The organism is Albidovulum salinarum (assembly GCF_025673475.1).
GTDB classification, from domain to species: Bacteria; Pseudomonadota; Alphaproteobacteria; order Rhodobacterales; family Rhodobacteraceae; genus Albidovulum; species Albidovulum salinarum.
Window position 1 is genome coordinate 54,511 of the sequence record NZ_JAOVQO010000011.1, and the last position, 55,073, is coordinate 109,583.

Below are 55,073 nucleotides of genomic sequence, written 5' to 3' on the forward strand. Positions count from 1 at the left end.
TCGATTTCCTGATCCCACTCCATGACGTCGGAGATATGCAAAACGCCGCATCCTGTCCATCACCCTCGCTTGGATCATGAGAAGTATATTCACTGGAATCTGAGCGTTTTGATAGAAGATGCCTATCGGTTGACGGGATCGCGGAATTGATCCGGTCGCGTCGATCTGAGAAAACCGGCGCTCAAGACAGTGGACTGGCCAATCTGGCGGGCAAAGGACGGAAGACGGCTATGGCTTTGGACGACAAGGGCGGTGTCTGGAAATCGGGACGCGGCAAGGGGCGCAAGACGCCGAAGGGGCGGCAGCTCGAGGATCAGGCCTGGGCCGAGGTCCGCGCGCTTCTGGGCGAGGGCCCGCGCCGGCGCGATCTCCTGATCGAGTATCTGCATCTCATCCAGGACAAGTACGGCTGCCTCTCGGCGCCGCATATCCGGGCGCTGGCCGAGGAGCTTGGCACCGGCATGGCCGAGATCTGGGAGGTCGCGACCTTCTACGCCCATTTCGACCCCGTGAAGGAGGGCGAGACGCCGCCGCCCGACCTGACGATCCGGGTCTGTGAATCGCTTTCCTGCGAGCTGGCGGGCTCCGAGCAGCTCATCGCTGCCTTGGAAAAGGGCATGGACCCGAAGAAGATCCGCGTGCTGCGCGCGCCCTGCATGGGCCGCTGCGACACCGCGCCGGTTCTCGAGATCGGCCACAAGCATATCGACAACGCCACGCCCGAAAAGGTCGAGGCGGCGCTGAAGGACGGCCATTTCCACGCCGAGATCCCCGCCTACGAGGACTTCGCCGCCTACCGCGCGGCGGGCGGCTACGAAAAACTCGCCGAGCTTCGCAAGTCCGGCAACTGGGAGAAGGTGCAGGAGACCGTGCTCGCCTCGGGGCTGCGCGGGCTTGGCGGCGCGGGCTTCCCCTCGGGTCGCAAATGGGGCTTCGTGCGCGCCAATCCCGGCATCCGCTACCTCGCCGTGAACGGCGATGAGGGCGAGCCGGGCACGTTCAAGGACCGTTACTACCTCGAGCGCACGCCGCACCTGATGCTGGAAGGCATGCTGATCGCCGCCTGGGCGGTCGAGGCGGAACGCTCGTTCATCTACATGCGCGACGAATATCCGGCGGTGCTGGAAATCCTCCGCCGCGAGATCGCGGCGCTGGAGGACGCGGGCATCATCCTCAAGGGCGAGGTCGAGCTGCGCCGCGGTGCGGGCGCCTATATCTGCGGCGAAGAATCCGCGATGATCGAATCGATCGAGGGCAAGCGCGGCATCCCGCGCCAGCGCCCGCCCTACGTCGCCGCGGTCGGCGTCTTCGACCGGCCGACGCTCGTCCACAACGTCGAGACGCTGCACTGGGTCACCCGGATCGTCCGCGAGGGGCCGGAAGTTCTGAACTCGACCGAGAAGAACGGTCGCAAGGGCCTGCGGTCGTACTCGGTCTCGGGTCGCGTCGCGAAGCCGGGCGTCTACCTCCTGCCGGCGGGCTCCACGATCACCGACATCATCGAAGCCTGCGGCGGCATGGCTGAGGGGCACGCCTTCAAGGCCTACCAGCCGGGCGGTCCGTCCTCGGGCCTCCTTCCCGCCTCGATGGCCGATATCCCCTTGGACTTCGACACGCTCCAGCCGCACGGGACCTTCATCGGCTCCGCCGCCGTCGTGGTGCTGTCGGACAAGGACTCGGCCAAGGCGGCCGCCCTCAACATGCTGCGCTTCTTCGAGAGCGAGAGCTGCGGCCAGTGCACCCCCTGCCGGGTCGGCTGCGAGAAGGCCGTGAAGCTGATGCAGGCCGACAAGTGGGACGCTGACCTCTTGGAAGACCTCTGCCAGGTCATGGGCGACGCCTCGATCTGCGGGCTCGGGCAGGCTGCCCCGAACCCGATCCGCCTGACGATGAAACATTTCCCGGATGAGGTCTGACATGACCGACGCAATCAAGTTCACCCTCGACGGCAAGGACGTCACGGCCCAGCCGGGCGAGACGATCTGGGAAGTCGCCAAGCGCGAAGGCACGGTGATCCCGCATCTTTGCCACAAGGACCAGACCGGCTACCGCCCGGATGGCAACTGCCGCGCCTGCGTGGTCGAGGTGGAGGGCGAGCGCGTGCTCGCTGCCTCCTGCTGCCGCAATCCGGCGAACGGCATGGTCGTCAAGACCGACACCGAGCGCGCAAAGAAGTCGCGCGAGATGGTCATGGAGCTCCTGCTCGCCGACCAGCCGGAACAGGCGAAGGCGCACGACAAGTCGGCGCATCTTTGGGACATGGCCGAGGCCAACGGCGTCTCCACCAGCCGCTTCCCGAAGGTGGAAAAGGAACGGATCCCGCTTCTCGACGACAGCCATGTGGCGATGCGCGTCAACCTCGACGCCTGTATCTCCTGCGGGCTCTGCGTCCGCGCCTGCCGCGAAGTGCAGGTCAATGACGTGATCGGCATGGCCGGTCGCGGCCACGATGCCTACCCGGTCTTCGACATGGCCGACCCGATGGGGCAGTCCACCTGCGTCGCCTGTGGCGAATGCGTGCAGGCCTGCCCGACCGGCGCCCTGATGCCGGCGACCGTCGTCGATGCGGCACAGGTCGGCGACCGCGCCGATTTCGATAGCGAGACCACCTCGATCTGCCCGTTCTGCGGCGTCGGCTGCCAGGTTTCGCTGAAGGTGAAGGACGGCAAGGTCAAGTATGTCGAGGGCATCAACGGCCCCGCGAACGAGGGCCGGCTCTGCGTCAAGGGCCGCTTCGGCTTCGACTACATCCACCACCCGCACCGGCTGACAAAGCCCTTGATCCGCCGCGAGGACGCGCCGGCCAAGGGGCTGAACGTCGATCCGGGCAATTGGCAGAAGCACTTCCGCGAAGCCTCGTGGGAAGAGGCGCTCGACGCCGCCGCGAACGGGCTGAAATCGCTCGCCGACAAGAACGGCGGCCGCGCCATCGCTGGCTTCGGCTCGGCCAAGTGCTCGAACGAGGAAGCCTATCTCTTCCAGAAGTTCATTCGCCAGGGCTTCGGCCATAACAACGTCGACCACTGCACCCGGCTCTGCCATGCCTCCTCGGTGGCGGCACTCTTGGAAAACGTCGGCTCCGGCGCGGTGACGGCGACCTTCAACGAGATCGAGAATGCCGACGTCGCGATCGTCATCGGCTGCAACCCGATCGAGAACCACCCGGTCGCGGCGACCTACTTCAAGCAGTTCACCAAACGCGGCGGCAAGCTGATCGTCATGGATCCGCGGGGCGTTGGCCTGCGCCGCTTCGCCACCCACATGCTGAAGTTCCGCCCCGGCGCCGATGTCTCGATGCTCAACGCGATCATGCATGTCATCGTCGAGGAGGAACTTTACGACCGCCAGTACATCGAGGCCTATACCGAGAACTGGGAAGCCGAGAAGGCGCATCTGGCGAACTTCAGCCCTGAGAAGATGGAGCCGATCTGCGGCATCCCGGCGGACACTTTGCGCCAGGTCGCGCGCGAGTTCGCGGGCGGCAAGGCGGGGATGATCTTCTGGGGCATGGGCGTTTCCCAGCACATCCACGGCACCGACAACTCGCGCTGCCTGATCTCGCTCGCGCTGATGTGCGGTCATGTCGGGCGGCCCGGCGCGGGGCTTCACCCGCTCCGCGGCCAGAACAACGTGCAGGGCGCGTCCGACGCGGGCCTCATCCCGATGTTCCTGCCGGACTACCAGACCGTCACCGACGACTCGATCCGGGGCAAGTTCACCGGCGTCTGGGACTCGGGCGACTTCTCGAACGAGAAGGGGCTGACGGTCACGGAAATCCTCGATGCCGTCCATCACGGCGACATCAAGGGCATGTACATCCTCGGCGAGAACCCGGCGATGTCGGATCCCGACCTGAACCACGCCCGCGAGGCGCTGGGGATGCTCGAGCATCTTGTCGTGCAGGACATCTTCCTGACCGAGACCGCGAACTTCGCCGACGTGATCCTGCCCGCTGCCGCCTTCTACGAGAAGAACGGCACGGTCACCAACACCAACCGGCAGGTGCAGATCGGCCGAGCCGCCGTGACGCCTCCGGGCGAGGCGCGCGAGGATTGGGCCATCACCACCGCGCTCGCCAACCGGATCGGGCTCGGCTGGACCTATGAGCACCCGTCCGAGGTCTTCGCCGAGATGAAGCAGACGATGAAGTCGCTCGACAACATCACCTGGGAGCGGCTGGAGCGCGAAGGCGCGGTGACCTACCCGTCGCTCTCGCCCGAGGATCCCGGCCAGCCGATCGTCTTCGGCTCGGGCTTCCCGCGCGCCGGCGGCCGGGCGAAGTTCACCCCCGCCTCGGTCATCTCGCCGGCCGAACTGCCGGATACCGAGTACCCGATGATCATGACCACCGGCCGCCAGCTCGAACACTGGCACACCGGCTCGATGACCCGCCGCTCGACGGTCCTGGACGCGGTGGAGCCCGAGGCCAATTGCTCGCTCCATCCCGACACGCTGAAGCGTCTCGGCGTGGCGCCGGGCGAGCGGGTGCGGCTCTCGACCCGCCGCGGCTCGATCGAGATCATGGCGCGGGCCGACCGGGCGATCGCCGAGGACATGGTCTTCGTGCCCTTCGCCTATGTCGAGGCGGCGGCGAACGTACTGACGAACCCGGCACTCGACCCCTACGGCAAGATCCCGGAGTTCAAGTTCGCCGCGGTGAAGATCGAGAAGGCGGATCAGGGCATCGCGGCCGAGTGAGGCCCGCGGGGCGGTGATCGGACCAAGGTCCGGTCGCCCCGTCCGACCATCGCCGCAAGGCTGTGGCGAAGAAGTCCGAAGGCTGCCGGCACCAGTCCCGGCGGCCTTTCCCTATCCGGGCCGCTCATGCGACCAAATCCCTGACGCCGGCACCACGGCGCGCGTTTCAGGGAGACCAGCCATGCAACACGACACCTTCAAACCGGCCCGGTTCGCGGTCCTCTTCGGCGCGGCGGCGATGCTCGTCGCGCTGCCCTTCCAGTTCGGCGTCGCGCCAGAGGGTGGCCTCGTCGCCCTGAAGCCGTCGATGGCGCTCGCCAAGAGCGGCAGCGGCAAGGACGGCGATGGTCGCGATGACGACAACGGCGGCTCCGGCCGCGACGACGACGACGACCGGAGCGGATCGAGCGGCAGCGACGACGACCGTAGCGGATCAAGTGGCAGCAGCGATGACAGCGACGACGATCGCGGCCGCCGCCACGGCGGTCACGACATCGACGACACCGCGGCCGGCGCCGGCACGGGCGGCGTTACGGGCGGCGTTACGGGCGGCGGCGGCGTGACGAAGTTCGAGGTGTCGGCCACCGGCGTCGAGGTCACCTTCTCCGACGGCACCAAGCAGGAGATCGAGAACGGCCGCTTCCAGCGCAAGAACTCGGCCGGACGGACGGTGGAGGAACGTCCCGCGACGCAAGCCGATCTCGACCGGCTTCTCGGGCTGAACTGACGGCACGAAATCGCGTATGATTGCCCCGGGCTCCGGCCCGGGGTTTCGCAGGTCCGGCAACGCCGCGGCCCGGGGCCGACAGGAGACAGAAGTGCGCCAAGTCGCGATCCTCATTCTCACCGCCGCGCTCCTCTGGGGCGGGGCGGCCCTTGTCGGCGACCTGACCGGGGCGGCGGTGGGCAGCGCGATGGCCAAGAGCGGTTCGAGCGGCGGCAACAGCGGGCCGGGAGGCGGCGACTCGGATGATGACGGTTCAGACGACAACTCCGGCAGCGGCAGTTCCGGATCCGGCGACAATTCGGGCCCCGGCGGCGGTTCCAGCTCGGGTTCTGGCTCCAGCGGCAGTTCCGGTTCCGGCGGCAACTCCGGTCCGGGTTCCGGCTCCAGCGGCAGTTCCGGCTCCGGAGGCAATTCCGGCCCGGGTGGCGGCGGATCGGCGAGCGGCCGTTCTGGCGGTGGCAGCGCCTCGGTCTTCGGCGGCGACGGCATCCATATCCAGTTCGACGACGGCCGCATCGAGCGCATCCGCAACGGCCGCTTCGAGCGGCTCGATGCGCGCGGCCGGCTCCTTGACAGCCACGCCGCGCGGCGCAGCGAGTTGCGGCGGCTCAAGGCGCTCGGCGCCGAGGTCAAGTCTCGCGGCCGTAAGGGCCGGGTTCAGAACGTGGTCGAGGTGAACGAGACCCGCGGCGCGATCGAGATCACCGATTTCCGCGGCTGGCGCGAGAGCCTGTCGAAAGGCTCCTACGTGCTCAAGGACCCGAACGGCCGCACCGTGGCGCGGCGGCCGGTCACCGCCAAGGATGTCGCCCGCATCCGCGCCATGCTGGCGCTCGACTAGGGCGCCTCACTTCTTCCAGCGGTCGCGCGCCATCACCGCCGCCTCGACCCGATTGCGCACATGCAGCTTCTGCAGGATCGAGGTCATGTAGTGCTTCACGGTCTTTTCCTGCAGGTCGAGCTCGCGCCCGACTTCCTTGTTCGACTTGCCGGCGGCGACGAGGCGCAGGATCTCCTCCTCCCGCTTCGACAGATCGTCGAGCGGATCGGCGGTGGCGGTCGCCCCACCCGCCTGCATCGCGCCGAGGATGCGCGCGGCGAGCGAGGGCGAGACATAGGACTGCCCGCGCGCCACGTCCTTGACGATCGCCACCAGCTCCCGCGCGCCCACCCCCTTCAGCACATAGCCGACCGCGCCGGCCTTCAGCGCCTGCATCACGTCGTCGTCCTCCTCCGACACGGTCAGCATCGCGACCTTCGGCGGCGCGTCCTGCGCCATGATCCGGCGCAGGGCCGCGATGCCGCCGCCGCCCGGCATCGAGAGGTCGAGAAGCACGACATCGGGCCGGGTCCGCGCGACGAGTTCGACCGCGCTCTCGGCGTCCTGGCCCTGACCGACGACGGCGATCGCCGCATCGTCCGCAAGGCTGCGCGCCACCCCCTCGCGGTAGAGCGGGTGGTCGTCGGCGATCACCACGCGAATTTCCTGCATCATGCCCCCCTCAGGTCCAGTTCCATCCCGATCTCGGCCCCCGCACCGTCCGCCCGGTTCCCGGCCGTGAGGCTGCCGCCGAGGCTTTCCACCCGGTCGCGCAGCCCGGCAAGACCGATGCCGCTGTAATCTTCCGCCTCATGCCGCTCCGCGTCCTCGGGCGGGAACCCCGGCCCGGCATCGCGCACCCAAAGGCCAAGACGCCCGTCGCGGCAGTCGAGCCGGATTTCCTGCCCCCTGCCGCCGCCATAGCGCCAGGCGTTGTTCAGCCCCTCTTGCGCGAAGCGGTAGAGACAGAGCTTCTCCGCCTGCGACAGCGCGAGCCCCTCGGGCAGGTCGCAAATGACCGCGACCTTGGTGCCGGTCCGTGCCTCATGCGTCTCGGCGACGCCCGTCACGATCTCGCAGGGCCCGCGGTCCTCGATGTCGGGATGGCCGAGGCCCTTGGAAATGCCGCGCACCTCGCGGATCGCATCCTTCACCGCGCGCTCGACCGCGTCGATCTCCCCGGTCTCGGCAAGCTGGCCGCGCAGCGCGTCGAGCCGGAGTGCGGCGAAGCTCAGAAGCTGGGCCGGGCCGTCGTGGAGGTCCGCGCCGATCCGCCGCAGCGCCCGGTCATTGGCCGCCGAGGCGCGCGCGGCGGCCTGCTGCACCCGCTCGCGGAGTGCGGTGTTGCGGGTCGAGAGCGCTTCAAGCTCGCCAAGCTGGCGGGTCAGCGCGGCGCGCTGGCGGTCGATGGTGCGGCTGCCGCGCAATACGATGAGGAAGAGCACCCCGCCGATCGCCACGAAGACCAGCGCGACCGAGATCCAGCTGTTGCGGGTGGCTTCGGCGAGGTCGCGTTCGAGCCCGGTCGCGACCTCGTAGAACTCCGCGACGCCGATCACCTCGCCCGACCAGACCTCGCGCACCGGGCTGTAGATCTCGAGTAGCGGCAGGCCGAGCGCGTGTTCGCCCCGGTCCTCCTCGTCGCTGAGGTTCTGGAATTCGGCCCGGACCTCGCCGGCAAAGGCACGGGCGAGGCTGTCGGTGACCTCGAACCGGCGGCCGACGATGGTCTTGTCCGTGGCCTCGACCACGAGCCCGCCGGGCTTCCAGAGCTTGAACGAAGCGACCCGCTCGCCAAGGGGCGTGTTGGTGAATATCTCGTCGAGTGCGCGTCTTGCGCCGGGCGGCAGCGTGTCCGCCTCGGCGATGTCCTGGCTCAGCGGCGAGATGATGCTGTCCATGTATTGCGAGGTCGCGAGCGCGCTGTTGCGCACCACGCTCTCCTCGATCCGCGCGGCGACGACGCGGCCGATGAGGAGCATCGACAGGACCATCACCACGCCGCCCGCCAGCGCGAATTGCGCGGCGAGGGAGCGGTCGCTCCAGGACAGGATGGATCGCGGCATGGCTCGTCCGGGTCCCTGGTTTCGCTTCCTTTCTAGGCATTTGCGCCGGGTTGCGAAACGGTCTTTGGTCGGGCGACTTGGGTCCGACGCTCAGCCGCCGGCGCGGATCCGGGCGGCGACCTCCAGGACCTTCGCGATCGCATCCCCGATCGGCGCGGTCAGCCGGTGGTTGGAGACGACCCGGCGGCCCCGGGCGAGAACATGGGCCACGTCCTCGCGCCCCGCCGCATAGACCAGCGCCGAATAGGGATCGTGGAGCGGCACGAGATGCGGCCGGGACGTGTCGATCACCATCAGGTCGGCATCCATGCCGGGGGCCAGCACGCCCTTCCGCCCGGCCAGCCCCGCCGCCGCCGCACCGCCGCGCGTCGCCATGGCGACGATCTCGCGCGCGGGCAGCACCTCGGGCTCGCCGGTGGCGAGGATCTGCAGGAAGGCCGCCTGCCGCATCGCCTTCCACATGTCGAGATCGTTGCCGCTCGACGCGCCGTCGGTGCCGAGCGACAGCGTCACCCCCGCCGCCTTGAGCGCCTTGATCCGCGCGGTTCCCGAGGCGAGCTTGGCGTTCGAGAGCGGGCAGTGCGAGACCGCCGCGCCACGCTCCGCAAGCAGCGCGATCTCGTCGTCGTCGAGATGGACGGCATGGGCGATGAGAAGGCCGGGCGCGATCAGCCCGGCCGCATCGAGCGCCCGGACCGGCGTCGTGCCGTGTTGATCGGCGACGAGCCGCATCTCCGAGGGCGCCTCGGCCGCGTGGATGTGGACCGGCACGCCGAGCCGGTCCGACATCGCCCTGACCTCGCGGAGTTTGCCCGCATCGAGCGTATAGGCCGAATGCGGCATCAGCATGAGGTCCACGCCCTCGGCGCCGCGATACTCGGCGACCAGATCCTCGGCGAAGCGGAGCCGGTCCGGCCAGGGCAGCCGATCGATGCCGTCGAAGCCGATGAAGACCGGGCCGGTGGTGAGCCCGACGCCGACCGCCGCCGCCGCGCGCACCGTCGCGGCGGGGTGGAAATACATGTCGACGACATGGGTGACTCCGCCCAAGGCCATCTCGGCGAAGCCGAGCGTAGCGCCGGCCTCGACCGTCTCGGGCGTGACATGCGCGGCCTCCGCCGCCCAGACCGTCTTGAGGAACCCGTCGAGCGGCCGGTCGTCGGCAATGCCGCGAAAGAGCGTCATCGCGGCGTGGCAATGGCTGTTGACGAAGCCCGGCAGGAGCAGCCCGTCCTTCGCGTCGATCACCTCGGCCGCCCGCATTCCGGCGGCGTCCGCCATCGGACCGAGTGCCGCGATCCTGCCATCCGTGACGGCAAGCGCGCCCGAGGCGATCTCGGTGAAGCCCTCGTCCATCGTCAGGATATGGGCGTTCGTGATCAACGTATCGGCAACAGGCGGGAAAGCGGTCATGGCGTTCCTTTCGGCAGGGCGGGGATCAGCCGCTCCAAGAGCGCGACGAGGCGCGGACGGATGGATTTCGCCGCCTCCCAGACCTCGGCCTCGTTGGTCACATGGTCGTCCGCGACGCTCGCCACCGCGATGTTCGTCACCGCCGAGATCGCGAGCACCCGCATCCCCAGATGCCGCGCCGCGATGACCTCGGGGACGGTCGACATGCCGACGAGATCGCAGCCCGCGAGCCGCAATAGCCGGATCAGCGCCGGCGGTTCGAAGGAGGGGCCGACGACGTGGGCATAGGTGCCGCGCCGCAAGCCTCCGAGTGTCGCCGCGAGTGCCGCAAGCTCGGGATCGTAGGCGCGGTTCATCGACACGAAACGCTCGCCCATCGCGGGGTCATTCAGCCCGCGCAGGGGATCGAGGCCGGAGGCGACGGCGAGCGACAGGTGATCCTCGATCACCACCAGATCGGCGGTGCGGTACTCCGGGTTCATGCCGCCCGCCGCATTTGTGAATATGACGGTGCCCGCGCCCAGCGCGGCCAGCACGCGGGTCGGAAAGACCACCTCCTCGGGCGTATAGCCCTCGTAGAGGTGGACGCGGCCCTGCATCACCGCGACCTCGCGGCCGACGAGCCGGCCCAGGATCAGCCGCCCCTCGTGGCCCGGCGCGGTCGAGAGCGGGAAATGCGGGATCTCCGCGAAGGGGATCGTCACGCCCTCGACCGCCTCGGCCAAGGGCCCGAGGCCCGATCCGAGCACCAGCGCGATTTCCGGCCTGAGCGGGGTCCGGGTCCGGATGAACTCCGCCGCCGCCTCGATCCTGTCCTTCAGCATCCACGCCTCCCCCTTCCTGCGCCCGTCATCGCATCCGGGCTGCACGCCGGCAAGGCTCACAGCACCCGGCGCAGGAATTCACGGGTCCGCGCCTCGCGCGGGGCGGTGAAGATCGCCGAGGGCGGGCCCTCCTCGACGATCCGGCCCTGGTCGAGGAAGCAGACCTTGTCGGCCGCCTCGCGGGCGAAGCCCATCTCGTGGGTCGCGAGCACCATCGTCATGCCCTCGGCCCGGAGCCGCCGCAGCGCGTCGAGCACCTCGCCCACCAGCTCGGGATCGAGAGCCGAGGTCACCTCGTCGAAAAGCATCACCTCGGGCTTCATCGCGAGCGCCCGGATGATCGCCACCCGCTGCTGCTGCCCGCCGGAAAGTTGGTCGGGGTAGTGCCCCATCCGGTCGGCAAGGCCGAACCGCTCGAACAGGGCTTCGACCTCGGGGCGAAGCGCGGCGCGGCTGAGGCGGTGGATGCGGCGGGGGGCGAGCATCACGTTCTCGGCCGCGGTCATGTGGGGGAAGAGGTTGAAGCTCTGGAACACCATCCCGATCCGCTGGCGGATCGGCTGCGGGTCCTGTTCGGGATCGCTGATCTCGACGCCGTCGAGAAGGATCCGCCCCTCGTCGACGGGTTCGAGGAGGTTCATGCAGCGCAGGAGCGTCGACTTGCCCGAGCCCGAGGCGCCGATCAGGCAGACCAGCTCGCCCTCGTTCACGGCAAGGTCGATGCCCCTGAGCACCGGGTTGGAACCGAAGCTCTTCCAGACTTGGGTGAGTTCCAGCTTCGCCGTCACGCCGTCAGCTCCGCGCCCTGTTGGCCTTGGCGATCAGGTGATCGACATAGCGCGTGGCCGGGACCGTCACGCAAAGGAAGATCACGGCTGCGCCGAGATAGGGGGTGAAGTTCGCCAGAAGCGACTTGTAGACGCCGGCCTGGCGCAGGATCTCCACGGGGCCGATGAACGACAGGAGCGCCACGTCCTTCTGGAGCGCGATCAGGAGGTTCATGTTGGCCGGGATCACCCGGCGGATTGCCTGCGGCAGGATCACGTCTCGCATCACATGCCAGTGCGACAGCCCGAGCGACTGCGCCGCCGCGCGCTGGCTCTCGTGGATCGACTCGATCCCGGTGCGGTAGACCTCGGCGACATAGGCCGAATAGGTCAGGACGACCGCGACCGTTCCCCAGATATAAGGACTGTTCCACGGCCGCGGCAGGCCGAGGCCGGGAACGCCGAAGCCGATCAGGTAGATCACAAGGATCACCGGCACGCCGCGGAAGATGTCGTTGTAGAGCATCCCGAAAAGCCTAAGCGGATAGAGCGCGGGCGACCGCGCGTCGCGCGCCAGCGCGATGACGAGGCCGAGGACGGCGATCATCGGCGCGCACCAGGCGAAGATCGCGACATCGAGGAGGAACGCCTTCAGGAGGCCCGGAAAGGTCTCAGCGAAGATCTCGGCGTTGAAAAAGGATTTCTTCACCCGCTCCCAGCCCGGCGCGAGCGGCACCAGCGTCACGACCGCCGCCAACGCGACGGCGGTGCTCGACGCGGCGATCAGGTTCGAACGCCGCCGCAGCCGCCGCTCGCGGATCTGCCGGCGGCTCATCCCCGGCGCGGCCGGCATCGCGCCGGCCGCCTCTCCGTCGGTTCCGGGCATCGGCCGGCTTACTCGACCAGCGGGACGCCGGTCGCCTCCTGCAGCCATTCCGCCTCGATCTTCGCGAGCGCCCCGTCCGCCGCCATCGCCGCGATCGCCTCGTTGGCGCAGTCGCGAAGCGCATTGCCCTCCTCGAAGACCAGCCCGAACGCGTCCGGCGCCTCGCCGCCCTTCGGGAACTGGCCGAGCACCACGCCGTCATCGAGCACCACCGCCGCGGTGTAGAGCGCGGTCGGCAGGTCCATCAGCGTCGCGTCGATCTGGCCCGCCTTCAGCGCCTCGGCGGCGTCGGCGGTGTCGTCGTAGAGGAGCGGGTCCTTCTCGGGGCCGATCAGGCTGCCGATCAGGGCCGGCGCGGTCGTGCCCGCAGCGAGCCCCCATTGCAACGTCTTGAGCGAGGAGGCGGTCGGCGCTGCGCCGGCATCGACCGTGGGCTGGCGCACCAGCACCGCCTGCGCGGCCTCGTAATAGGGGGCCGAGAAGTCGATGGTCTGGTCCCGCTCGGGCGTGATCGAATATTGCTGGAGGTTGAAGTCAAACTCCTTCGGGCCCGGCTGAATTGCCTGGTCGAAGGAAGTCGTGGTCCACTCAACCTCGTCGGCCGCGAAGCCCATGCGCGCGGCGATCTCGTAGGCGACGGCCGCCTCGAAGCCCTTGCCCGAGGCCGGGTCGTTGTCGATCACCCAAGGAAAATAGGCCGGGTTGCCGGTCGCGACCGTCAGGACGCCGTCCTTGAGCGTCTTGCCGGCGGCGCAGTCGCCCTGCGCCAGCGCGGGTCCGGCCGCGAGCGCCATCCCGGACAGGGTGGCGAGGCAGATCATGTTGATTTTCATTTCATTTCCTCCCGTTGTTCCGGTTCCTCCGAGGCCGCGCCGCGCCCGAATCCCGGACGGCGGCCCGCGCGGCGGGGCCGGTTACCGTTGCCACCAGACTTGGCAGGGGCCGGGTCTGTCAATATCCGATCGGCGGCCGTCCCCGCGGTCCGGCCGGACTTCCGTGGCGTCGCCACCGGCAATTCGGCACGCAGATGCCTCGACGTCGGGTGAGGATTTGTTAGGCTCGGCGTTTCGGCGGAGTGCCGAGCACGCCCGGAGGTGAAGCGATGTCCCTGTCCCGCACGGCCGCCCTGATCTGGCTCTGCGCCGCCCCGGCCGTGGCCGAACCGCTCACGGTCGAGATCGTCACGGCGCGGGCAGAGACCGATGTCCGGGTCTACTCCCTGACCGGCGAGGTGCGCGCCCGAGACCGGCTGTCGGCAGCCTTCCCGCTAAGCGGCCGGATCGTCGAGGTGATGGTAGATGCCGGAGCGCGCGTGGCGAAGGGCGCGGTTCTGGCGCGGATGGATTCGGTGCAGCAGGAACAGGCGCTGCGCGCCGCCGAGGCCGGGCTCTCGACCGCGGCCGCCGACCACCGCCAAGCGATCGAGGATCTCGAGCGTCAGGAGGCGCTGCTCACGCGCGGCGCGACGACGCGGGCCAGTCGCGACAGCACCGAGGACGCGCTGAGCGTCGCCGAGGGCGCGCTTGCCCAAGCCAGGGCCGAGCTTGACCGGGCGCGGACCGCGCTCGACGACACCCTGCTCCTGGCCCCCGAGGAGGCGACGGTAACGCGGCGCATGGTCGAGGTGGGCCAGGTCGTCGGCGCAGCGCAGCCGGTCATGGAACTGGCACTCGGAACCAGGTTCGACGCGGTCTTCGACGTGCCGGAGGTGCTGATGACCGTCGGCGCGACGCCCGCGTTGATCGGGCTGAACCGGATCGACCGGCCGGGCGAGCGGTTCGAGGGCCATATCTACGAGATCTCGCCGGTGGTCGATCCGCAGACCGGGACGGTCGCGGTGACGGTGGCGGTCGACGACCCGCCCGCGGGGCTCGACTACGGCGAGGCGGTGCGCGGAACCGCCGAGGTGGTGGGAAAAGCGCGCGTCGTGCTGCCCCATAACGCCATGAGCGCGACCGCCGAGGGGCCGGCGATCTGGACGGTCGACCCCGCGACGATGGCGGTCGCCCTGCGGCAGGTCCGGATCGAACGGTTCGAGACCGGCCGGATCATCCTGGCCGAGGGCATCGAGGAAGGCACGCTCGTGGTTGCGCGGGGCGCGCAGCTTCTCTATCCGGGCCGGATCGTGCAGGCGGCGGAGGTGGTGCAATGAGGTGGATCGCCCTGACCCTCGCGCTGGCGCTGGCGCTTCCCGCGGCAGCCGAGGACGCGCCGGCGCCGGACACCGCCGCGCCGCGGCCGGTGGTCTCGGTCATCGTCAATCCCGAGACCGGCCTGCCGATCAGCTATGTCGGCACCATCGTCGCCCGGATCCGGGCCGATCTCGGCTTCCCGCTGATCGGCACGGTGGCGGAACGACCGGTCTCGGCCGGCGATACCGTCGCAGGGGGCGAGGTGCTGGCCCGGCTCGACCCCGAGGAGCTTGACGCCGACCTGCGCGCCGCCGAAGCCGGCGTGACCGTGGCCGAGGCGCAGCTCAACTCCGCCACCGATGCCCGCGACCGTGCCCGCGAACTGGCCGCCCGCGGTGTCGGCAGCGAGACCCGGCGCGAGGATGCCGAACGCGCCTACGTCGCCGCCGAGGCGCGGCTCGAGCAGGCGCGCGCGGCACTGGCCCGCGCCGAGGACATGCGCGGCCTCGCCACCCTCACCGCACCGCAGGACGGCGTGGTGACCGAGGTCTTCGCCGAGCCAGGCACCCCGCTTGACGCCGGGCAGCCGGTCCTCCGCCTCGCCGCGACCGGCGAGCGCGAGATCGTCATCGACATCAGCGATTCCGACGCCGCCGCCATGAGGACCGGCATGGCGTTCGACGTGACGCTCGCCGCCAATCCCGCGATCACCGCCGCCGCGACTCTGACCCGGATCGATCCGGTGGCCGAGCGCAGCACCCGCACGCGGCGCGCGCATTTGACGCTGACCGAGCCGCCCGATGCCTACCGCCTGGGCGCGCTCGCCCGCGTCACCCCCAGCATCGGCGTCGAGGCAGGCGTCGTCCTGCCGCTCAGCGCGGTGCTTGATCCCGAGGGCGCGGCCGCGGTCTGGACCGTCGACCGCGACGACCACAGCGTGCGCCGCGTGCCGGTGACGCTCGGCCCCGGAACGGGCGACTACGTGCTGATCGCGGACGGCCTGTCGCCGGGCGACGAGGTCGTCGTGAAGGGCATCCATTCTCTTGAGGACGGGCAGATCGTCGGCCCGCGTGTGGCCGAATGAAACGCTTCAACCTGTCCGACTGGGCGCTCAACCACCGCTCCTTCGTCTGGTTCCTGATGATCGTCTCGCTCGCCGCGGGGGTGCTCGCCTATGTAAGCATCGGCCGCGAGGAGGATCCCGACTTCTCGATCAAGACGATGATCATCTCCGCCGCCCTGCCCGGCGCCGACACCGCCGAGACGCTGCGCCAGGTCACCGACAGGATCGAGAAGAAGCTCGAGGATATCGACGAGCTCGACTACACCCGCTCCGTCACCGCGCCGGGCCGGTCCATCGTCTATGTCGAGCTCCTGCCGACCACGCGCCCGGACGAGATCCCGCGGATCTGGCAGCAGGTGCGCAACATGATGGCCGACATCCGGCCCGAATTCCCGGCCGAGTTCGCGGGCTTCCAGTTCAACGACTCGTTCGGCGACGTCTTCGGCAATCTCTACGCCTTCACCTCCGACGGCTTCAGCCCGCGCGAGGTGCGCGATTATGTCGAGCGCATCCGCCGCGCGGTGCAGGCGCTGCCGGATTCCGGCAAGGTGGAGATCTACGGCACCCGCGACGAGGTGATCTATCTCGAGTTCTCGACCGAACGGCTCGCGGCACTCGGGCTGAACCAGCAGGCGGTGCAGGCGACGCTCGCCGCGCAGAACGCGATCCTGCCCTCGGGCGTGATCGACGCCGGCCCGGAGCAGGTGCTGGTGCGGATCGGCGGCCAGTTCTCCGGCACGGAAAGCCTCGAGGACATCAACCTGCGCGTCGGTGACCGCTTCTTCCGGCTCACCGACGTCGCCAATATCCGCCGCACCTACGAGGACCCGCCCGCCGAGATCTTCCGCTACGAGGGGCAGGAGGCGGTGGGCCTCGCCGTCGGCATGAAGACCGGCGCCAACATCCTCGAATTCGGCGCCGAGCTCGACCAGGTGATGGCCATCGCGGCGGCCGAGTTGCCGATCGGGATCGAGATCCACCAGGTCGCCGACCAGCCGCATGTGGTGGACGAGGCGGTGGGGCATTTCCTCCAGGCGCTTCTCGAGGCGGTGCTGATCGTGCTGGCGGTCAGCTTCATCAGCCTCGGTATGCGGGCGGGCTTCGTCGTCACGCTGACGATCCCGCTCGTGCTCGCGATCACCTTCGTGATCATGCATTATTCGGGCTTCACGCTGCAAAGGATCTCGCTCGGCGCGCTGATCATCGCGCTCGGGCTTCTGGTCGACGACGCGATGATCGCGATCGAGACGATGATCGCGCGACTGGAGAAGGGCGACAGCCTGACCTCGGCGGCCTCCTATGCCTGGACCTCGATCGCCTTCCCGATGCTCACCGGCACGCTCGTTACGGTGGCGGGCTTCATCCCCGTGGGCCTCAACGACTCGGCGGCGGGCGAGTTCACCTTCTCGCTCTTCGTCGTCATCGCGGTATCGCTCCTCGTCTCGTGGATCGTCGCGGTCCTGTTCGCGCCGCTTCTCGGCGTGACCTTCCTGCCTGCGAAGATGGCGCATCACACGGGCGAGCCGGGCCGGGCGCGGCGTGTGTTCCACCGGGTCCTGCGCCAGGCCATGGCGCATCGCTGGATCACCATCGGACTGACGGTCGCGGTATTCGGCCTGTCGATCTGGGGCATGCGCTACGTCGAGCAGCAGTTCTTCCCGAATTCCGACCGGCCCGAGCTGATCATCGACGTGGCCCTGCCGCAGAACGCCGCGATCTCGGCGACCGCGGCCGAGATGGACCGGATCGAGGCGCATCTTGAGGGCAACGAGAACGTGCTCTTCTGGTCCTCCTATGTCGGCCGCGGGGCGCCGCGCTTTCTTCTCGCCTACGACGTGCCGACGCCGGGGCCGAACACCGGACAGATCGTGATCCAGACCCCCTCGGTCGAGGCGCGTGACGCGCTTCGGGCCGAGCTGAACGCGATCGCCGCACGCGACTTCCCCGGCATCGATACCTTCGTCAAGCTTCTGGAAATCGGCCCACCGGTCGGCCGCCCGGTACAGTACCGCATCTCGGGCCCCGACATCGCGGTGCTGCGCGACCAGGCGCGCGACCTCGCCGCGCTGGTCGCGACCGACGACCGGCTTGCCAATCTCGTGATGGACTGGAACGAGCCCGCCCGCGTGGTCCGGGTCGAGATCCTGCAGGACAAGGCGCGCCAGCTCGGCATCACGCCGGTAGACATCGCTGCGGCGCTGAACGCGATCTACGACGGCGCCGGCGTCACCGAGTTGCGCGACGCGGAGTATCTCGTCGACATCCTCGCCCGCGGCGATGAACGCTCGCGCGAGTCGGTCGAGGCGCTCGCGGGCCTGCAGCTCTCGGCGGCAAACGGGCTCACGATCCCGCTCCGCGCCGTCGCCACCTTCCGCTACGAGACCGAGCAGCCGGTGATCCACCAGCGCAACCGGATGCCGACGATCACGGTGAAGGCGGCGATCGCCACCAAGGACCAGCCCGCGACCATCGTCGCGGCGCTCGCGGAGAAGATCACCGCCTTCGACGCCGCACTGCCCTTCGGCTATCACGTCGAACTCGGCGGCGCGGTGGCCGAAAGCGCCGAAAGCCAGGCGCCGATCGCCGCCGTCGTACCCCTGATGGCGCTGATCATGCTGACGCTGATCATGGTCCAGATGCAGGGCTTCCGCCTCAGCTTCGTGGTGCTCTGCGTGGCGCCGCTCGGCCTCATCGGGGTGGTCGCGGCGCTGGTGCCCTCGGGCGCGCCCCTCGGCTTCGTCGCGATCCTCGGGGTGCTGGCGCTCGTCGGCATCCTCATCCGCAACTCGATCATCCTCGTCGACGAGATCGAGGTGCTGCGCGGAAAGGGCCGCCCGGTCTGGGACGCGGTCTTCGAGGCCTCCGACGCGCGCGCCCGGCCGATCCTCCTGACCGCGGCGGCGGCGAGCCTCGCGCTCATTCCGATCTCGCGGCAGATCTTCTGGGGGCCGATGGCCTATGCGATGATGGGCGGCATCATCGCCGGCACGGTGATCACGCTGGTCTTCGTTCCGGCACTCTATCTCGCGGTGTTCCGGGTCCGCCGCCCGGACGGAACCCGATGACCTCCGGGGCCGGGGCGGTGACGCCCCCGCCCCGGCGACTTCGTTCAGCCGAGCACCGTCCTGACCGCCCGGGCGGTTGCCGCGACCACGGTGTCGGCCTCGGCCTTCGTCAGGCAGAACGGCGGCGCGAAGCCGAGGATGTCGCCCTGCGGCATCGCCCGCGCGATGACCTTGTCCTGGGCGAGAAGCGTGGCCGAGACCTGCGGCCCGATCTTCTTGGCCGGGTCGAAGAAGCGGCGCTCGGCCCTGTCCTCGACGAACTCGACCGCGCAGAGCATGCCCTCGCCGCGAATGTCGCCGACATTGGCGTGGTCGCCCAGCGCCTCGGTCATCGTCTTCTTAAGATAAGCCCCGACCTCGCCCGCGTTCTGGACGAGCTTCAAATCGTCGATGAGCTTGAGGTTCGCCACCCCCGCCGCCGCGCCGATCGGATGGGCGGAGTAGGTCCAGCCGTGGCCGATGGCGCCGTTCTCGTCGGTGCCCTTCTCCAGCACCTTCCAGACCTTGTCGGAGACGATCGAGCCCGACAGCGGCGCATAGGCCGAGGTCATGCCCTTGGCGATGGTGATGATGTCGGGCTCCATCCCGTAATGATCCGAGCCGAACATCGTGCCAAGCCGCCCGAAGCCGGTCACCACCTCGTCGGCGATGAGGAGGATGTCATGCTTCCTCAAGACCTTCTGGATCGCATCCCAGTAGCCGGCCGGAGGCGGCACGATGCCGCCGGTGCCGAGTACCGGCTCGCCGATGAAGGCGGCGATCGTGTCGGCGCCCTCGCGTTCGATCAGAGCCTCGAGCTCGGCCACGCAATGGGCGACGAACTCGGCCTCGGACTGGTTCAGATCCTTGCGGCGGTAGTAATAGGGCGCCTCGGTATGGATCACCTGGGCGAGCGGCAGGTCGAACTTCTTGTGGAAGAGCTCGAGCCCGGTCAGCGAACCCGTCACCAGCCCCGAGCCGTGATAGCCGCGCCAGCGAGAGATGATCTTCTTCTTCTCGGGCCGGCCGAGAATGTTGTTGACGTACCAGACGAGCTTGACGTTGGTCTCGTTCGCATCCGAGCCGCCGAGGCCGAAATAGACCTTCGACATGTTCTTCGGCGCCCGGTCGAGGATCATCTTGGCGAGCGTGATCGAGGCTTCGGTGCCGTGGCCGACATAGGCGTGGTAATAAGCGAGTTCCTTCGCCTGCGCCGCGATGGCCTCGGCGACTTCCTGCCGGCCATAGCCCACGTTCACGCAGTAGAGCCCGGCGAAGGCGTCCAGGAGCCGGTTGCCGTCGCGGTCCTCGATGAAGACGCCGGAGGCGGTCTTGATCACCCGGTTGGGGCTTTCGCCCCGCGCGTGCTGGGCGAGATGGGTCGAGGGATGGAAGAAGTTCTCGCGGTCCCACTGGTCCAGTTGGTCGTTTTTCAGCATCTCAGTTCCCCTTCTCCGTCTCGGCCGTAGCGGCCGAGAATTTTCCGAAAAATTCTCGCAAAATCCTTCAAAGGATTTTGCCCGTCAGGCCCAGTCGCGGCAGACGTACTTGATCTCGGTGAATTCCTCCATCCCGAGCCGCGACCCTTCGCGGCCAAGCCCGGACTGCTTCATGCCCCCGAAGGGGATCGGCGCGCCCGTGACCTTGGTGCGGTTCACCGCGACCATGCCGAACTGGAGCGCCCGGGAAAGCCGGTAGATCCGGCGCGGGTCCTGGGTATGGATATAGGCGACGAGCCCGTATTCGGTGGCGTTCGCCCGCGCCGCAACCTCATCCTCGGCATCGAAGGGCAGGACCGCCGCGACCGGACCGAAGGTCTCCTCGCTGAGGATCTTCGCCTCCGCCGGCACGTCGGTCAGCACCGTCGGCTCGTAGAACAGGGGCCCGAGCGCGTGGCGCCTGCCGCCGCAGGCGAGCGTCGCGCCTCTGGTGAGCGCGTCGGCCACATGCTCCTCCTGCTTGGCCACGGCCTTCTCGTTCATCAGGGGGCCGAGGTCGCGATCCTCGAGGCCCGGCCCGATGGTCAGAGCCTGCGTCGCCTCGGTGAAGCGGCGACAGAACTCGGCGTAGACGGGGCGTTCGACGAAGATGCGGTTGGCGCCGAGGCAGTCCTGCCCCGAGGTCGCCCATTTCGCCTTCATCACCTCGGCCACGGCATTGTCGAGATCGGCATCTGCGAAGACGAGGACCGGCGCATGGCCGCCAAGTTCCATCACCAGCCGCTTCACCGTGTCGGCCGACTGCCGGTAGAGAAGCCGCCCGACCTCGGTCGAGCCGGTGAAGGAGAGCGCACGGACACGAGTGTCCTTCGTCCAGGGTTCGACGATCACCGGCGCGATGCCGGTGACGACGTTGAAGACCCCGGCGGGCACGCCCGCGCGCTCCGCCAACTCGGCCAGTGCCAGCGCCGAGAAAGGGGTCTCGGCCGAGGGGTGGCAGACGACGGTGCAGCCCGCCGCCATCGCCGCCGCCGCTTTGCGGGTCAGCATCGCCGAGGGGAAGTTCCAGGGCGTGATGAGAGCGGCGACGCCCACCGGCTCACGCCAGAGCTCGACCTCGGCATCGGCGAGGTGGCTGGTCACGCCCTCGATGTTCGGGCGTTTCGCCTCCTCGGCGTAGAACTCGACGAAGGCCGCGCCGTAGTCGATCTCGCCCCGCGCTTCCGAAAGCGGCTTGCCCTGCTCCAGAACCATGATCCGGGCGAGGTCCTCCTTGTGGGCGAGGATCAGCTCGAACCAGCGCCGGAGGATCACCGCGCGCGCCTGCGGCAGAAGCCCGGACCAGCCGGGAAAGGCCGCCTCGGCCGCATCGACGGCGCCTCTCGCCTCCTCGCCCGAAAGGCTCGCCACCTCGCCCACGGTCGCGCCGGTGGCGGGATCGGTGACGGCCACCGTCTCGCCCGAGGCGGCGGCGCACCATTTGCCGCCGATATAGGCGAAGCTGCGAAAAAGCTTGCGGTCGGCGATAACGAGCGGGGTCGGGATCGGAGTGTCGAGCATCTGGTCCTCACTGGGAAATCTCCCGGCAAGGATCGCCCGAACGCGCAGGCGATGGGACCGAACTTGACCGCATCGGCAGAGGATTCCTCTGCCTTGGGCCGGTTCTCCGGACCGGATTCGGCGCCGGCTCCCGACCCGCGACCGGAAGCGATGCCGGCGATCCAGATCTGCCGGCTTTACCGCGAGGGGTTTCGACGAAGTGGTTTGCCGGACCGATCCCGAACAGCGCCGATGCGGGACGAGGCGGACATTGTAATAGTCGCTCCGTAAAAGGTAGTTTCTGATTGTAACTCAATACTCTCGAGTGGAACTGCATGAAATCAGCACCTTACTTCCACAACTTTGCCGCGAGTTTACTCGGCCTTCAAGTTGGACATCTTTGGCGTGGTTATGGGTCAGCGGTGTTTTTTGAGCTTGGTCGTTTGACGGCGCAGACTAAACGAGATGGTTCAGTGGGTGAGCCGGTCGGCGAGGTAACCCTCGGCGTGGAATGTAGTTGGCGGATTGAAGACCGGGATTCAATAGTTTGCGGAAGTTGGAGCGAGGAAGAAATCTGGGAACCAACATTTCACCGCTTCCGAAATTCGACAGTATTAAACCTCGAGGTGTTTGGTTCGCTCCCCGAAGTGGAAATGTCTGTAAGCGCTTCGCTCCGCTTCCTCTCGTTTTCAACTACGGAAGGACAACCGAACTGGTTCCTAATTGATCGGCGCAACGAGGTTCAACGCACGTACTATGTCGAGAAAGGCAAAATACGCGTTAGCGCTGAATAAACTGGCTCAAGTTTCGATGGTAGACTTGGGCTCAAACCGGCACCTCATCATCACGTGGTCTCGTCCGCGGCTCAGGCCCGTGAACCGGGTTAAGATCGGATAAAGGAAAACAAAATACCACAACAAATACAATTGTTTGGCTTGCGTTTCATGCGTGAAACGCGCGGGCTTCACACTCCCAGAAGCACGTCGAACGGCGGCGCGCCCCGCCCCTTCACCGGCTTCGTCACGACATAGGTGAAGTAGCGCGCGAGCCCGATCCGCGCGTCGAGCATTTCGTCGATCAGCCGCTGATAGGCGTCGATATCCCGGGTCACGATCTGCATCAGGTAGTCGAAGCCGCCACCGAGCGCCCAGCAGGCGACGACCTCGTCATAGCGCCCGACCGCCGCCTCGAAGGCGCGGAAGCTCGCCGCGGTGTGGTCGGCCAGCTCGGCGGCGACGAAGACCGTGACGTGGGGGCCGAGCTTCTTCAGCGCGATCTCGGCCCGGTAGCCCTCGATCAGCCCGGCTTTTTCAAGCTTCTTCAGCCGGTCCCAGCAGGGCGTCGGCGACAGCCCGATCCGGTCGGCGAGGGCGGCCTTGGTGATCCGGCCCTCGGTCGAGAGGATGCGCAGGATCTCGATGTCGCGGTCGTCGAGCTTCATCCGATCACCGTCGGGCCCATTGGTGCAGTCGTCAGCAGTTCCGGCCCGTCCGGACCGAGGAGCGCAGTGTTCGAGACGAAGAAATTGCCGCGCCCGGTTTCGGTGAACCACGAGAGAAGGTGGAAGCTCATGCCTTCCCTGATCTCCAGATCGCTGTCGTGGCGCAGCCCCGTGACCTTGTTGCCGCCGGTCCAGGAGGGCGGGAAGCCGATTCCGACGAGATAGCCGCAATGGTGGCGGCGGTAGTGCGGCATCCCGGCGGCGTCCACGACCGCCTGCCAGTCGGCATAGACGTCGCGCGCGCGGCGTCCGGGGCGGAGGCCGTTGAACGCCGCATCGAAGGCGCGTTTCGCGATCTCGGCCATCTCCGCATCCTCGTCGCGGATGAACCCGAGATGGATGAGCCGCCCCATCGGCGCATGGTAGCGCGAGACGCAGCCGGCAAGTTCCAGCATCACCCGCTCACCGTTCCGGTAGTTGCCGTCGCCCCAGGTCGTGTGCTCCTCGGCGATGCGGTGGTCGGGGCGGAGGAAGGGGCCGAAACCGGGCGGGTTGGAGCCTGCGCGGATCATCGCGGCGGTGCATTCGGCGGCAACGTCGGCCTCGCGCGCGCCGTCATGGATGGCCGCTATGGCGGCGATGGTGCCGGCATCCGAGGCCTTGGCCGCGGCGCGCAGCAGCGCCTGTTCCTCGGGCGATTTCTCGAGACGGAGCGTGTCCGTGAGGTCGGTTATGTCGGCCCAACCGCCCGCGCCCGCCGCGATCTCCTGCCCCGCGGCGAAGGTAAGGCCCGAGGAGGAGGCCTCGAACCCGACCCGCTTGCCCGCGAGCGACCTCAGTTCGCGCGCCAGATGGCTCGCCGCCGTCACGCTGTCGCTGTGGCCCGAGAAGCGGGCATTGCGGACCTGGTTCTCGATCGTCACCCGCTCCATCTGGCGCGTCACCAGCACCGTCTCGCCCTCAGGGCGCACGATCAGGTGATGCGGCGCGAAGTAGCCCCAGTGGTCGAGGCCGGTCAGGTAGAAGACGCTTTCCGGCGCCGAAAAGACCGCGAGGTCGAGGCCGCGCGCGGCGATTTCGGCGCGGACGGCCTTGAGCCTGCGAGCGAGTTCCGCATCGGAGAAGGGGTTGCGGAACATCTCACGCCCGGATGATCGTGCCGGCTTTCGGGAACCGGGCGCGGACATGGGTGGCGATGGCGGTGTCCTGCACACCGGTCCCGGTGAGATCGGAGATGGTGATGGCATCCGGCGATCGGCGGCCCGGTTTCTGGCCCGTGATGACTTCGCCGAGCTCCGCCGGCGTGCCCCCGGTCCAGAGCCCTGTAGCCAGCGCGGTTCGAAGCTCGCCAAGGGACTCGCACTGGCTCACGCGGTCGCAGACGTAACTGTCGGCGCGCGACAGAGCTGCGGGGTCGATTTCGTTCTTGTAGTCGGCGTCCGACCCCATCGCGGTGACATGGAGGCCCGGATGCAGCCACTCGGCCTTCAGGACCGGTTCGCGCGCTGGCGTCGTGGTGATCACGAGTTGGCTTTCGGCAACGAGCGAAGCTGGATCATCGACCGCTTCCGCCCCGATTCCGAGCGATCGTGCCAGATCGGCGGCGCAGGCGCGCGCCTTCTCCATGTCGCGGCCGTGGACGAGGACGCGGGTGAAGGGCCGCACCAAATGCGCCGCCTCGGCCTGCAATCGCGCCTGAAGCCCGGTGCCGATCACGCCCGCCGTCTCGACCACCTCGGGCGCGAGGTGGCGTGCCGCGACCGCGCCCGCAGCGGCAGTCCTGACGTCGGTCAGGTATCCGTTGTCCAGAAGGACCGCCTCGACGCGGCCGGTCTTCGCGGAAAACAGGACCATCAGGCCGTTGAGGCTGGGCAGGCCCAGCTTCGCGTTGCCGTAAAACCCCGTGCTGACCTTCAGCGCGAAACTGTCGAAGCCGGGGATGAAGGCGGTCTTGGCGTCGACCTCGCCATGCATCGCCTCGAGTTCCATCGACATGATCGGCGGCATCACCACGCCGCCCCGGGCCAGCGCGGCGAAGGCGGCCTCGATCACGTCGACCGTGGTCAGGTCGAGTTTCACGATCCCGCGCAGTTCCGCCTCGGTAATGATCTGGATGTCATGCGCCATAGCGTCTGCCTTTCACTTCAAGATCGCCGATCCGCACGTCCTCGCCGGCCATGATCCGGTTGAAGACCTGCATGTCGAGATTGCGGCCCGTGACGATGGTGCCGACGGGGCCGTCCACCGCGACGTTGCCCGACAGCACCGCCGCGAGGCCGACGACCGAGCCGCCTTCGGCGACGATCCGGTCCTCGTAATAGAGCACCTGCATCGCGTGGCGGATTTCCTCCTCGGTCACGAGCACCACCTCGTCGAGATAGTCGCGGCAGAGCGGGAACGAAAGCCGGTTCTGAAGCCCGATCCCGCCGCCGAGGCTGTCTGCGAGCGAGGCATATTCCGGCACCTCGACCGGGTGCCCGGCGCGGATAGACTCGTACATCGCGGCGCCGCGCTCCATCGTGATGCCGATGACCCTGATCTTCGGGTTGATCGCCTTCGCCGCGACCGCGACACCGGCCGCGAGCCCGCCGCCGGAGAGCGGCACGAGCAGCGTCGCGAGATCGGGCCGCGCCTCCAGCATCTCAAGGCCGATGGTGCCCTGCCCGGCGATCACCTTCGCATCGTCGAAGGGCGAGATTTCCACCAGCCCCTCGGCCTCGCAGAGTCGCTGGCTTTCATGCATCGCCTCGTCCTGCGTCGTGCCGATAATGCGGACATCGGCACCGAGCGCGCGGATGCCGTTCACCTTGGCCTCCGGCACGAGCTTCGACATGCAGATCACCGCCTTCATGCCGCGCCTCGCCGCCGCGTAAGCGACGCCCCGGCCATGATTGCCGGTGGAGCAACAGGTGACGCCGCCAACCGTATCGGGCAGCGTCATCACCGCGTTGACCGCGCCGCGCAGCTTGAAGGCGCCGATTGGCTGCATGTTCTCGAGCTTCAGAAGGAAATCGTGGCCGGCGGCCTTCGTCATGAAGGGCGAGGGCACGAAGGGCGTCGCATCCGCCACGCCGCGGATGACCCGCCGCGCGGCGAGGATATCGGAAAGCGCGAAATCCATGTCAGTCGGCTTCCTTGACGGCGGACAGGAACTGCTTTGTCCGGTCGCGCTGCGGACTGCCGAACAGCGCGTCGGGCGGCCCCTGCTCTTCAATCTTTCCGGCGAAGAAGAAGCAGATCCGGTCCGAGATGTCGCGGGCGAAGCCCATCTGGTGGGTGACCATCAGCATCGTCAGGTTGTGCTCGCTGACGAGCTTGCGGATCACGTTCGTCACCTCGCCGATCACCTCGGGATCGAGGGCCGAGGTCACCTCGTCGAAGAGCATGACCTTCGGTCGCATGGCGAGCGCGCGGGCGATCGCCACCCGCTGCTGCTGGCCGCCCGAGAGCCGCGAGGGGTGCTGGTCCTTCTTGTCGATCATGCCGACCATTTCCAGCAATTCCTCGGATCGCGCGCGCGCCTCCTTCTTCGAAAGGCCGAGCACCTGCACCGGGCCTTCCATGCAGTTCTGCAGCGCGGTCATGTGGGGAAAGAGGTTGAAATGCTGGAAGCACATGCCGATCGAGGACCGCGCGCGGCGCAGGTACTTCGCATCCGCCGGCACCAGCACGCCGTTCTTCGCCATATGCGTGAGCGGCTTGCCGTCGACGTAGATGACGCCGCCGTTGATCGTCTCCAGCGTCATCAGCATCCGCAGAACAGTGGTCTTGCCGGAGCCGGACGGCCCGATGATCGTCACCATCTCACCCTCGGTCACGTCGAGGTCGAGGCTGTCGAGCACGGTGAGCGACCCGTACCGCTTGGTGACGTTCATGAAGCGCACCATGGGCACGTCCGCCCCGGTCAGCTCCAGCGGATAGCGCGACATGTCTTCCATCAGCTCATTCCCAGTTTGCGGCGGACCCAGGCTTCGAAGGCGCGGATCAAACCGGCCGAGGGCAGCGAGATCAGCAGGAAGACCACGCCGACGATCGTGTAGGGTTCCAGGTAGCGGTAGTGCTGGCCGCCGATCGCATTGGCGGCATGCATGAGTTCGGCGACCCCGATCACCGAGAGCATCGGCGTGTCCTTGAAGATGCCGACGAGGTAATTGCCCATACCCGCGACCGACAGCGGCAGTGCCTGCGGGATGATGATGCGGAAATAGGTCTGGGCGGTCGACATGTTGAGCGCGGTGCAGGCCTCCCACTGGCCCTTCGGAACGCTTTCGATGCCGCCGCGATAGACCTCGGAGAGATAGGCCGCGTAGTGAAGGCCGATGGCGATCATGCCGGCGACCCAGGGGCTGAGCGTCACGCCGTATTGCGGGCCGACATAGAAGACGAAGAATATCTGCAGGACGAGCGGCGTCGAGCGGATGAACTCGACCGCCTCGCGCACGACGAGCGTCAGCGGCCGGTACGGGGTCCGCTGCGCCAGCGCGAGGACGAGGCCGAGGACGATGGCGATCGCGTAGCCGATGCCCGCCGCCATCAGCGTATTGAGCGTGGCCCAGAGCATCCGGGGCATGATCTCGAAGGTGAAGTCCCAGCGCCAGTCGAGCATCTCAGGCCCTCCCCATCCGGCGCCGCATCGTGCGTTCGAGCCAGCGCATGAACGGCGTCACCAGAAGCCGCGCGAAGACGTAGTAGATCACCAGCGCGGTGCCGAAGGCCTGCGCCGAGAGATAGGTGGAGCCGTTGATCTGGCGTGCCTCGAACATGAGGTCCGAGACCGCGATCAGCGAGACGAGCGCGGTGCCCTTCAGAAGCTCGATGATGAGATTGCCCCAGGGCGGCAGCATCGCGACGAAGGCCTGCGGCAGGATGATCCGCCGCATCTGGGTCGCGGGCGACATCGAGAGCGCATAGGACGCCTCCCACTGGCCCTTCGGCACCGACTGGATCGCGCCGCGCACCAGTTCGGCCCCGTAGGCGCCGAGATTGAGGCCGACGGCGATGAAACCGGTTGTGAACTTGTCGAAGGTGATCCCGAACAAGGGCAGCACGAAGAATAGCCAGAAGAGCTGCACGAGCAGCGAGGTGCCGCGGAAGAACTCGATATAGGTGACGGCCACGCCCTTCGCGATCGGGTTTGCCGAAAGCTTCATGAGCCCGGCGATAAGTGCGAGCAGGATCGCCAGCACCGCGGCGAGCAGGAACTGGGCGGCCGTGATCAGCGTCCCGTCGATGTAGCGGCCGCCATGTTCGGCCAGGAAATCCAGGTAAGACATGCGCGCTCCGCTCTCTGGCGACGGTCGGACGGGCCCGGCCTGCGGACCCGTCCGTTCAGGCGGTCAGCCGTCCTCAGCGGTTGGCGCAGACCCATTCGGTGGTTTCGTCACCGGGCAGGACCTTGGCGTCGTAGCCGTATTCGGCAACCGAGGCGAGCATCGCGTCGGAGCCGAGATACTTCGCCTGCGCCTCGTTGAACGCTGCGACGAAATCGGTGTCGTCATGACGGAAGCCGATGCCGACCCAGTTCTGGGTCCATTCGGGCAGCGCGCCGGGATCGGTCACCTCGATCTCGCCGCCGGAGTTCCTGGCAAGTTCCTGCGCGGTGAAGAAGGTCACGGCGCCGGCGGCGGCACGGCCGGCCTTCACGGCGGCGAGGATCTCGGTCGGCCCCGGAACCTGCATGATCTGCGCCTCCGGCACACCTTCCTTCATCGCCGCCTCGATCGTGTTGAAGCCGGCGCCGGTCACCATCGTCGCGTTCTTGGCGACGAAGTCGGTATAGGTCGAGATGCCCTCGGGGTTGCCGGTCTGGACGATGAAGGCGTCGGACACCTTCGCCATCGGCTCCGAGAAGGTCACGTTCTCGCAGCGGGAATTGAGGATGTACATGCCGCCGGTGATCATGTCGAAGCGGTTGGCCTGGAGGCCGGGGATGAGCCCGCCCCAGTCGGTCACCACCGGCTCGATATTGTCGTAGCCCATCTCGCCGAGGACGCCGAGCACATAGGCGTTGACGAAACCGAGCGGCGCGTTGCCCTCGCCCGGATAGGCCCAGGGCACCTCGTTGGCAAAGCCGATGCGGATCGATTCGCCGGCGTTGATCCGGTCCATCAGCGCGCCCGCCATCGCCGCGACAGTCGACGCGCCGAGCGCGATTCCGGCCAGAACCGTGGTCATCATCAGTGATTTCTTCATGCCGCCCTCCCTGGCAGTTTTCCGAGCTTTCGAGTCGAAATCCCGAATGTTGTGCACATCATCGGTCGCAAAGCTCTTATGTCAAGGAATAATCGGACAATTCATTCCCTATTGACGCAATCATCTTGCCAACATCGACGTTTCGAACTAGCGTTGTGCACAATTGAGCATCCACATCACCCACGAGGACCACATGGGACTGCCAAACGCTCCCTTCGGCGCGGCCGAATACGCGCGCCGCATCGCCAAGACCCGCGCCGCAATGGAGAAGGTCGGGATCGACGCGATCTTCGTTACCGACCCGTCGAACCAGGCCTGGCTCACCGGCTATGACGGCTGGTCGTTCTACGTCCACCAGGGCGTGATCCTGACGAAGGAGGGCGATCCCCACTGGTGGGGCCGCTACATGGACAGCCTCGGCGCGCTCCGGACCTGCTGGATGGAGGCAGGCACGATCCACGGCTATGCCGACAAATACGTCCAGTCGACGGTGCATCACCCGATGCAGGACCTCGCGGGCCATCTCCGGGCACTCGGCCTCGAAGGCGCGCGGATCGGCGTGGAGATGGAGAACTACTACTACTCTGCGAAGGCCCATGCCGTCCTGCAGGCCGAACTGCCGAACGCCACATTCGTCGACGCCACCGCGCTTGTGAACTGGCAGCGGCTGGTGAAGTCGGGCGAGGAGGTGGCCTTCATCCGCAACGCCGCGAAGATCTCCGAAAAGGTCATCCGCACCGCGATCGAGAAGGCCGAGCCGGGCCTGCGCAAGAACGAGCTCGTGGCCGAGATCTTTCATGCCGGGATCACCGGCGTCGGCGACATCTGGGGCGACTATCCCGCCATCGTGCCGCTGACGCCCTCGGGGCTCGACGCGACCGCCGCGCACCTGACCTGGAACGGTGCGCCGATGCGCTCGGGCGAGGCGACCTTCTTCGAGCTTTCGGGCTGCTACCGCCGCTATCACGCACCCTTGTGCCGCACGGTCTATCTCGGCACGCCGCCGGCCGAGATGCTGGAGGCCGAGAAGGCCCAGATCGAGGGGATCGCGGCCGGGCTCGACGCCGCGCGGGCCGGCAACCGGACCTGCGACATCGCCAATGCCTTCCTCGGGGTCCTGAAGAAATACGGCATCAAGCGCGAGGGGCGCATGGGCTATCCGATCGGCCTCAGCTACCCGCCCGACTGGGGCGAGCGCACCGCCTCGATCCGCACCGAGGACGAGACCGTGCTCGAACCCGGCATGGTCTTCCACTTCATGCCGGCGCTCTGGATGGAAAGCTGGGGGCTCGAGACCACCGAGACCATCCTGATTACGGAAAGCGGCCCGGCCGAGCCCTTCTGCAACGTCGAGCGCAAGCTCTTCATCAAGGACTGAGACGGTGCATTACCTCGACGACACCAAGGCACTCCTGCGCCAGCTCATCGCCTATCCGACGGTTTCGCCGGACAGCAATCTGGAGCTGATCGAGTTCCTCGCCGGGCGGCTGGAGGCGGTCGGCGCGCGGGTCGACATCCACCGCGACGCGACCGGGGCGAAGGCCAATCTCTTCGCGACGCTCGGGCCGGACGTGGACGGCGGCATCCTTTTGTCGGGCCATTCCGACGTGGTGCCGGTGACCGACCAGAACTGGTCGACCGACCCGTTCGAGATGGTCGAGCGCGACGGCAAGCTCTACGGCCGCGGCACCTGCGACATGAAGGGCTTCATCGCCGCCGCGGTGGCGATGGCGCCGTTCTATGCCGAGAGGGTCAAGGACCGACCGGTCCATTTCGCCTTCACCCATGACGAGGAGACCGGCTGCCTCGGCGCGCAGGCGCTGGCGCAGATCCTTCGCGCGCAGGGCACCCGCCCCGGCGTCGCGATCATCGGCGAGCCGACCTCGATGCGGATCATCGAGGGCCACAAGGGCTGTTATGAATACTCGACCCATTTCACCGGGCTCGAAGGCCACGGCTCCGGCCCGGACCGCGGCGTCAACGCGGTCGAATACGCGGTGCGCTACGTCGCGCGGCTTCTGGAGCTGAAGGACCAGCTCAAGGCCCGCGCGCCGAAGGACAGCCGGTTCGAACCGCCCTGGACCACGATCAACACCGGCGCGCTCGTGGGCGGGGTCGCCCACAACGTCATCCCCGGCAAGGCGCGGATCGACTGGGAAATGCGCCCGGTCCAGAGCGGCGACGCCGATTTCGTGAAGGCTGACCTCCACGCCTTCTGCACCCACACGCTCCTGCCGGCGATGCGCGCGGTCTCGCCCGACGCCGACATCGTGACCGAGGTGATGGGCGAGGTCGACGGGCTGATCCCGGCAGACGAGAACGAGACCAAGGACATCCTGATGGAGCTCACCGGCGCCAACGGCGCCGACACCGTGCCCTTCGGGACCGAGGCCGGGATCTTCCAGAGCCTCGGCATGTCGGCCGTCGTCTGCGGGCCGGGCTCGATCGAGCAGGCGCACAAGCCCGACGAATACCTGGCCCTTGACCAGTTGACCGAATGTCTGGTGATGCTGGAGCGGCTGGGCGGCAAGCTCGCCGCGTAAGGGGGAGCGATGCAGACCACGACGGCAACGGACGGGTCGGGCAACGCGGCCTTCTGGCGCGCCGCGCCCTTCGTTTTCCTGCTGTTCTGGTCGGGAGGCTACAGCTTCGCCAAGCTCGGACTTGCGCATATCGAGCCCCTGACCATGCTGACGGTCCGCTACGGCCTGGCGGCGCTGGCGCTCCTGCCGTTCCTGCTGCGCCCGCGCCTGCGCTGGCCCGCGACGGCGCGGCACTGGGGGGCGCTGGCGCTCACCGGATTCCTCATACAGTGCGTCTATTTCGGCCTCGCCTACCTCGCGATGAAGCGCGGCATGAATGCCGGAACGACGGCGATCATCATGGCGCTGCAGCCGATCCTCGTCGCGGCGCTCGCGCCCCTCGTCACCGGCAAGCGCGGCGGGCGCTACCTCTGGGCCGGGCTGGCGCTCGGCTTCCTCGGTGTCCTCCTCGTCATCGTCTCGGGCGGGACGCTCGGCCCGAGCCCCTGGATCGCCGTCGCGCTGGCCTTCGCGGCGCTGCTCGGCATCACGCTCGCCACGCTTTTCGAGAAGTGGCACGGACTCCGGACCGATCCGGCGGTGGGCGGCGCCGTTCAATACGCAGTCGGCTTCGCGGTGCTCCTACCCGCCGCCTGGGCGACCGAGTCCATGGTCATCGACTGGCACCCGGAACTGGTGATCGCGCTCGCCTACCTCGTCATCGCCAATTCGATCATTTCGATCGGTCTCTACATCGCGCTGCTCCAGCGCGGCGACGCGACGCGGATCTCGGCACTCCTTTACCTCGTGCCGCCGCTCGCCATGCTCCTCGCCTGGGCGATCCTCGGAGAGGCGGTCACCCGACTCGCACTCGTAGGCTTTGCGCTCGCCGCCGCCGGAGTTTACATCGTCAACCGCCAGACAACGGGAGGATGAGCACCCCTTGAACGCCCAGACCGACGACATAACGCCCGGCGCCCGTGGCCGGTTCGAGCGCATGCACGCCGAGCTGCGCAACCGCATCTGCCTTCTCGATTACGCGCCCGGGACCCGGCTCTCGGAAGAGGCGCTCGCCGCCGAGTTCGGCGTCAGCAGGACACCGCTCCGCCGCGTGCTGGCAAGGCTCGAGGGCGAGGGGCTGGTGCAGTCGGTCCACGGCGTCGGCACCTTCGTGACAGATGTCGAGATCGACGAGCTGGGGCAAACCTACCGGCTCCGGCTCGAGCTCGCAGAGCTTACCGGCAAGCTCGACCCCGTGCCGCCCGGCCCCGAACTGATGACCGAGTTCGAAAAACTCCTCGTCCGGGCTCGGAAACTGAGCCGAGAGGCGGATCCGAAACCCTATGCCCAGCTCATCATGGACTTCTTCCTCGCGGCGCAGAGGCTGACCGCGAACGAGCCGCTGCGCGAGATCAACGAGCGGCTCTATGTGCGGACGACGCGGATCTGGCTGAAGTCGATCTTTGCCGCGCGGATCGACCTCGCCGAGGAGATGGCGGTCTTTACCCGCGAGGTCGAGGACGTCCTCGCCGCACTGAGGATCGGCGACCTGCATGCGGCGTCGCTGATCCAGCGCGCGCATATCTCGATGAGCTTCGAACGGATGCGGCGCGGGACCGCCGGCTGACCCCGGCAGCCGTCAGGCGCCCGCGAACCGGCCGAGCGCGCTCCGGAACGCCGCCGGGTCGACATTGCCGCCCGAGGCGACGACGATCACCGCCTCCCCCTCCACCGTGTCCGGCCGGAACAGCGCGACGGCGAGCGCGACCGCGCCTCCCGGCTCAAGCACGATGTGCAGCCGGCTGAAGGCCGCGACCATCGCCGCCAGCGCCTCCTCGTCGCTGACCGAAAGACCAGGCCCGGCAAGCCGGGCGAGAATCGGGAAGGTGAGCTGGCCCGGCGCGGGCGTCAGGATCGCGTCGCAGATCGAGCCCGAGCCGCGCTCGTTGCGCAGGATCTCCCCCGCCTCCAGCGAGCGTTTCACGTCGTCGAAGCCCTCCGGCTCCACGGTCCGCACCCTGAGGCCCGGTGCCTTCGCCTGAAGCGCCAGCGCGATCCCCGACGACAACCCGCCGCCGCCGCAGGGCACCAGAACGTCGGCCGCGCCGATCCCGGCTTCGGCCGCCTGCTCTGCGATCTCGAGCCCGGTCGTGCCCTGCCCGGCGATCACAAGCGGCTCGTCGAAGGGCTTGATCAGCGTCAGGCCGCGCGCCTCGGCGAGCGCCGCGCCAATCGCGTCGCGGTCACCGGTGGCGCGGTCGTAAAGCACGACCTCGGCGCCGAGGGCGCGGGTGTTGTCGATCTTCACCCGCGGCGCGTCCGCCGGCATCAGGATCACGCATGGGGCGCCGTGACGGCGCGCGGCGAGCGCCACGCCCTGCGCATGGTTGCCCGAGGAAAAGGCGATCACACCCTGCGTCCGCTCGTCGAGCGGCAGCGCCGAGACCGCCGACCAGCCGCCCCGGAACTTGAACGAGCCGGTCTGCTGCAGGCATTCCGCCTTGACGAAGACCCGCCGCCCGGCGACCTCGTCGAGAAACGGCGAACTGAGCAGCGGCGTCCGCACCGCCTCGCCCGCGAGCCGACCTGCGGCGGCCTCGATCATTTCGATGTTCATGCGGTCTTCTCCAGCCAGTGGCGGATCGCCGTGAGCGCCGCGGGTTCGTCGAGGAAGGGGACGTGGCCACGGTCCGGGACATCGGCGAAAACCATGTCGGGACGTCGGCGGCGCATTTCGGCCGTGGTCCCGCTCGAGAGGAGGTCCGAGTTCGCGCCCCGGATCAGCGCCAGCGGCAGGCCCGCCAGGGTGTCGAACAGCGGCCAGAGATCGGCGGGCGGCGCGTCGAAGGCGGCGAGGAAGCTTGTCCTCAGCTCGGGATCGTAGCGGATGTGAAGCCCCTCGGGCACCTCGGCATAGAGCCGTTCGGCGAAGGCGCGCCAGCGCGTCGCCGGAACGTCCACGAACTCCGGCATGTTGCGCGGCATCCGGGCGACGAGTTCGTCCATCGTCTTCGCGGCCGGGTGGCGGCCGACGTAGTCCTTGATCTTGTCGAGCCCGCTTCGCTCGATCGCCGGCCCGATGTCGACAAGGCAGAGACCGCGGAGCCGGTCGCGCGCCGTGGCCCCGAGCACCATGCCAATGAGCCCGCCGCGCGATGTGCCGATGAGCGCCACGCGGTCGAGCCCGAGATGGTCGAGCAGTTCGAGCGCATCCTTCGCCTCGCGCTCGACCGTATAGGTCGCGGCCCCGGTCCATTCCGACCCGCCCCGGCCGCGATAGTCGGCACGGATCAGCCGCACGTCGGGAAGGTGCGGCGCGAGGAAGTCGAAATCGGTCGAGGACCGCGTGAGCCCGGCGAGACAGAGGACCGGCAGGCCCCCGCCCTCGTCGCGATAGGAAAGCCGGGCGCCGTCGGAGGCGGTGAAATGCTGGAGGGTCATGCTGTGGCGAGATCCGGAATCTGGCTGAGGTCGGTGAGGATGTGATGCGGGCGTCCGGGCAGCCGGTCCACCGGCGCACCGGCCCGGTTGACCCAGGCGGTGCGGAAGCCGAAGGCCGCCGCCGCCGCCACGTCCCAGCCGTTCGAGGAGGCGAAGAGCACCTCGTCCGGGCGGCAGGCGAACCGCTCGGTCACCATCCGGTAGACCCGCGGATCGGGCTTGAAGACGCCGACGCTCTCGACCGAGAGCGTGTCGTCGAGAAACTCTCCGACACCCGCCGAGCGCACCGCGGCGGCGAGCATCTCGGGCGAGCCGTTCGAGAGGATCGCGGCGCCCTGCCCGGCCTGTTTCAGCCGGGCGAGCATCGCCGGCACCTCGGGGTAGGCGGCAAGCTCCCAGTAGAGCGCCAGAAGCCGTTCGCGCAGATCCGGATCGTCGAGACCGGCCGCCTCCAGCGCCCAGTCGAGACCGTCTTGCGTCACCGTCCAGAAATCGGTGTGCCGCCCCATCACCGCGCGGAGCCAGGTGTATTCGAGCTGCTTGCGCCGCCAGTCCTCGGCGAGCCTGGGCCAGAGCCCGGCCAGCGCCTCGCGCCCTGGCTCGGACGCGGCGACGCGGGCCGCGGCGCTCACGTCGAAGAGCGTGCCATAGGCGTCGAAGATGCAGACGGAGATTGTCATGGCCCTTCCTTTCACACGTCAGACTGGCGCGCGATGCGGCCCGGAGCAAGGGCGCAAATGCAGAGCTTCCGTCACGTCGGCCACCCGGACCGCCACGCCGCGAGCGGGTTGACCCAGATCACGTCGCGGGGAACGTCCGGGTGCCAAGCTGGCCGGCGAGCCGCGACGGGAGGGTCGGGAAATGGCTTCCGCCTTTGAAAAGCTGAAGGCCACGCTGGCCGATCTGCAGGACGAGATCGAACGCGACCTCGCCGAGCGCCGCGCCAATCTGCGTTATCGCTACGAGCGCGGCAGGGTCGTGTTCGAGCAGGACGTCCGCGCAAAGCACCGCGCCGCACGCGTGCGCCTGGGGGATTTCCTGCGCGCCGCGCGCCCCGCAGTGATCCTCTCGGCCCCGGTCGTCTATTCGCTGATCCTGCCGTTCGTGCTCATCGATCTCTGGGTCAGCCTCTACCAGGCGATCTGCTTTCCGGTCTACGGCATCCAGAAGGTCCGCCGCGCCGACCACATGGCCTTCGACCACCGTCACCTGGCCTATCTCAACGGGCTCCAGAAGCTGAACTGCCTCTATTGCAGCTATTGCAACGGCCTCGTGTCCTACATCCGCGAGGTGGCCGCACGGACCGAGCAGTACTGGTGCCCGATCAAGCATGCACGGCGGCTGGACGGGCCGCACGAGCACTATCCGGACTTCGTCGATTACGGCGACGCGGAGGCCTTCGGCAGCCAGTCGGCCCGGCTGCGGAAGGCGCTGCGCAAGTAGCCCGGCCGTGCCGGATCAGAGATTGTCCTGCTGCGGCATCCCGAGGACGTGGTAGCCGCCATCCACGCGGACGATTTCGCCGGTGGTGCAGGCGCCATAGTCCGACAGGAGATAGACCGCCGTGCCGCCGATCGCCTCGAGCGTCGCGTTGGCGCGCAGCGGCGCATTGGCCTCGGTATGGCGGAAGGTGGCCCGCGCGCCGCCGATCGCGGCCCCGGCCAACGTCTTCATCGGGCCGGGCGAGATCGCGTTGACGCGGATCTTCTGCGGCCCGAGATCGTTGGCGAGGTAGCGCGTGGCGCTTTCCAGCGCCGCCTTGGCGACGCCCATCACGTTGTAGTTCGGCGTCACCCGGTTCGACCCGCCATAGGTCAGCGTAACGAGGCTGCCGCCTTCGGGCATCAGCTCCGCCGCGCGCCGCGACACGTCGATGAACGAGAAGCAGGAGATGTCGAGCGACTGCTTGAAATTCGTCCGGCTGGTGTTGATGAACCGGCCCGTCAGCTCGTTCTTGTCGGAAAAGGCGATGGCGTGGACGAGGAAGTCCATCGTCCCCCAGCGGTCCTTCAGCGCCGCGAAACAGGCGGCGAGGCTGTCGTCGTTCGTCACGTCGACATCGACGAGGAAGTCCGAGCCCACCGAGGCCGCGAGCGGCTCCACCCGCTTGCCGAAGGCCTCGCCCTGGTAGGAAAAGGCCAGTTCCGCGCCCTCTGCCGCGAGCGCCGCGGCGATGCCCCAGGCGATCGACCGCTCGTTCGCGACACCCATGACGAGGCCGCGCTTGCCCTGCATCAGTCCGGCCATGTCACATCACCCGAGATATTTGCTCATCACGAGCGTTGCGTTGGTGCCGCCGAAGCCGAAGCTGTTCGACAGGACGCTGTCGAGCTTCACGCCCTCGCGCAGTTCGGTCACGATCTCGGCCGGGTCGAGGGCCGGGTCGAGGGTCGTGACGTTGGCCGAGGCGGCGATGAAGTCGCCGTTCATCATCAGGAGCGAATAGATCGCCTCATGCACCCCGGTGGCGCCGAGCGAATGGCCGGTGAGCGATTTCGTCGAGGCCGTGGGCGGAGTCGAGCCCTTGCCGAAGATCCGCCGGATCGCCTCCATCTCGGTCACGTCGCCGACCGGCGTCGAGGTGCCGTGCGAGTTGATGTAGTCGATCTTGCGCCCCTCGGGCAGCGTCGAGAGCGCGAGCCGCATCGAGCGTTCGCCGCCCTCGCCGGACGGAGCCACCATGTCGTAGCCGTCCGAGGTGGCCCCGTAGCCCGTGACCTCGCCGTAGATCTTGGCGCCGCGGGCGAGCGCGTGGCTGAGTTCCTCCAGCACCACGACTCCGCCGCCGCCGGCGATGACGAAGCCGTCGCGTGTGGCGTCATAGGTGCGCGACGCGGTTTCCGGCGCGTCGTTGTACTTCGACGACATCGCGCCCATCGCGTCGAAGAGGCACGACAGCGTCCAGTCAAGCTCCTCGCCGCCGCCGGCGAAGACGATGTCCTGCTTGCCCATCTGGATCAGCTCGGTGCCGTTGCCGATGCAATGGGCGCTGGTCGAGCAGGCCGAGGTGATCGAATAGTTCACGCCCTTGATCTTGAACGGCGTGGCGAGGCAGGCCGAGTTCGTCGACGACATGCAGCGGGTCACCATGAACGGCCCCATCCGCTTCGGCGCACCTTTCTCGATGACGATCCGGTGCGCCTCGAAGAAGTTCGAGGTGGACGGCCCGCCCGAGCCCATCACGAGGCCGGTGCGTTCGTTAGAGACGTCGCTTTCCTCGAGCCCGCTGTCGGCGATCGCCTGTTCCATGGCGAGGAAGTTGTAGGCCGCCCCCGGCCCCATGAAGCGCAGGTTGCGCTTGTCGATGTGATCCTCGAGCACGATTTGCGGCATGCCGTGAACCTGGCTGCGGAAACCGTGCTCGGCGTATTCCGGGGCGAACACGATGCCCGACTTGCCGGCGCGCAGGGACGCTTCCACCTCGGCGGCATTGTTGCCGATGGGCGAGACGATCCCGATCCCGGTGATGACGACGCGGCGCATAGGCGCACTCCTTTCTTGGGGGTCAGCTCGCCGAGAGCGCGACCTTCATGTCCTTCACGAGATAAATGGTCTCGCCATCCGCTTCAACGCGTCCGTCGGCCACGCCCATCGTCAGGCGGCGGGTCTGCACGGCCTTGGTGAAATCGACGTAGTAGCGGATCATCTTGCGGTCGGGCCGCACCATGCCGGTGAGCTTCACTTCGCCCACGCCGAGCGCATAGCCGCGACCTTCCCAGCCGCGCCAGCCGAGGTTGAACCCGGTGAGCTGCCAGAGCCCGTCGAGACCGAGGCAGCCCGGCATGATCGGGTTGCCGGGGAAGTGGCAGGAGAAGAACCAGAGGTCCGGCGTGATGTCGAATTCGGCAACAACATGACCCTTGCCGTGCTCGCCGCCATCGGCGGAGATGTCGGTGATCCGGTCCATCATCAGCATCGGCGGCTCGGGGAGCTGGGCGTTGCCCGGACCGAAGAGCTCGCCGCGCGCGCATTTGAGCAGCTCTTCCTTGTCGAAGCTCGTCGGATATCCGGCCATGCTGCCTGTCCCCATCTGGCAATTCCGTATCAGCCCCCTCTAACACCCGGTTCGGGCTCAGGGCAAGGGCGCTGGCTGGTGGGCGCAGGGCCGCGAAACCGATTGAAAACCGCGGCTCCCGCGGCCTATATATCCCTTTGCGAGGACGACTGGACCCGGACGGTTGCAATGGAGACACTTGCGGCGAAACGCGGAACGCGCTGGCTGGCGCGGGCGGGGCTGAGGCCGACGCGCCAACGGCTGTCGCTGGCGACGCTGCTCGTGGGCGACGGCAAGGACCGCCACGTCACCGCCGAGAGCCTGCATGCCGCCGCGAGTGCCGCGGGCGAGCCGGTCTCGCTGGCGACCGTGTACAACACGCTCCGCGCCTTCTGCGAGGCCGGGCTGATCAACGAGATCTCGGTGGACGGCTCGCGCAGCTATTTCGACACGCGGCTCGACGATCACCCGCACTTCTTCTGGGAGGAGGAGGGCCGGCTCGTCGACGCGCCGGTCGAGGATCTTGAGATCGCGAGGCTTCCGGACCTGCCCGAGGGCGCGGAACTGTCGCGGGTCGATGTGGTGATCCGGCTCAGGAAAAGCTGAGCGCGACCGGCTACCGGCACCTCCGACGGGTGCGCCCCTACGGAACGCATTGCGACGTCATTGCCTGAATCCGACGGCAGGGGTCTGGCGGAGTCAAGCCCTGCCGCCATAACGGCGCGTCCGCCCTACTCCACGCAGCGGCATCAGAAGCTCGCGGGACCGACCCGACAGGTTAGATCCGACACGCGAACATCGCTACTCGCGGTCGGGAAGGCGGATTTTCGCCGATCTGACAATGATTTCCCGAACAGCTCGGGGAACTTCGCACATCCGGCTGCGTTCATTCGCTGAGCGGCCGGGAAGTCTGCACATCGCGGGCTCGACGGGCGCCGAAAGTGACCTGAAAAGGAGATTATGATGTTCAGAACGCTTGCAGTGACCACCGGCATTGTCGGACTACTCGGTTCGGGTGCCGCGATGGCGATGGAGTCGACCGCTACCACGGATCTCAACCTGCGGATGGGTCCGGGTCCGAACTATATCGTCTCGGCCGTTATCCCCGCCAACGCCACGGTCGAGGTCGAAGGGTGCGTCGACGCCGCAAACTGGTGTCAGGTCACCTTCGACGGTCAAACCGGCTGGGCATACGGTGACTACCTGACGACGAAGGTCGGCGAAGAGATGGCGGTGCTCACCGTGGATCGCGCCAAGACGGAAGTCAAAACCGTTGTCCACGAGGACACGAGCGAACGTTCCGCCGCCATCGTCGGCGCGATGGGCGCCGTGGCCGGCGCGCTGATCGCCGGCCCTCCGGGCGCGGCCGTGGGCGCCGTCGCCGGAGCCGCGACCGGGGGCATGGCCGATCCGGGCGAAACCGTGACGACCTACGTCACCGAACATCCCGTCGAATATGTCTATCTGGACGGCGAAGTCGTCGTGGGCGCCGGTATTCCGGAGACCGTGACGATCCATCCGGTGCCGGAGAGCGAGTACTCCTACGCCTATGTGAACGGCGTGCCGGTGGTTCTGAACTCGGCCGACCGCACCATCGTCCACATCGTTCGCTGACGCCCCCCTCGTCGCGATACGGAAGGCGGCCCCCTCGCGGGGTCGCCTTTTCTTCATCGGCCGCGCAAGGTCAGAACCACTGGCCGGGCTCCATCAGCCCGAGGTCCATCAGCTGCTGCGAATGCCAGTCGAACCGGGCCGAGTTGTGCCATACGAAGCTTTCGATCTGGGCGGCCGACGCGGGATTGGTCTTCAGCGCCTTCGCCGTCCTGAACGAGGCGATTACCGCGGTCAGGTTGTTGTGCCACTCGCAGGCGTAGGTGTTGCACTCCTCGATGTTGAAGGTGTGATCATCGCGAAGCTGCAGCCCAGGCTGCGCGCGGAACAGCGCGATCCGGTCGATCTTGCGCCGGTCCCACGGGACGTGCTGCTCGAAGCGCCAGCGCAGGCCGCCAAAGAAGTCGAGCTGGCGGTCCTTCGGCCTTCCCGCCGCCGGGTCATGCCGCGAAAGCGCGTAGTAGCCCGACTGGTCGAGCATCGCCTCCTCGCGGCTGACCGCATTGGGGAACCGGCCGAGATCGGGCGCGTAGAGGTCGACGACGTAGCAAAGCATCGCGTCGCGGCGCTCCTCGGCATGGAAGGTCAGCAGTTCGCGGACCGACCGGTGCTCGCAGAACGGGAAGAACAGGTACTCGGCATTGTAGCAGTAGTAGAACCAGACGGTCGGCGGCGCGGCGGCGATGATCGCGTTCACGACCGGCGCGATCCCCTCGCCGGCGCGGCGCTCGTGGCGGACCCAGTGCGCCGCCGTCTCGGCCTCGGCCGGGATCTCGATGTCGGCAGAGAGGAACACGATGACCCCGGCGAAGCCCGCCTTCGCGTGGTGATCGACGGTCGAGGCAATCTCCACCGCGTCCTCGGCGAAGATCAGCGCGACGGGGCCGCGGGCGAGAAGCGGGCGGCCCCGGGAGAGGAAGTCGTTGAGCGAGGCGAAAATCATCGGCAGTCCCGTCCGGCATCGAAGCGGGCGCAGATTTGAGCAGGGGCGCGGCGAATGCAAGCCGCCCCGGCGATTGCGGGCGGACGCGGTTTGCGTTAGGAACCGCCGATCCCGCAGGAAGTCCGCCATGTCCGCGCCGAAGAAGCTCTACATCAAGACCTACGGCTGTCAGATGAACGTCTATGACAGCGAGCGCATGGCCGAGGCCATGGGCGCCGAGGGCTATGTCACGACCGAGGTGGCCGAAGAGGCCGACATGGTGCTTCTCAACACCTGCCACATCCGCGAGAAGGCCGCCGAGAAGGTCTATTCCGACCTCGGGCGCCTGCGTCCGCTGAAGCTCGCCAAGCCCGATCTGAAGATCGGCGTCGCGGGATGCGTCGCGCAGGCCGAAGGCGAGGAGATCCTGAAGCGGATGCCGCTCGTCGACCTCGTCGTCGGACCGCAGAGCTACCACCGCCTGCCGGCGATGGCGAAGGCGGCGGACGCCGGCGAGAAGACCGTCGACACCGACTTCCCCGAGGAGGACAAGTTCGATCACTTGCCCGAGCGGCCGAAGGCGGCGATGCGACCGACAGCGTTCCTTACCGTGCAGGAGGGCTGCGACAAGTTCTGCGCTTTCTGCGTGGTGCCCTATACCCGCGGCTCCGAGGTCTCGCGCCCGGCCGAGCGGATCATGAAAGAGGCGCGCGGCCTCGTCGAGAAGGGCGTGCGCGAGATCACGCTCCTTGGCCAGAACGTCAACGCCTATCACGGGGCCGGGCCTGACGGCGACTGGTCGCTCGCCCGGCTGGTACGGGAGCTCGCGAAGGTCGATGGGCTGGAGCGGATCCGCTACACCACCTCGCATCCGAATGACATGGAGGACGACCTCATCGCCGCCCATGGCGAGGAGGCCAAGCTCATGCCCTACCTGCACCTGCCGGTGCAGTCAGGTTCCGACCGCATCCTCAAGGCGATGGCGCGCAAGCACACGGCCGACGACTATCTGCGACTGATCGAGAAGATCCGCGCGGCGCGACCGGACATGATGATGTCGGGCGACTTCATCGTCGGCTTCCCCGGCGAGACGGATGCCGATTTCGACGCCACGATGGCGCTGATCCGCGCCGTCAACTACGGCATGGCCTATTCGTTCAAGTATTCCGCCCGTCCCGGCACGCCGGCGGCGGAAAAGCTCCCCGTCCCGGCCGAGATCGCCGACGCCCGGCTCCAGACGCTGCAGGCGCTGATCACCGGGCAGCAACGCGCGGCGCAAGAGGCGATGGTCGGACGCGAGGTCTCGGTGCTCTTCGAAAAGCCCGGACGGCTGAAGGGCCAGATGGTCGGCAAGTCCGACTATCTCCATGCCGTGCATGTCAGGACCGACGCGGCGCCGGGAGAGATCCGGCGGGTGAGAATCACCGCCTCCGCCCCGAATTCTCTCGCGGGCGAGATCGCGGCGGAGTGACCGGCGCATTGCCCCGGCAGGCGCGCCGGGAAACGCGGCGAAATATCCGGCTGAATCACGATGTGACACGGAATCTGTCACACTCGAACACATATTCGTCGTCAATACTTGCGTTAATGGAGAACCAGAGGCACCATTTGTAGAGGACCTCCAGTCAAAGGAGACTTGCTTGGGCATCAGCGCCTTGACCCCGCCGCCGCGTCCGGAAGACCTGCACGAGACCCTTCTGGAATTTTCCGACAATCGGCTCCTGATCGACCTGTGCGGCGAATTCGACCGCAATCTGGCACAGATCGAGCATCAGTTGGGGGTCCACATCCTGCGCCGCGGCAACCATGTCGCGGTGGTGGGAAGCGCCCAGGCGCGCGGCCTTGCCGCAGCGGTCCTCCAGACGCTCTACGGAAAGCTCGAAACCGGCCGCCCGATCGACGCGGGCGAGATCGACGCGGCGATCCGCATGGGCGAAGGCGCCACCGCGGTCCCGGCGAGCCTCGACGAGCAGCTCGAGATGTTCGCCGGCGGCAAGTTCGAGATCCGCACCCGCAAGAAGCAGATCGAACCCCGGACCGAGGCCCAGAAGGCCTATGTAAAGAACCTCTTCTCGCACGAGATGGCCTTCGGCATCGGCCCCGCGGGCACCGGCAAGACCTACCTCGCCGTCGCTGTCGGCGTTACCATGCTGATCGGCGGCCATGTCGACCGGATCATCCTGTCGCGCCCGGCCGTCGAGGCGGGCGAGCGGCTTGGCTTCCTGCCCGGTGACATGAAGGAGAAGGTCGACCCCTACATGCAGCCGCTCTACGACGCGCTGAACGACTTCCTTCCGGCCAAGCAGGTCATCAAGCTGATGGAGGAGAAGCGGATCGAGATCGCTCCTCTCGCCTTCATGCGTGGACGGACGCTGTCCAATGCCTTCGTGGTGCTCGACGAGGCGCAGAACGCCACCACCATGCAGATGAAGATGTTCCTCACCCGGCTTGGCGAGGGCAGCCGCATGGTGATCACCGGCGACCGCACCCAGATCGACCTGCCGCGCGGCACCGCCTCGGGCCTGACCGACGCCGAACGCATCCTTGCAGGGGTCGAGGGCGTGAGCTTCAACTACTTCACCGCGAAGGACGTTGTGCGCCACGCGCTTGTCGCGCGCATCATCGAGGCCTATGACCGCGACGATGGAGCCGCTGGTTGACACTTTGATCGAGGATTCGCGCTGGCATGCCGTCGGGCTCGCCGGGCTTGCGGAACGTGTGGCAAGGGCAAGCTTCGCCGAGCTTGGCCTGAGCGAGACCGGGTTCGAGATCAGCCTTCTCGGCTGCGACGACGCCCGCATCGCCGAGCTCAACGCCGATTTTCGCGGCAAGCCGAAGCCGACGAACGTGCTCTCTTGGCCCGCCGAGGAGCGCGCGGCCGAAGAGGACGGCGACCTGCCGGTGCCGCCCGAGCCGGGACCGGAGGGGATGGCCGAGGAGCTGGGCGACATCGCCATCGCTTGGGAGACCTGCGAGCGCGAGGCGGCCGAACAGGACAAGCCGCTGGCCGATCACGTCACCCATCTTCTGGTCCACGGCGTCCTGCATCTGCTCGGCTACGATCACGTCCGCGACGGCGATGCGGAACTGATGGAGTCGACTGAAATCCGAATCCTTGCAAAAATGGGTATCGCAAACCCATATGACTGAACCGGCCGCACTCGGCCGGGCAAACTGGAAAGGAACGATGGGCGACAGCTTAGACGGGTCTACCATGGCGCAGGACGCGCCCGACCCCTCCGACAGTAGCGGGCAACGCGGCTTTTTCGGCCGGATCATCGATGCCTTCTCTCCTCCTGAGACCGATGCCGACGCAGAGGCCGAACCTCGCGAGGCGGCCTCCAGCGCCGCCGCGAGCCCTCGGCTGCCCGGTCTTGGCAACCTGCGCCGGATGCGCGTCGAGGACGTCGCCATCCCCAAGGCCGAGATCGTCGCGGTCCCGGTGACCGCCTCGCTCGACGACGTCGTCGGCAATTTCCGCGAATCGGGCTTCTCGCGGCTACCGGTCTTCAAGGGCACGCTCGACAGCCCGCTCGGGCTCATCCACCTCAAGGATCTGGCGCTCGACCAGGCGTTCACCGAACCGAAACCGCGCTTCAACTTGCGCAAGATGCTGCGGCCGCTGCTCTACGCGCCGCCCTCGATGCCGATCGGGATTCTCCTCCAGAAGATGCAGTCGGAGCGCATCCACATGGCGCTGGTGATCGATGAATATGGCGGCGTCGACGGGCTGGTGACGATCGAGGACCTGATCGAGACCGTGATCGGCGAGATCGAGGACGAGCACGACACCTCCGAGGACGGGCTCTGGACCGAGGAGAAGCCTGGCCAGTACATTGTCCAGTCCCGCGCCCCGCTGCCGGAGTTCGAGGCGGCGATCGGCACAAAGCTCGCCACCGAGGAGGAAGAGGACGAGTTCGACACGCTCGGCGGCCTCGTCTTCATGCTCGCGGGCCGGGTTCCGGCGCGCGGCGAGGTGATCCCGCATGACAGCGGCGCCGAGTTCGAGGTGATCGACGCCGACCCGCGCCGTATCAAGCGGCTGCGCGTCCGCCTGCCGCAGGCCATGCCCTGACGATGATGACCCAGACCGGCCGCCAGTCCGGGCGCGCGGCCCGCCCCGATATCCGTCGCCTCGCCCTCGCCGCCCTGCTCGGCGCGGGCGTCGCCATGGGCCAGGCGCCGTGGGACCTCTGGTGGGTCGCGCTGCCCGCCCTCGGGGTTCTCACCGCGCTCATTGCCGCGGAACGGTGCGGGCCGCGGATGGTCTGGCTCGGCTGGATCGGCGGGGCGGGCTATTTCGCCGCGGGCCTCTTCTGGATCGTCGAGCCGTTCCAGATCGACGCCGCGCGCGACGGCTGGATGGCGCCCTTCGCGCTTGTCTTCATGGCCTTCGGCATGGCGCTTTTCTGGGCGCTCGCGGGCGGCGTCGCGGCGCTCGGGCGCGGCCCGGCGACCCGTGCCATCGGCTTCGCGCTCGGCCTTGCCGCGACCGACCTCCTGCGCGGCTACATCTTCACCGGCTTTCCCTGGGCGCTCGTCGGCCACATCTGGATCGGTACGCCGGTCATGCAGGCCGCGGCTTTCACCGGCCCGATCGGCTTGAGTGCGCTCGCGACCTTCGCCGCCGCGCTGCCGATGCTCGGCAGACGGCCCGCGACCCGCGCGGGCCTCGCCGCGCTCGCGGTTCTCGCCATCGGCGCGGTCTGGGCCGCGGGCGCCGTCCGCCTCGCGGCACCCGAGCCGCAGCGCGACCAGCCGATCCGGGTGCGGCTGATCCAGCCCAACGCCGCGCAGGCGCTGAAATGGCGCGGCGACATGTGGCGCATCTTTCTCGACCGCCAGATGGCGCAGACCGCCGAACCCGCCGCGGCGCCGCTCGACCTCGTGGTCTGGCCGGAGACCGCGGTGCCGTTCCTGCTCGACGATGCCGGCGGGCTCTTCGCGCGGATCGCGGAAGCCTCCGGCGGCGTGCCGGCGGCCGTCGGGATCCAGCGCGTCGAGGGAATGCGCTACTTCAACAGCCTCGCCGCCGCCGATGGCATGGGCGAGGTCCACGCGGTCTATGACAAGTGGCACCTCGTCCCCTTCGGCGAATACATTCCCTACGGCGACATGATGGCCGAGTTCGGCATCTCCGCTTTCGCCGCGCGCGAGGGCAACGGCTATTCCCCCGGCCCCGGCGCGCAGGTCATGGACCTCGGCCGGGCCGGCAAGGTGCTGCCGCTGATCTGCTACGAGGCGGTCTTCCCGCAGGATCTGCGCGCGGCGCCGGAGCGCGCCGACTGGGTGCTGCAGGTCACCAACGACGCCTGGTTCGGCAATGTCGCCGGCCCCTATCAGCATTATGCACAAGCACGCCTCCGCGCGGTGGAACAGGGCTTGCCGCTCCTGCGCGCGGCCAATACAGGCGTGACCGCGGTGATCGACGCCAAGGGCCGGGTGCTGGACAGCCTGCCTCTCAATACCGAGGGCGTGCTCGACACCGAGGTACCGGCGGCGCTGGCGCCGACGCCCTATGCGCGGACCGGCGATCTGCCGATGGCGATCCTCCTCGGGCTCGGACTTGTCGCGCTTGGTGCTGCGCGGCGCCGACAATCGGATTGACCGCGCGGGCACGTGGGGATAGGAAGTTCCGTCGAACCGTCACAACGGCTTCCTGGCGTGGCGGGGATCATCCCAATGGAGCACTTTCATGTCCCGTCAGAACTACATCTTTACCTCCGAGAGCGTGTCGGAGGGCCATCCGGACAAGGTCTGCGACCGGATTTCCGACGCCGTTCTCGACGCCTTCCTGACTGAAGAGCCGAACGCCCGCGTCGCCTGCGAGACCTTCGCCACCTCCGGCATGGTCGTGATCGGCGGGGAGGTCGGCCTGTCCGACCAGGAGCGTCTGAAGAACTACATGGGCCGGATCGGCCAGATCGCCCGCGACTGCATCCGCGACATCGGCTACGAGCAGGACAAGTTCCACTGGAACACCTGCCATGTGCTGAACTTCCTGCACGAGCAGTCGGCCCATATCGCGCAAGGCGTCGACCGCGACGGTGCCGGCGACCAGGGCATCATGTTCGGCTACGCGGTCGACGAGACGCCGGAACTGATGCCGGCGCCGATCCAGTATGCCCACGCGATCCTGCGCCGCCTCGCCGAGGCCCGCAAGTCCGGCGCCGAGCCGAGCCTGCGCCCCGACGCGAAGTCTCAGATCTCGCTGCGTTACGAGGGCGGCGTGCCGGTCGAGGTGACCTCGCTCGTGCTCTCGACCCAGCATGCCTACGAGAGCCAGACCTCCGACGACATCCGCGCCATCGTCGAGCCCTATATCCGCGAAGTGCTGCCCGCGGAGTGGCTGACCGAGAAGACCGAATGGTGGGTCAACCCGACCGGCACCTTCGTGATCGGCGGGCCGGACGGTGACGCCGGCCTCACCGGGCGCAAGATCATCGTCGACACCTATGGCGGCGCGGCCCCGCACGGCGGCGGCGCGTTCTCGGGCAAGGATCCGACCAAGGTAGACCGTTCGGCCGCCTATGCCGCGCGCTACCTCGCCAAGAACGTCGTCGCGGCCGGGCTCGCGCGGCGCTGCACGCTGCAGCTTTCCTACGCGATCGGTGTCGCCAAGCCCCTGTCGATCTATGTCGACACCCACGGCACCGGCGTGGTCGAGGAAGCTGCGATTGAGGCCGCGGTGGCGAAGGTCATGGACCTCACCCCGCGCGGCATCCGCAACCATCTCGACCTCAACAAGCCGATCTACCAGCGCACCGCCGCCTATGGCCATTTCGGCCGCGCGCCCGAGGCCGACGGCGGCTTCTCCTGGGAGAAGACCGATCTCGTCGAGGCGCTGAAGAAGGCCGTCTGATCGTCGCGCCGGCGGCACGCGCCGGGGGGTTTGCACCCCCGGCCCCCCGCAGGGTATTTTCGCAATGAAGAAGCAGCGGGCGGCCTTCGGGGTCGCCCGTCGTCTTTTGGGGCGGGGTCTTGACCTCGGGGGGCGGTTCTGACAGGGCGGGGCGTCACTTTCACGGGGGAATACCATGCCCAAGACCGATGTCTCCGGCCTGACCCAGCTTGGGGCCGCGACCGAGCTTCCCGCCTCGCCCGAGGCGGCGGTGCTGGAAAAGGTGCCGGCCGGCCATGCCGGCACCCGGTATGTCGTGCGCTTTACCGCGCCCGAGTTCACCTCGCTCTGCCCGATGACCGGCCAGCCCGACTTCGCCCATATCGTCATCGACTACATCCCTCGCGACTGGCTCGTGGAGAGCAAGAGCCTCAAGCTCTTCCTGCACTCGTTCCGCAACCACGGCGCCTTCCACGAGGATTGCTCGATCCATATCGCCAAGCGGCTCGTGGAGCTTCTCGATCCCGAGTGGCTCAGGATCGGCGCCTACTGGTATCCGCGCGGCGGCATTCCGATCGACGTCTTCTGGCAGACCGGTGCCGCGCCCGAGGGGGTCTGGATCCCGGATCAGGGTGTTTCGACCTATCGTGGGCGGGGCTGAGGAGTATCCGTCAGGCGCCCCGGCGCCCTTGACCGGCGGCGGAGAGAAGGCGTAGTCCCGCACCCATGAGCGACGAGACCCAGACCCCGCCCGAATGGCGCAATTTCTACGGCCGGATCCGGGGCAAGACGCTCCGGTCCAGCCAGAAGACCTATCTCAGCGAGGATCTCGACACGCTGCGCCCCGAGGGCGTGACGCGGGACGAGAACCCCGAGCGGCTGCCGATTGAGCCCGCCGCGCTTTTCGGCGACGACCGCCCGGTCTGGCTCGAGGTCGGGTTCGGCGGCGGCGAGCATCTGGTGCACATGGCCGCGCGCTATCCGGAAGTCGGGATCATCGGGGCCGAGCCCTTCATCAATGGCGTCGCGATGCTTCTGGGCAAGATCCGCGCGGCGGGCGTCACCAACCTCGCCGTCCATCCCGGCGATGCGCGCGACCTGATGGAGGTGCTGCCCGCGGCCTCGGTCGCGAAGGCCTTCCTCAACTATCCGGATCCCTGGCCGAAGCGCCGTCATCACCGCCGCCGCTTCGTCACCGCCGAGCATCTTCTGCCGCTCGCGCGGGTGCTGCGGCCGGGGGCGGAGTTCCGAGTCGCGACCGACATCCCAGACTATGTGCGCCAGACGCTGATCGAGGTGCCGAAGGCCGGGTTCGCGCTCGTCGCCTCGGTCGCGACGCCCTGGGAGGACTGGGTCTCGACCCGTTATGAGCAGAAGGCGCTGCGGGAGGGCCGGGTGCCGCATTACGTGACCTTCCGCAGGCTTTGAGGGCAGACGCCTCCGGCGGGGGTATTTTCGCAATGAAGATGCCCGGAGGCATGGACCGGCCGCGGGGCTTGCGCTATCAGCGGAACGATTTTCGCGAGGGAGAGAGCATGTCCGGCCACGGCGAACCGATACCGATGACCGCCCGCAAGTCCGGGCCGCTGAAGGGCGTGGCCGAGGTGCCGGGCGACAAGTCGATCTCGCACCGCGCGCTCATCCTCGGTGCGATGGCGGTGGGCGAGACCCGCGTGACCGGGTTGCTCGAGGGACAGGACGTGCTCGATACCGCCAAGGCGATGCGTGCCTTCGGCGCCGAGGTGACGCAGCTTGCCCCCGGCGAATGGTCGGTCCGGGGTGTCGGGGTCGGCGGCTTCGCCGAACCGGCCGAGGTGATCGACTGCGGCAATTCCGGCACCGGGGTGCGGCTGATCATGGGCTGCATGGCGACCTCGCCGATCACCGCGACCTTCACCGGCGACGCCTCCCTGCGCAAGCGACCGATGGGGCGGGTCACCGATCCTCTGGCGCTCTTCGGCGCGCGCGCCTATGGCCGCCAGGGCGGGCGGCTGCCGATGACGATCGTCGGCGCGGCCGAGCCGGTGCCGGTGCGCTACACCGTACCGATGCCCTCGGCGCAGGTGAAGTCCGCCGTGCTGCTCGCCGGGCTGAACGCGCCGGGCCAGACCGTGGTGATCGAGAAGGAGCCGACGCGGGATCATTCCGAGCGGATGCTCAGGGGCTTCGGCGCCGAGATCACGGTCGAGGATACCGACGAGGGCCGTGTCATCACCCTGACCGGCCAGCCGGAACTGAAGCCGCAGACCGTCGCGGTGCCGCGCGATCCGTCCTCGGCAGCCTTCCCGGTCTGCGCGGCGCTGATCGTCGAAGGCTCGGACATCCGGGTGCCGGGCGTCAGCCAGAACCCGACCCGCAACGGACTTTACACCACGCTCGTCGAGATGGGTGCCGATATCGCCTTCGAGAACCCGCGCGAGGAAGGCGGCGAGCCGGTCGCCGACCTGCGGGTGCGGTTCTCGGCGCTGAAGGGTATCGAGGTGCCGGAGGCGCGGGCCGCGAGCATGATCGACGAATACCCGATCCTCTCGGTCGTTGCCGCCTGTGCCGAGGGCACGACGGTGATGCGCGGCGTCAAGGAGTTGCGGGTGAAGGAGAGTGACCGGATCGACGCGATGGCGCGGGGCTTGGAGGCCTGCGGCGTGCGGGTCGAGGAGGAGGAGGACGTGCTCATCGTCCACGGCATGGGGCCGGGCGGGGTGCCGGGCGGCGCCACCGCGAAGACCCATATCGACCACCGGATCGCGATGTCCTTCCTGGTGCTCGGGCTCGCGGCGCAGAAGCCCGTGAGCGTGGATGACGGCTCGCCGATCGCGACCTCGTTCCCGGTCTTCGAGGGGCTGATGGCCGGCCTTGGCGCCGAGATCGTGCGGGCGGGCGCGTGATCTTTGCCGGCCCCTTATTTCATCCTTGAGGCGACGTAAGCCGTCGACCAAGAGTGACCTGATGCCTCGGCCATGGCAACGGCCTCCGTCACACGCCCGTCGCGCACCAGGAAACGCGCGAGGTCTGCCCTCAGATCGCGCATGACGATTTCGGTGTCGGACAGGCCCTCAAGTTGCTTCAGGGTGGCGAGGACACCGGGCACATCGCCGGCCGTGACCTGCGCCCTACCCAACGCACCAAGGGCCTTCGGCAGGTGATCGGGCGGAAGAAGGGCCAGGAAGGCCTCGACCTTCGGCTGGCTGGAAAAATACAGGGCCTCGACAGAGGCGGACACGGCTTGTTCCTGCCACAAGCGTTCCGTCAAATGCGCGAGACCTATCCGGGCCGCGTCGAAATCCAACGCGACGGAAGCGGCGATGATGCGGATTCTGTCGCCTCTGGCGATTCCTCTGTTGACCGCTTCAAACTGCCGCAAGTAGGCAAGCGCAAGGTCTATTTCGCCGCCGCGGGCGTACACCTCGGCAAGAATTTCGAGAACCCAGGATTCCTTCCACTGCCGTCCGCGCAACAACGGTTCATCTGCGATGGCGAGTGCGTCGGACAGACGACCCGCTTGGGCCATCTCCAGCGCGACCTTGGCCAGGGCTTCGGCCCGGTCGGTGCGGTCGGCAAAGCGCCGCACAAGGGCCAGCGCTGCATCCAGACCCTCAGTTTGCAGGACATGGGCAAGGGATACCTGGCCAATTCGGGTGGCGATATCGCGGTCAGGCACCTGCCGTAGCAGACCGAAGGCGGCATCGATCTGGCCGATGGCGATCAGGCCCTTTGCGGCGCTGAGGGAGAAGTCCTTGCGGTCATGCCAGCGCGCCGCCGCGATCTCGGCCTCGATACCGGAAACGTCATTGCCAAGGCCCAGTTGGTAGAGCCTGAAATCGGCCTCCTTTTCCGGATCGGTCTTGCGGTCATAGATATCGTCGATCATTTCGCGCAGGGCGGATATTGTATTCGGCGCGCGGCCGGGCTCGGGCATGCCGGAGAACCCCTGGCTAATGCCCAGTCCAAACAGCGCGAAACCCAGATCTGTCCGGGCCTGCCGCGGGTCGGCCGCGCGGGCGGTGACCGAGGGCCAAAGCAAGTCCAGCGTGGCAGCCCAGTCGTCGCGACCCGAAGTCTCCTGGAACATGGCGGTCACGATTAGGCCCGTGGCTGCGGCCCCGGCCTTTGGCGTGGCGAGCGACTGATCCAGCGCCATCTGGAAAACGCAATCTTGAGTGGGGGCGGAAAGGCAGGTCGGGTCGGCCTGAGCCGGGACGACGGAGAGAAGCAGCGCAACGATGGCGAGGTGGCCGAGCGGTGGAAGCTGTTCTCCGGGAACGCGCGAGCCGATCGCCGTATGCGGGGGATTGAAAAGGACGATCTTCATCAAAACACCTTGCAACCATGGCGCGAATAGAAACCGAGAGTGGACGGCGGTCAAGGTTTGACCTTGGCCGGGGGGCGGCTTAGAGGGAGGAAAACGCGGGGGGCGCAATGAGATTTACGGTGGCCATCGACGGGCCTGCGGCTTCGGGCAAGGGCACGATTGGCCGTGCCGTGGCGGCGCATTTCGGCTTTGCCCATCTCGACACCGGGCTGCTTTATCGTGCCGTGGGGGCCAAGGCGGGTCCGGAGGGCGATCCGGTGGCGGCGGCACGCGGTCTCGTGCCGGAAGATCTGCAGCGCGACGACTTGCGGTCGGCCGGGGCCGGTCAGGCCGCGAGCCGGGTCGCGGCGATCCCGGAAGTGCGCGCGGCGCTCGTCGCGTTCCAGAGAACCTTTGCCCGTCGTGACGGCGGCGCGGTGCTCGACGGCCGCGACATCGGCACCGTCATCTGCCCGGACGCCGAGGTGAAGCTCTACGTCATCGCCTCGGACGCGGTGCGCGCGCGCCGGCGCTGGCTGGAACTCAGCGCCAAGGGCGACCCGATCACCGAGGAGGAGGTGCTCGCCGACCTCAAGGCCCGCGACCGCCGCGATGCCGAGCGCGAGGCGGCGCCGATGCGCCCGGCCGAGGACGCGGTGGTGCTCGACACCACGGAAATGACGATCGAGGTCGCGGTCGCCCGCGCTTTGGCCGAGGTCGAGGCGAAGCTCGCCTGACCGCGCCTTTGCGCTGGCGGGGTCGGACCCCATATCGGACGCGGTACCCTTCGCAGGAACCGGAGCCGATACGCCCGTGTGGAAAACTGGCATACCATCGCGCATGATAGGGACGGCCTTGCTCGCCCTCGCGATTTTGTCTACGGCAATGCATGCGGAGGAGCGCCCAGAAACCGGCCTACTCTGGCGTCAGGGTGACCTGCCGGCGATCTTTCCGCTTCAGGTCAAGACGCTGCCCGGGAAAGACTATTTCCTTCTCCTCGTGGAGGTTGAAACCGGGACGAACCGGCTTGCCGCCAATCTTCGCGGCGGCGAATTCTTCCGGGTTCTTGTGCCGCCCGGACGCTACGCGCTTCATATCGCCTACGGCAGCGACTGGCTGGGCGAGGCGCAACTTTTCGGTGACGGCCCGGCGGCGGGGAGCATGATCCTGCGCGATCCCCTGAGCTTCGAGGTCAAGGGGCTCGGCCGCAAGTCGGGTCACATCGTGGATCTGCGTGGCGGCACCCACGCGTCCCCGGCTCTGGCCGGGCGCGAGGACTGGGCGCTCTGCCAGTCGCTGCGGCTCGATCCCGAGAGCCTCTTTTGGTTTCCACCAAAATGGCCGGTGCCGCGTTTCGAGCCCGACGGCGCGAGCTTGCGCCCGGTCCTGCCGCAAGACCTGCCCCCTCCGGTGCCGCGCTACGACGTCGTCGCCCGGTTCTGCCGCTGATCGGGGCCAAACGGGCGCGCGGCTCTTGCCTCATACCCCGGAACTCTCTATAGCGGCTCCAGTCAAAAAGGCGGTGGAAGCCAAAGACGAGCATACGGGCAGGGTCGGGAGAAATCCGCGGCCCTTATCGTTTGTTCGGCGCCTATGACGCCAACCAAAGACCGGCGGAGCCAACCGCATGGCCAGAAACACATGAAAAGGAACTGAACACGCATGTGCGCTAAAGCGACGATGGAGGAATTCGAAGCCCTCCTCAAGGAAAGCTTCGAGATCGACACGCCCGAGGAAGGGACCGTTGTCAAAGGCAAGGTCATCGCGATCGAAGCGGGCCAGGCCATCATCGATGTCGGCTACAAGATGGAAGGCCGCATTGATCTCAAGGAATTCGCCAACCCCGGCGAGCCGGCCGAAATCGCCGTCGGCGATGAAGTCGAGGTCTATCTCGACCGCGTCGAGAACGTCCGGGGCGAGGCTGTCATCAGCCGCGAGAAGGCCCGCCGCGAAGAGGCCTGGGACCGTCTCGAGAAGGCCTATGCCGACGAGCAGCGCGTCGACGGCGCGATCTTCGGCCGCGTCAAGGGCGGCTTCACCGTCGATCTCGGCGGCGCCGTTGCGTTCCTGCCCGGCTCGCAGGTCGACGTCCGTCCGGTCCGCGATGCCGGCCCGCTCATGGGCATGAAGCAGCCGTTCCAGATTCTCAAGATGGACCGCCGCCGCGGCAACATCGTCGTTTCGCGCCGCGCGATCCTCGAAGAGTCCCGCGCCGAGCAGCGCGCCGAGGTCATCGGCGCCCTGTCGGAAGGCCAGACCGTCGACGGCGTGGTCAAGAACATCACCGAATACGGTGCCTTCGTTGACCTCGGCGGCGTGGACGGCCTGCTCCATGTCACCGACATGGCGTGGCGCCGCGTGAACCACCCGAACGAGATCCTGAACATCGGCGAGACCGTCAAG

The 55,073-nt window shown here is 67.8% G+C and carries 53 protein-coding genes and 1 riboswitch (2 of these 54 only partly in view); of the genes, 27 read left to right on the plus strand and 26 right to left on the minus strand.

Annotated features, from left to right (window positions below; all coding sequences use genetic code 11):
• Positions 1-23: the start of a sulfurtransferase TusA family protein gene (locus OEZ60_RS12640; RefSeq protein ID WP_263336954.1), read on the minus strand. 205 nt of this gene lie to the left of the window's left edge; the window shows 23 of its 228 coding nt (coding positions 1-23); it begins with the start codon at positions 21-23; the stop codon falls past the left edge of the window.
• 207 nt (positions 24-230) lie between these two features.
• Here OEZ60_RS12640 and OEZ60_RS12645 point away from each other — a divergent pair, with 207 nt between their 5' ends.
• The 4 genes from OEZ60_RS12645 (at position 231) to OEZ60_RS12660 (ending at position 6,266) form a co-directional block, all read left to right on the plus strand.
• A complete protein-coding gene (locus tag OEZ60_RS12645; RefSeq protein ID WP_263336702.1) occupies positions 231-1,916 on the plus strand; it encodes an NAD(P)H-dependent oxidoreductase subunit E in 1,686 nt (561 codons plus the stop codon).
• 1 nt (position 1,917) lies between these two features.
• On the plus strand, positions 1,918-4,698 hold the full coding sequence (fdhF, locus tag OEZ60_RS12650) for a formate dehydrogenase subunit alpha (RefSeq protein WP_263336704.1): 2,781 nt from the start codon (positions 1,918-1,920) through the stop codon (positions 4,696-4,698).
• Positions 4,699-4,879: 181 nt separating this feature from the next.
• Entirely contained in the window at positions 4,880-5,425 is a 546-nt protein-coding gene (locus OEZ60_RS12655) for a hypothetical protein (RefSeq protein WP_263336707.1), read from the plus strand.
• A 91-nt stretch (positions 5,426-5,516) separates the two neighbouring features.
• The gene (locus OEZ60_RS12660; RefSeq protein WP_263336708.1) at positions 5,517-6,266 is read left to right on the plus strand and encodes a hypothetical protein; all 750 of its coding nucleotides are present in this window, start codon (positions 5,517-5,519) and stop codon (positions 6,264-6,266) included.
• Between the two features lie 6 nt (positions 6,267-6,272).
• Here OEZ60_RS12660 and OEZ60_RS12665 read toward each other — a convergent pair whose 3' ends face one another.
• The 7 genes from OEZ60_RS12665 to OEZ60_RS12695 all read right to left on the minus strand — a co-directional run bounded on the left by OEZ60_RS12665 (position 6,273) and on the right by OEZ60_RS12695 (position 13,034).
• Positions 6,273-6,917 carry a response regulator gene (locus tag OEZ60_RS12665; RefSeq protein WP_263336710.1) on the minus strand — a complete coding sequence of 215 codons (645 nt, stop codon included), beginning with the start codon at positions 6,915-6,917 and terminating at the stop codon, positions 6,273-6,275.
• Positions 6,917-8,311, minus strand: a complete 1,395-nt coding sequence (locus OEZ60_RS12670; RefSeq protein WP_263336712.1) for a sensor histidine kinase — start codon at positions 8,309-8,311, stop codon at positions 6,917-6,919. Before OEZ60_RS12670 ends, OEZ60_RS12665 begins: the two co-directional genes overlap by 1 nt.
• 90 nt (positions 8,312-8,401) lie before the next feature.
• Positions 8,402-9,724: an amidohydrolase family protein gene (locus OEZ60_RS12675; RefSeq protein WP_263336713.1), complete on the minus strand. Its 1,323-nt coding sequence runs from the start codon at positions 9,722-9,724 to the stop codon at positions 8,402-8,404.
• On the minus strand, positions 9,721-10,548 hold the full coding sequence (locus OEZ60_RS12680) for a purine-nucleoside phosphorylase (protein WP_263336715.1): 828 nt from the start codon (positions 10,546-10,548) through the stop codon (positions 9,721-9,723). Before OEZ60_RS12680 ends, OEZ60_RS12675 begins: the two co-directional genes overlap by 4 nt.
• 56 nt (positions 10,549-10,604) lie before the next feature.
• On the minus strand, positions 10,605-11,336 hold the full coding sequence (locus OEZ60_RS12685) for an amino acid ABC transporter ATP-binding protein (RefSeq protein WP_263336717.1): 732 nt from the start codon (positions 11,334-11,336) through the stop codon (positions 10,605-10,607).
• A 4-nt stretch (positions 11,337-11,340) separates the two neighbouring features.
• Positions 11,341-12,201 carry an amino acid ABC transporter permease gene (locus tag OEZ60_RS12690; protein ID WP_263336718.1) on the minus strand — a complete coding sequence of 287 codons (861 nt, stop codon included), beginning with the start codon at positions 12,199-12,201 and terminating at the stop codon, positions 11,341-11,343.
• A gap of 8 nt (positions 12,202-12,209) precedes the next feature.
• Entirely contained in the window at positions 12,210-13,034 is an 825-nt protein-coding gene (locus OEZ60_RS12695) for an ABC transporter substrate-binding protein (RefSeq protein ID WP_263336721.1), read from the minus strand.
• Between the two features lie 269 nt (positions 13,035-13,303).
• On the opposite strand from OEZ60_RS12695, the gene OEZ60_RS12700 reads away from it, so the two are divergent.
• The 3 genes from OEZ60_RS12700 to OEZ60_RS12710 are packed head-to-tail and all read left to right on the plus strand — an operon-like array spanning position 13,304 to position 18,461.
• On the plus strand, positions 13,304-14,353 hold the full coding sequence (locus OEZ60_RS12700) for an efflux RND transporter periplasmic adaptor subunit (protein ID WP_263336723.1): 1,050 nt from the start codon (positions 13,304-13,306) through the stop codon (positions 14,351-14,353).
• The gene (locus OEZ60_RS12705; protein WP_263336724.1) at positions 14,350-15,417 is read left to right on the plus strand and encodes an efflux RND transporter periplasmic adaptor subunit; all 1,068 of its coding nucleotides are present in this window, start codon (positions 14,350-14,352) and stop codon (positions 15,415-15,417) included. Before OEZ60_RS12700 ends, OEZ60_RS12705 begins: the two co-directional genes overlap by 4 nt.
• Positions 15,414-18,461 (plus strand): efflux RND transporter permease subunit, encoded by a 3,048-nt coding sequence (locus tag OEZ60_RS12710; RefSeq protein WP_263336726.1) that lies wholly within the window; start codon positions 15,414-15,416, stop codon positions 18,459-18,461. Before OEZ60_RS12705 ends, OEZ60_RS12710 begins: the two co-directional genes overlap by 4 nt.
• A gap of 44 nt (positions 18,462-18,505) precedes the next feature.
• Here OEZ60_RS12710 and OEZ60_RS12715 read toward each other — a convergent pair whose 3' ends face one another.
• Positions 18,506-19,879: an aspartate aminotransferase family protein gene (locus OEZ60_RS12715; protein WP_263336729.1), complete on the minus strand. Its 1,374-nt coding sequence runs from the start codon at positions 19,877-19,879 to the stop codon at positions 18,506-18,508.
• An 84-nt stretch (positions 19,880-19,963) separates the two neighbouring features.
• Positions 19,964-21,439: an NAD-dependent succinate-semialdehyde dehydrogenase gene (locus OEZ60_RS12720; RefSeq protein ID WP_263336730.1), complete on the minus strand. Its 1,476-nt coding sequence runs from the start codon at positions 21,437-21,439 to the stop codon at positions 19,964-19,966.
• Positions 21,440-21,753: 314 nt separating this feature from the next.
• On the opposite strand from OEZ60_RS12720, the gene OEZ60_RS12725 reads away from it, so the two are divergent.
• Complete coding sequence (locus OEZ60_RS12725; RefSeq protein WP_263336732.1) at positions 21,754-22,212, plus strand: hypothetical protein; 459 nt, start codon at positions 21,754-21,756, stop codon at positions 22,210-22,212.
• Positions 22,213-22,382: 170 nt separating this feature from the next.
• Here the strand turns inward: OEZ60_RS12725 and OEZ60_RS12730 are convergent, their stop codons facing one another.
• The 8 genes from OEZ60_RS12730 to OEZ60_RS12765 form a co-directional block, all read right to left on the minus strand.
• Positions 22,383-22,859 (minus strand): Lrp/AsnC family transcriptional regulator, encoded by a 477-nt coding sequence (locus tag OEZ60_RS12730; protein ID WP_263336735.1) that lies wholly within the window; start codon positions 22,857-22,859, stop codon positions 22,383-22,385.
• Positions 22,856-23,998 (minus strand): M24 family metallopeptidase, encoded by a 1,143-nt coding sequence (locus tag OEZ60_RS12735; protein WP_263336737.1) that lies wholly within the window; start codon positions 23,996-23,998, stop codon positions 22,856-22,858. The genes OEZ60_RS12730 and OEZ60_RS12735 overlap by 4 nt, the downstream gene beginning before the upstream one ends.
• 1 nt (position 23,999) lies before the next feature.
• Positions 24,000-24,986, minus strand: a complete 987-nt coding sequence (locus OEZ60_RS12740; protein ID WP_263336739.1) for a cyclodeaminase — start codon at positions 24,984-24,986, stop codon at positions 24,000-24,002.
• On the minus strand, positions 24,976-25,980 hold the full coding sequence (eutB, locus tag OEZ60_RS12745) for a hydroxyectoine utilization dehydratase EutB (RefSeq protein ID WP_263336742.1): 1,005 nt from the start codon (positions 25,978-25,980) through the stop codon (positions 24,976-24,978). Before eutB ends, OEZ60_RS12740 begins: the two co-directional genes overlap by 11 nt.
• Before the next feature lies 1 nt (position 25,981).
• On the minus strand, positions 25,982-26,797 hold the full coding sequence (gene ehuA / locus OEZ60_RS12750; RefSeq protein ID WP_290428718.1) for an ectoine/hydroxyectoine ABC transporter ATP-binding protein EhuA: 816 nt from the start codon (positions 26,795-26,797) through the stop codon (positions 25,982-25,984).
• Entirely contained in the window at positions 26,797-27,465 is a 669-nt protein-coding gene (ehuD, locus tag OEZ60_RS12755; protein ID WP_263336744.1) for an ectoine/hydroxyectoine ABC transporter permease subunit EhuD, read from the minus strand. The genes ehuA and ehuD overlap by 1 nt, the downstream gene beginning before the upstream one ends.
• A 1-nt stretch (position 27,466) precedes the next feature.
• Positions 27,467-28,132, minus strand: a complete 666-nt coding sequence (ehuC, locus tag OEZ60_RS12760; RefSeq protein ID WP_263336746.1) for an ectoine/hydroxyectoine ABC transporter permease subunit EhuC — start codon at positions 28,130-28,132, stop codon at positions 27,467-27,469.
• A 73-nt stretch (positions 28,133-28,205) separates the two neighbouring features.
• On the minus strand, positions 28,206-29,051 hold the full coding sequence (locus tag OEZ60_RS12765; RefSeq protein ID WP_263336749.1) for a transporter substrate-binding domain-containing protein: 846 nt from the start codon (positions 29,049-29,051) through the stop codon (positions 28,206-28,208).
• Positions 29,052-29,244: 193 nt separating this feature from the next.
• On the opposite strand from OEZ60_RS12765, the gene OEZ60_RS12770 reads away from it, so the two are divergent.
• Genes OEZ60_RS12770 through OEZ60_RS12785 form a run of 4 tightly spaced genes read left to right on the plus strand, consistent with a single transcriptional unit; the run spans position 29,245 to position 33,200 of the window.
• Positions 29,245-30,429: a M24 family metallopeptidase gene (locus tag OEZ60_RS12770; protein WP_263336751.1), complete on the plus strand. Its 1,185-nt coding sequence runs from the start codon at positions 29,245-29,247 to the stop codon at positions 30,427-30,429.
• Positions 30,430-30,433: 4 nt separating this feature from the next.
• Complete coding sequence (gene argE / locus OEZ60_RS12775) at positions 30,434-31,594, plus strand: acetylornithine deacetylase (protein ID WP_263336754.1); 1,161 nt, start codon at positions 30,434-30,436, stop codon at positions 31,592-31,594.
• Between the two features lie 9 nt (positions 31,595-31,603).
• On the plus strand, positions 31,604-32,509 hold the full coding sequence (locus OEZ60_RS12780; RefSeq protein WP_263336756.1) for a DMT family transporter: 906 nt from the start codon (positions 31,604-31,606) through the stop codon (positions 32,507-32,509).
• Positions 32,510-32,516: 7 nt separating this feature from the next.
• Positions 32,517-33,200: a GntR family transcriptional regulator gene (locus OEZ60_RS12785; RefSeq protein WP_263336757.1), complete on the plus strand. Its 684-nt coding sequence runs from the start codon at positions 32,517-32,519 to the stop codon at positions 33,198-33,200.
• 12 nt (positions 33,201-33,212) lie between these two features.
• Here the strand turns inward: OEZ60_RS12785 and OEZ60_RS12790 are convergent, their stop codons facing one another.
• From OEZ60_RS12790 to OEZ60_RS12800, 3 genes are read right to left on the minus strand one after another with little or no spacing between them, the layout of a single operon-like run.
• Positions 33,213-34,190: a threonine ammonia-lyase gene (locus OEZ60_RS12790; RefSeq protein ID WP_263336759.1), complete on the minus strand. Its 978-nt coding sequence runs from the start codon at positions 34,188-34,190 to the stop codon at positions 33,213-33,215.
• A complete protein-coding gene (locus OEZ60_RS12795; protein ID WP_263336762.1) occupies positions 34,187-35,014 on the minus strand; it encodes an alpha/beta fold hydrolase in 828 nt (275 codons plus the stop codon). Before OEZ60_RS12795 ends, OEZ60_RS12790 begins: the two co-directional genes overlap by 4 nt.
• Entirely contained in the window at positions 35,011-35,694 is a 684-nt protein-coding gene (locus tag OEZ60_RS12800; RefSeq protein ID WP_263336765.1) for a haloacid dehalogenase type II, read from the minus strand. The genes OEZ60_RS12795 and OEZ60_RS12800 overlap by 4 nt, the downstream gene beginning before the upstream one ends.
• Before the next feature lie 181 nt (positions 35,695-35,875).
• On the opposite strand from OEZ60_RS12800, the gene OEZ60_RS12805 reads away from it, so the two are divergent.
• On the plus strand, positions 35,876-36,457 hold the full coding sequence (locus OEZ60_RS12805; protein ID WP_263336767.1) for a hypothetical protein: 582 nt from the start codon (positions 35,876-35,878) through the stop codon (positions 36,455-36,457).
• 15 nt (positions 36,458-36,472) lie between these two features.
• On the opposite strand, the gene OEZ60_RS12810 is transcribed toward OEZ60_RS12805, so the two are convergent.
• The 3 genes from OEZ60_RS12810 to fabA are packed head-to-tail and all read right to left on the minus strand — an operon-like array spanning position 36,473 to position 39,029.
• A complete protein-coding gene (locus OEZ60_RS12810; protein ID WP_263336770.1) occupies positions 36,473-37,261 on the minus strand; it encodes an enoyl-ACP reductase FabI in 789 nt (262 codons plus the stop codon).
• Positions 37,262-37,267: 6 nt separating this feature from the next.
• Positions 37,268-38,497 (minus strand): beta-ketoacyl-ACP synthase I, encoded by a 1,230-nt coding sequence (fabB, locus tag OEZ60_RS12815; protein WP_263336773.1) that lies wholly within the window; start codon positions 38,495-38,497, stop codon positions 37,268-37,270.
• A gap of 22 nt (positions 38,498-38,519) precedes the next feature.
• The gene (gene fabA, locus OEZ60_RS12820) at positions 38,520-39,029 is read right to left on the minus strand and encodes a bifunctional 3-hydroxydecanoyl-ACP dehydratase/trans-2-decenoyl-ACP isomerase (protein ID WP_263336775.1); all 510 of its coding nucleotides are present in this window, start codon (positions 39,027-39,029) and stop codon (positions 38,520-38,522) included.
• 168 nt (positions 39,030-39,197) lie between these two features.
• On the opposite strand from fabA, the gene irrA reads away from it, so the two are divergent.
• Positions 39,198-39,614 carry an iron response transcriptional regulator IrrA gene (gene irrA, locus OEZ60_RS12825; protein ID WP_263336777.1) on the plus strand — a complete coding sequence of 139 codons (417 nt, stop codon included), beginning with the start codon at positions 39,198-39,200 and terminating at the stop codon, positions 39,612-39,614.
• Positions 39,615-39,971: 357 nt separating this feature from the next.
• On the plus strand, positions 39,972-40,622 hold the full coding sequence (locus tag OEZ60_RS12830) for a DUF1236 domain-containing protein (RefSeq protein ID WP_263336779.1): 651 nt from the start codon (positions 39,972-39,974) through the stop codon (positions 40,620-40,622).
• Between the two features lie 70 nt (positions 40,623-40,692).
• Here OEZ60_RS12830 and OEZ60_RS12835 read toward each other — a convergent pair whose 3' ends face one another.
• Positions 40,693-41,562: a hypothetical protein gene (locus tag OEZ60_RS12835; protein WP_263336781.1), complete on the minus strand. Its 870-nt coding sequence runs from the start codon at positions 41,560-41,562 to the stop codon at positions 40,693-40,695.
• A 127-nt stretch (positions 41,563-41,689) separates the two neighbouring features.
• On the opposite strand from OEZ60_RS12835, the gene miaB reads away from it, so the two are divergent.
• From miaB to aroA, 9 genes are all read left to right on the plus strand, one after another.
• Entirely contained in the window at positions 41,690-43,012 is a 1,323-nt protein-coding gene (gene miaB / locus OEZ60_RS12840; protein ID WP_263336783.1) for a tRNA (N6-isopentenyl adenosine(37)-C2)-methylthiotransferase MiaB, read from the plus strand.
• A 169-nt stretch (positions 43,013-43,181) separates the two neighbouring features.
• Complete coding sequence (locus OEZ60_RS12845) at positions 43,182-44,201, plus strand: PhoH family protein (protein WP_263336784.1); 1,020 nt, start codon at positions 43,182-43,184, stop codon at positions 44,199-44,201.
• Positions 44,185-44,691, plus strand: coding sequence for an rRNA maturation RNase YbeY (ybeY, locus tag OEZ60_RS12850; protein WP_263336786.1), 507 nt, complete (start codon positions 44,185-44,187; stop codon positions 44,689-44,691). Before OEZ60_RS12845 ends, ybeY begins: the two co-directional genes overlap by 17 nt.
• Positions 44,692-44,728: 37 nt before the next feature.
• The gene (locus OEZ60_RS12855; protein ID WP_263336960.1) at positions 44,729-45,616 is read left to right on the plus strand and encodes a hemolysin family protein; all 888 of its coding nucleotides are present in this window, start codon (positions 44,729-44,731) and stop codon (positions 45,614-45,616) included.
• 5 nt (positions 45,617-45,621) lie between these two features.
• Entirely contained in the window at positions 45,622-47,148 is a 1,527-nt protein-coding gene (gene lnt / locus OEZ60_RS12860) for an apolipoprotein N-acyltransferase (protein ID WP_263336787.1), read from the plus strand.
• Between the two features lie 33 nt (positions 47,149-47,181).
• A riboswitch (SAM-SAH riboswitch) is annotated at positions 47,182-47,231 on the plus strand.
• A gap of 5 nt (positions 47,232-47,236) precedes the next feature.
• Positions 47,237-48,403 (plus strand): methionine adenosyltransferase, encoded by a 1,167-nt coding sequence (gene metK / locus OEZ60_RS12865; RefSeq protein WP_263336790.1) that lies wholly within the window; start codon positions 47,237-47,239, stop codon positions 48,401-48,403.
• 175 nt (positions 48,404-48,578) lie between these two features.
• Entirely contained in the window at positions 48,579-49,043 is a 465-nt protein-coding gene (gene queF / locus OEZ60_RS12870) for a preQ(1) synthase (RefSeq protein WP_263336792.1), read from the plus strand.
• A 65-nt stretch (positions 49,044-49,108) separates the two neighbouring features.
• Entirely contained in the window at positions 49,109-49,810 is a 702-nt protein-coding gene (trmB, locus tag OEZ60_RS12875; protein WP_263336794.1) for a tRNA (guanine(46)-N(7))-methyltransferase TrmB, read from the plus strand.
• Between the two features lie 107 nt (positions 49,811-49,917).
• Entirely contained in the window at positions 49,918-51,267 is a 1,350-nt protein-coding gene (aroA, locus tag OEZ60_RS12880) for a 3-phosphoshikimate 1-carboxyvinyltransferase (protein WP_263336963.1), read from the plus strand.
• A gap of 14 nt (positions 51,268-51,281) precedes the next feature.
• On the opposite strand, the gene OEZ60_RS12885 is transcribed toward aroA, so the two are convergent.
• On the minus strand, positions 51,282-52,691 hold the full coding sequence (locus tag OEZ60_RS12885) for a tetratricopeptide repeat protein (RefSeq protein ID WP_263336796.1): 1,410 nt from the start codon (positions 52,689-52,691) through the stop codon (positions 51,282-51,284).
• Between the two features lie 107 nt (positions 52,692-52,798).
• Here OEZ60_RS12885 and OEZ60_RS12890 point away from each other — a divergent pair, with 107 nt between their 5' ends.
• From OEZ60_RS12890 to rpsA, 3 genes are all read left to right on the plus strand, one after another.
• Entirely contained in the window at positions 52,799-53,407 is a 609-nt protein-coding gene (locus OEZ60_RS12890) for a (d)CMP kinase (protein WP_263336798.1), read from the plus strand.
• A gap of 148 nt (positions 53,408-53,555) precedes the next feature.
• Complete coding sequence (locus OEZ60_RS12895) at positions 53,556-54,119, plus strand: hypothetical protein (RefSeq protein WP_263336800.1); 564 nt, start codon at positions 53,556-53,558, stop codon at positions 54,117-54,119.
• A 213-nt stretch (positions 54,120-54,332) separates the two neighbouring features.
• On the plus strand, positions 54,333-55,073 hold the 5' portion of the coding sequence (gene rpsA, locus OEZ60_RS12900; protein ID WP_263336802.1) for a 30S ribosomal protein S1. It continues 939 nt past the right edge of the window; 741 of the gene's 1,680 nt are visible here — the first part of the coding sequence; the start codon lies at positions 54,333-54,335; its stop codon lies beyond the right edge, outside the window.

What these genes read in the sequence shown, in the direction of transcription:
- OEZ60_RS12645 (WP_263336702.1), top strand. Translation starts at nt 231, where the DNA reads ATGGCTTTGGACGACAAGGGCGGTGTCTGGAAATCGGGACGCGGCAAG.
- fdhF (WP_263336704.1), top strand. Translation starts at nt 1,918, where the DNA reads ATGACCGACGCAATCAAGTTCACCCTCGACGGCAAGGACGTCACGGCC.
- OEZ60_RS12655 (WP_263336707.1), top strand. Translation starts at nt 4,880, where the DNA reads ATGCAACACGACACCTTCAAACCGGCCCGGTTCGCGGTCCTCTTCGGC.
- OEZ60_RS12665 (WP_263336710.1), bottom strand. Translation starts at nt 6,917, where the DNA reads ATGCAGGAAATTCGCGTGGTGATCGCCGACGACCACCCGCTCTACCGC.
- OEZ60_RS12670 (WP_263336712.1), bottom strand. Translation starts at nt 8,311, where the DNA reads ATGCCGCGATCCATCCTGTCCTGGAGCGACCGCTCCCTCGCCGCGCAA.
- OEZ60_RS12675 (WP_263336713.1), bottom strand. Translation starts at nt 9,724, where the DNA reads ATGACCGCTTTCCCGCCTGTTGCCGATACGTTGATCACGAACGCCCAT.
- OEZ60_RS12680 (WP_263336715.1), bottom strand. Translation starts at nt 10,548, where the DNA reads ATGCTGAAGGACAGGATCGAGGCGGCGGCGGAGTTCATCCGGACCCGG.
- OEZ60_RS12690 (WP_263336718.1), bottom strand. Translation starts at nt 12,201, where the DNA reads ATGCCCGGAACCGACGGAGAGGCGGCCGGCGCGATGCCGGCCGCGCCG.
- OEZ60_RS12695 (WP_263336721.1), bottom strand. Translation starts at nt 13,034, where the DNA reads ATGAAAATCAACATGATCTGCCTCGCCACCCTGTCCGGGATGGCGCTC.
- OEZ60_RS12700 (WP_263336723.1), top strand. Translation starts at nt 13,304, where the DNA reads ATGTCCCTGTCCCGCACGGCCGCCCTGATCTGGCTCTGCGCCGCCCCG.
- OEZ60_RS12705 (WP_263336724.1), top strand. Translation starts at nt 14,350, where the DNA reads ATGAGGTGGATCGCCCTGACCCTCGCGCTGGCGCTGGCGCTTCCCGCG.
- OEZ60_RS12710 (WP_263336726.1), top strand. Translation starts at nt 15,414, where the DNA reads ATGAAACGCTTCAACCTGTCCGACTGGGCGCTCAACCACCGCTCCTTC.
- OEZ60_RS12715 (WP_263336729.1), bottom strand. Translation starts at nt 19,879, where the DNA reads ATGCTGAAAAACGACCAACTGGACCAGTGGGACCGCGAGAACTTCTTC.
- OEZ60_RS12720 (WP_263336730.1), bottom strand. Translation starts at nt 21,439, where the DNA reads ATGCTCGACACTCCGATCCCGACCCCGCTCGTTATCGCCGACCGCAAG.
- OEZ60_RS12725 (WP_263336732.1), top strand. Translation starts at nt 21,754, where the DNA reads ATGAAATCAGCACCTTACTTCCACAACTTTGCCGCGAGTTTACTCGGC.
- OEZ60_RS12730 (WP_263336735.1), bottom strand. Translation starts at nt 22,859, where the DNA reads ATGAAGCTCGACGACCGCGACATCGAGATCCTGCGCATCCTCTCGACC.
- OEZ60_RS12735 (WP_263336737.1), bottom strand. Translation starts at nt 23,998, where the DNA reads ATGTTCCGCAACCCCTTCTCCGATGCGGAACTCGCTCGCAGGCTCAAG.
- OEZ60_RS12740 (WP_263336739.1), bottom strand. Translation starts at nt 24,986, where the DNA reads ATGGCGCATGACATCCAGATCATTACCGAGGCGGAACTGCGCGGGATC.
- eutB (WP_263336742.1), bottom strand. Translation starts at nt 25,980, where the DNA reads ATGGATTTCGCGCTTTCCGATATCCTCGCCGCGCGGCGGGTCATCCGC.
- ehuA (WP_290428718.1), bottom strand. Translation starts at nt 26,797, where the DNA reads ATGGAAGACATGTCGCGCTATCCGCTGGAGCTGACCGGGGCGGACGTG.
- ehuD (WP_263336744.1), bottom strand. Translation starts at nt 27,465, where the DNA reads ATGCTCGACTGGCGCTGGGACTTCACCTTCGAGATCATGCCCCGGATG.
- ehuC (WP_263336746.1), bottom strand. Translation starts at nt 28,132, where the DNA reads ATGTCTTACCTGGATTTCCTGGCCGAACATGGCGGCCGCTACATCGAC.
- OEZ60_RS12765 (WP_263336749.1), bottom strand. Translation starts at nt 29,051, where the DNA reads ATGAAGAAATCACTGATGATGACCACGGTTCTGGCCGGAATCGCGCTC.
- OEZ60_RS12770 (WP_263336751.1), top strand. Translation starts at nt 29,245, where the DNA reads ATGGGACTGCCAAACGCTCCCTTCGGCGCGGCCGAATACGCGCGCCGC.
- OEZ60_RS12780 (WP_263336756.1), top strand. Translation starts at nt 31,604, where the DNA reads ATGCAGACCACGACGGCAACGGACGGGTCGGGCAACGCGGCCTTCTGG.
- OEZ60_RS12790 (WP_263336759.1), bottom strand. Translation starts at nt 34,190, where the DNA reads ATGAACATCGAAATGATCGAGGCCGCCGCAGGTCGGCTCGCGGGCGAG.
- OEZ60_RS12795 (WP_263336762.1), bottom strand. Translation starts at nt 35,014, where the DNA reads ATGACCCTCCAGCATTTCACCGCCTCCGACGGCGCCCGGCTTTCCTAT.
- OEZ60_RS12800 (WP_263336765.1), bottom strand. Translation starts at nt 35,694, where the DNA reads ATGACAATCTCCGTCTGCATCTTCGACGCCTATGGCACGCTCTTCGAC.
- OEZ60_RS12805 (WP_263336767.1), top strand. Translation starts at nt 35,876, where the DNA reads ATGGCTTCCGCCTTTGAAAAGCTGAAGGCCACGCTGGCCGATCTGCAG.
- OEZ60_RS12810 (WP_263336770.1), bottom strand. Translation starts at nt 37,261, where the DNA reads ATGGCCGGACTGATGCAGGGCAAGCGCGGCCTCGTCATGGGTGTCGCG.
- fabB (WP_263336773.1), bottom strand. Translation starts at nt 38,497, where the DNA reads ATGCGCCGCGTCGTCATCACCGGGATCGGGATCGTCTCGCCCATCGGC.
- fabA (WP_263336775.1), bottom strand. Translation starts at nt 39,029, where the DNA reads ATGGCCGGATATCCGACGAGCTTCGACAAGGAAGAGCTGCTCAAATGC.
- irrA (WP_263336777.1), top strand. Translation starts at nt 39,198, where the DNA reads ATGGAGACACTTGCGGCGAAACGCGGAACGCGCTGGCTGGCGCGGGCG.
- OEZ60_RS12830 (WP_263336779.1), top strand. Translation starts at nt 39,972, where the DNA reads ATGTTCAGAACGCTTGCAGTGACCACCGGCATTGTCGGACTACTCGGT.
- OEZ60_RS12835 (WP_263336781.1), bottom strand. Translation starts at nt 41,562, where the DNA reads ATGATTTTCGCCTCGCTCAACGACTTCCTCTCCCGGGGCCGCCCGCTT.
- miaB (WP_263336783.1), top strand. Translation starts at nt 41,690, where the DNA reads ATGTCCGCGCCGAAGAAGCTCTACATCAAGACCTACGGCTGTCAGATG.
- ybeY (WP_263336786.1), top strand. Translation starts at nt 44,185, where the DNA reads ATGGAGCCGCTGGTTGACACTTTGATCGAGGATTCGCGCTGGCATGCC.
- OEZ60_RS12855 (WP_263336960.1), top strand. Translation starts at nt 44,729, where the DNA reads ATGGGCGACAGCTTAGACGGGTCTACCATGGCGCAGGACGCGCCCGAC.
- lnt (WP_263336787.1), top strand. Translation starts at nt 45,622, where the DNA reads ATGACCCAGACCGGCCGCCAGTCCGGGCGCGCGGCCCGCCCCGATATC.
- metK (WP_263336790.1), top strand. Translation starts at nt 47,237, where the DNA reads ATGTCCCGTCAGAACTACATCTTTACCTCCGAGAGCGTGTCGGAGGGC.
- queF (WP_263336792.1), top strand. Translation starts at nt 48,579, where the DNA reads ATGCCCAAGACCGATGTCTCCGGCCTGACCCAGCTTGGGGCCGCGACC.
- trmB (WP_263336794.1), top strand. Translation starts at nt 49,109, where the DNA reads ATGAGCGACGAGACCCAGACCCCGCCCGAATGGCGCAATTTCTACGGC.
- aroA (WP_263336963.1), top strand. Translation starts at nt 49,918, where the DNA reads ATGTCCGGCCACGGCGAACCGATACCGATGACCGCCCGCAAGTCCGGG.
- OEZ60_RS12885 (WP_263336796.1), bottom strand. Translation starts at nt 52,691, where the DNA reads ATGAAGATCGTCCTTTTCAATCCCCCGCATACGGCGATCGGCTCGCGC.
- OEZ60_RS12890 (WP_263336798.1), top strand. Translation starts at nt 52,799, where the DNA reads ATGAGATTTACGGTGGCCATCGACGGGCCTGCGGCTTCGGGCAAGGGC.
- OEZ60_RS12895 (WP_263336800.1), top strand. Translation starts at nt 53,556, where the DNA reads ATGCATGCGGAGGAGCGCCCAGAAACCGGCCTACTCTGGCGTCAGGGT.